Below are 54,938 nucleotides of genomic sequence, written 5' to 3' on the forward strand. Positions count from 1 at the left end.
CCTGCTCTTCCCCGGCTTCTCCCGCTCCGGCGCCACCATGTCCACCGCGCTCATGCTCGACCTGGACCGCGTGGCCGCCACCCGCCTGTCCTTCTTTCTCGGCATCCCCGCCCTGACCGGTGCGGGCATCTACGAACTCAAGGACGCCCTCGGCACGGGCGCGGGCGCCGCCCCGCTGGTTGTCGGCACGGCCGTCTCCTTCGTCGTCGCCTACGCCTCCATCGCCTGGCTGCTGAAGTTCGTGGCGAAGCACTCCTTCAACGCGTTCGTGATCTACCGGATCGTCGTCGGCGTCCTGCTCTTCGGCCTGCTGGCGACGGGCGTGCTGGACAGCTGACCGGCCACGACGGGGCGTGAGCCGGCATTCAGCTCTCACGCCCCGTGAAATTCTCCTTTCAGGTGCCTTGACAGCACCCTCCCGCCGCCCGGAGTATCTCTCCCGTGAACCTGTCAGACAGCCGGACAGCCGGACAGCCACCGCGGCGCGTCAGCGCCATGGAAGCGGTGCTGGCGCACCTGCGCGCCGCCATCGAGCGGGGCGACTACGCCATCGGCGACAAGCTCCCCTCCGAGGCCGAGCTCTGCCGCACGCTGGAGATCAGCCGTCCCGTGCTGCGCGAGGCCCTGCGGGCGCTGCAGACCATGGGGCTGACCGTCTCCAAGACCGGCAAGGGCACCTTCGTGGTCGCCAGCGCGGTGGAGGACCCCACCTTCGGCGACTACGCGGCCAGCGACCTGCTGGAGGTGCGCCGGCACGTCGAGATCCCCGTCGCCGGGTACGCGGCCCTGCGCCGCACCCCGGAGAACCTCGACCACCTGGCCCACCTGCTCGACCGCATGGAGCGGGAGACGGACACCACCGCGTGGGTCGCGATGGACACGCTGTTCCATCTGGCCGTCGCCGAGGCCGCCCAGAACCCGGTGTTCCGCCGGGTCATCGAGGAGATCCGGGACGCACTGGCGCGTCAGTCGGCCTTCCTCAACGAGCTGGGCGGGCGCCGCGAGCAGTCCAACCGCGAGCACCGGGCGATTGTCGAGGCGCTGCTCGACGGTTCCGAACACGACGCGGTGGAGGCCATGTCCCACCACCTCGACCGCGTCGAGACCACCCTCACCGACATCGTGCGTCCCCCTGGCAAGGGCACGGACATCCCCACGGAAGGCGACCCCCAGGCGTGAGCGAGCAGATCCTGCACGACGATGTGCAGAAACGTTCCGGCCATGTCGACGCGGGAGACGAGGGATACAGCAAGTCCCTCAAGCACCGGCACGTCAACATGATCGCCATCGGCGGTGCCATCGGCACCGGCCTCTTCCTCGGCGCGGGCGGCCGCCTCGCCGACGCCGGCCCCTCCCTGTTCATCGCCTACGCGGTCTGCGGCGTCTTCGCCTTCCTGGTGGTCCGCGCCCTCGGTGAACTCGTCCTGTACCGCCCGTCCTCCGGCGCCTTCGTGTCCTACGCCCGGGAGTTCCTGGGCGAGAAGGGCGCCTATGTGGCCGGCTGGATGTACTTCCTGAACTGGGCCACCACCGGCATCGCCGACATCACGGCCGTGGCCGTCTACACGCACTACTGGGGGATGTTCTCCGACATCCCGCAATGGGTGATCGCGCTCGTCGCGCTCGCGGTCGTCCTGACCGTCAACCTCATCTCGGTGAAGATGTTCGGCGAGCTGGAGTTCTGGTTCGCCATCGTCAAGGTGGGCGCGCTCGTGGCGTTCATGCTGATCGGCATCTTCCTGCTGGCCACCCAGCACGAGGTCGGTGACACCACCCCGGGCCCGGCCCTGATCACCGACCACGGCGGTGTCTTCCCCAACGGCCTGCTGCCCATGCTGCTGATCCTTCAGGGCGTCGTCTTCGCCTACGCCTCGGTGGAACTGGTGGGCGTCGCGGCCGGCGAGACCGAGAACCCCGAGCAGATCATGCCGAAGGCGATCAACTCGATCATGTGGCGCGTGGGCCTCTTCTACGTCGGCTCGGTCGTCCTGCTGTCGATGCTGCTGCCCTGGAACAAGTACACCGGCGGCGAGAGCCCCTTCGTGACCGTGCTCTCCAACATCGGCGTCCCGGCGGCCGGCGGCGTGATGAACCTCGTCGTCCTCACCGCCGCCATGTCCTCCCTCAACTCCGGCCTCTACTCCACCGGCCGCATCCTGCGCTCCATGGCCAAGTCCGGCTCCGCGCCCAAGTTCACCGGCGTCATGAGCCGCAGCCAGGTCCCCTACGGCGGCATCCTGCTCACCAGCGGCATCTGCGTCCTCGGCGTCGGCCTCAACGCCGTCGTCCCCGCCGACGCCTTCGAGATCGTGCTGAACTTCGCCGCGATCGGGATCCTGTCCACCTGGGGCATGATCATGGTCTGTCACCTGCTCTTCTGGCAGAAGACCGAGAAGGGCGAACTGACCCGCCCCGGCTACCGACTGCCGGGCTCCCCCTGGACCGAGATCGTGACGCTGGCGTTCCTCGCCTCCGTCCTGGTCCTGATGTACGCCGACGGCGGCGTCGGACGCACCACCGTGCTGTGTCTGCCGCTCATCGTCGGGGCGCTGGTCGCCGGGTGGTACGCCATCCGCGGCCGGGTCGCCCGGACGGCGGCCGAGACCCCCTCCGCAGGCGCCGACACGTGAGCACACACGTGAGCGCCGAGATCCACCCCACCGGCGGCCACGCGTGATCCGCGCGGCGCACCCCTAGAAGGCAGTCATGTCGATCAGTTCCGTCGCGGACGCACCCCTGATCCGCGAGCCCCTCCACGCCCCCGTCGCCCACCTGATACGCGGCGGGGTCGTGGAGGGCATCCACTACGGTTCCGTCGTCGTCCTCGGCGCCGACGGCCGCGTCGGGTTCCAGCTCGGCGACATCGAGGCCGCGTTCTATCCGCGCTCGGCGCTCAAGCCGGTCCAGGCGGTCGCCATGGTGCGGGCGGGGCTGCCGCTCGACGGCGAGCTGCTGTCGCTGGCCGCCGCGAGCCATTCCGGCGAGGAGCGGCATCTCGCCGGGACCCGGCGGATCCTGGAGCTGGCCGGGGTGTCCGAGGACGCCCTGCGCAACGTTCCGGACATGCCGTTCGGCCCGGCCGTACGGGACGAGTGGGTGCGGGCGGGGCGCGGGCCCTCGCGGCTCGCCCAGAATTGTTCCGGCAAGCACGCGGCGATGCTGTACACCTGCGTGCTGAACGGGTGGCCGCTCGAGGGATATCTGGACCCCTCGCATCCGCTCCAGCAGGCCATCGCCGAGATCGTCGAGGACCTCACCGGGCAGCGGATCGCGCGCGTGACGGTGGACGGGTGCGGGGCGCCCTTGTTCTCCGTTTCCTTGAACGGGCTCGCCCGTGCGCTCTCGCGGATCGCCGCCGCCGTGCCCGGTACGCCCGAGGCGCGGGTCGCCGACGCGATGCGTGCGCATCCGGAGATGGCGTCCGGGGCGGGGCGGGACGTCGCCGCGCTGATGCGGGCCGTGCCCGGGCTGCTCGCCAAGGACGGGTTCGAGGGTGTTCAGGTCGCCGCGCTGCCCGACGGGCGGGCGGTTGCCGTGAAGATCGCGGACGGGGCGAACCGGGCGCGGATTCCTGTGGCGGCGGCGGCGCTTGCGTGGGCCGGGATTTCTCCGGAGCTGCTCACCGAGTTTCAGGGCGAGGCGCTGCTCGGGGGTGGGGAGCCAGTGGGGTGTGTGCGGCCGGTTCGGTCGCTGGAGCCCGTGGTGGTTTCTGCTTGCGCCTAAGGATGTGCCGCGCTCGATGAATTGCGACTGCGGGCCGGTCTGTGGCTGGTCGCGCAGTTCCCCGCGCCCCTAAAAGACCTCAGCTCCCCTGCAGAAGGAAGAACCGAAGCTCATGACCTCCGTCGTCGCCCGCAGCGAACACGATCTCCTCGGGTACCGGGACATCCCCGCCGACGCCTACTGGGGTGTGCACACCCTGCGGGCCACCGAGAACTTTCCCATCACCGGGACGCCCATCTCCGCCTACCCGCACCTCATCGACGCCCTCGCCGCCGTCAAGGAGGCCGCCGCGCTCGCCAACGAGGAGCTGGGGCTGCTGGAGCCGCGCAAGGCCGCCGCCATCGTCGAGGCCTGCCGGGAGATCCGGGACGGGAAGCTGCACGACCAGTTCGTGGTGGACGTGATCCAGGGCGGGGCCGGCACCTCGACCAACATGAACGCCAACGAGGTCGTGGCCAACCGGGCGTTGGAGCTGCTGGGGCACGCGAAGGGCGAGTACCGGCATCTGCACCCCAACGAGGACGTCAATCTGGGGCAGTCCACCAATGACGTCTACCCGACCGCGGTCAAGATCGCGACGGTCTTCGCGGTCCGTGGACTGCTCAAGTCGATGGCTGTACTGCAGGACTCGTTCGCCCGCAAGGCGGTCGAGTTCCGTGACGTGCTCAAGATGGGCCGTACACAGTTGCAGGACGCGGTGCCGATGACGCTCGGTCAGGAGTTCTCCGCGTACGCCGTCATGATTGACGAGGACCGCAACCGTCTTGACGAGGCCGTCCAGTTGATCCATGAGATCAACCTGGGGGCGACTGCCATCGGGACCGGGCTCAACGCCCCCGCCGGGTATGCGGAGGCCGCGCGGCGGCATCTGTCCGCCATCACCGGGCTGCCGCTCGTCACCGCCGCCAACCTGGTGGAAGCCACCCAGGACTGCGGGGCGTTCGTCCAGATGTCCGGTGTGCTCAAGCGGATCGCCGTCAAGCTGAGCAAGAGCTGCAACGATCTGCGGCTGCTGTCGTCGGGGCCGCGCGCGGGGCTCGGGGAGATCAACCTGCCGCCCGTGCAGGCCGGTTCGTCGATCATGCCCGGCAAGGTCAACCCGGTGATCCCCGAGGTCGTCAACCAGGTCGCCTTCGAGGTGATCGGCAACGACGTGGCCATCACCATGGCCGCCGAGGCCGGACAGCTCCAGCTGAACGCCTTCGAGCCGATCATCCTGCACTCCCTGTCGGAGAGCATCACGCACCTGGGCGCCGCCTGCCGCACCCTCGCCGAGCGCTGCGTGGACGGCATCACCGCCAACACCGAGAAGCTGCGCGCGAGCGTGGAGAACTCCATCGGTCTGGTCACCGCCCTCAACCCGCACATCGGGTACGAGGCCGCCACCGACATCGCCAAGGAGGCCCTCGTGACCGGCCGCGGCGTGGCCGAACTGGTGCTGGAGAAGGGGCTGTTGCCCGCCGAGACGCTCGCCGACCTGCTGCGGCCCGAGGTCGTCGCGGGCAGCGGGCAGGCCCTGGCCTGATCCCCTCCCGCACCTGGTGGAAGCGCGTCCCGACCGGCCCGGAGGCACAATGGTGATCATGAGTTCGACCCTGACCTTCGCGCCGGTCCTGGAGCGCATCGCCGAGGAGATCGAGCGCACCCCGGGACGGGGCCGCCCCGCCGACTACATCCCGGCGCTCGCGGCCTGCGACCCGCGCCGCTTCGGCATGGCCGTCGCGGAGCTCGACGGCACGGTGTACGGCGTGGGGGACTGGCGGCAGCCGTTCTCCACGCAGTCCGTCACCAAGGTCTTCACCCTCGCCCTCGACCTGGCCCGCGAGGGCGACGAACTCTGGGAGCACGTGGGCCGCGAGCCCTCCGGCAACCCCTTCAACTCCCTGGTCCAGCTGGAGTACGAGAACGGCATCCCGCGCAACCCCTTCATCAACGCGGGCGCCCTCGTCGTCACCGACCGGCTGCTGACCCGTACCGGAGACGCCGCGGGCGAGCTGCTGGCGTTCCTCCGCGCGGAGAGCGGCAATCCCAAGCTGGAATTCGACGAGGAGGTCGCCGCCTCCGAGTCGGCCCACGGCGACCGCAACGCCGCGCTCGCCCACTTCATGGCGTCGTACGGCAACATCCACAACCCGGTGCCCGGCCTGCTCGACCAGTACTTCCGGCAGTGCTCCCTCACGGCCTCCTGCGCCGACCTGGCCCTGGCGACGGGCTTCCTGGCCCGGCACGGCATCCGCGCCGACGGCACCCGGCTGCTCACCCGCAGCCAGGCCAAGCAGGTCAACGCGGTGATGCTGACCTGCGGGACGTACGACGCGGCGGGCGAGTTCGCCTACCGGGTCGGGCTGCCGGGCAAGAGCGGGGTCGGCGGCGGCATCATCGCGGTGGTGCCGGGGCGGTGCACGCTGTGCGTGTGGAGCCCGGGGCTCGACGAACGCGGCAACTCGGTCGCGGGCGTGGCGGCGCTGGACCGGTTCACGACGCTGACCGGCCTGTCGGTCTTCTAGGGCGTCCTCTCGACACAGGCGTGCCACACCCCCGTCAGTTTCCGGCCATCTGACAGCGCAACGCTCCCAGCGTGGTCGACCTACGCCGCTGCCGGATACTCGGCCTGGCCGGAACCACCGTCCTCGCGGCAGGCGGTGAAACGGCCGGCGCCCTCCCCGTGCGGGAGCTCCTCAACCCCGCCTCCGTACACGCCGCCGTCGGTCTCGTCAGCGTCTACTTCGGCGTCGTCCTGCTGCTCGCGGCCTGGGCGCTGCTGGGCCGGCTGATCAGGACCCCCGAGGCGCCGACTCCGCGCGCACTGCTCCTCGTCCTGGCGCTCTGGGCGACGCCCCTCCTCCTCGCCCCGCCCCTGTTCAGCCGCGACGTCTACAGCTACCTCGCCCAGGGCGCCATGGTCGACGCCCACATGGACGTGTACGCGCACGGCCCCGCCCAGCTCGGCGGTCCGCTCGCCGACGAGGTCGCCCCGATCTGGCGGCACACCGGGGCGCCGTACGGCCCGGTCTTCCTCGCCGTCGCCTCCGCGCTGGCCGGCCTCACCCGCGGCGAGCTCCCGGCCGGCCTCTTCGGCATGCGCCTCGTCGCGCTGTCCGGTGTGGCCCTGATGGCGGCGGCGCTGCCCCGGCTCGCCCGGCACAGCGGCGCCGACCCGGCCGCGGCGCTCTGGCTCGGCGCCCTCAACCCGCTCGTCCTGCTCCACCTGGTCGCGGGCGCCCACAACGACGCGATCATGCTTGGGCTGCTCGGCGCGGGCCTGGTCGCGGCGCTCGGCCGGTGGCCGGTCGTGGGCGCCGTGCTCGTCACGCTCGCCGCGCTGGTCAAGGCGCCCGCGGTGCTCGGGCTGGCCGCGGTCGTCGTGCTCCAGACCCGGACCGGCCGGCGGCCGGCGAAGGCCGTGGTGACCACCGCTCTCGCCGCGGCGGCCACCACGGTCGTCGCGACGGCCGCCGCCGGTACGGGGTACGGCTGGATACGCGCCCTCAGCACGCCGGTGTCGCCCCAGAACTGGGCCCTCACCAGCCTCCTCGGCCGCGCCACCGGCGCCCTCCTGGAACACCTCGGCAGCGACCTGGCACCCCTGGCCGTTCCCGCCTGGCACGCACTCGGCATCGCCCTCACCGCGGGCCTCGTGGCGGTCATCTGGTGGCGGCTGCGGCCACGCCCGGTGTACGCGCTCGGCCTGAGCCTTGCCACGGTGGCCGCGTTCGGCCCGGCGATCCGCCCCTGGTACGCCCTGTGGGGCCTGTTCCTCATCGCCGCCGCGGCACCCACCGCCTCGGTACGGCACCGGGTGGCGGCCGTGACCGGTGTCCTCGCGCTGGCCACCCTGCCCAGCGGCGGACCGGCCGACGCGGGCCAGTTGGTGCTGGCCGTCTCCGGGGGCGTCCTGGCCGTGGTCGTCCTGTGGCAGGCCCACCAGACGGACCGGGCACCGGCGTGGGGCCGTACGGCATGAACCCGCCCCGCACCGACCGCGGGCGACTGCTGCTGCTCCTCGCGCTCGCCACCGCCGTCACCGTCTTCACCGCGACCGTGCCGCTGCTGCGCGACTGGTTCGACCTGCGCGTCTACTACGGGGCCGTGGACAGCTGGGTCCGTCACGGCGGACGGATCTACGACTACCGGGTGCCCGGCACCACGTACGGCTTCACCTACCCGCCCTTCGCCGCCGTCGCCATGCTGCCGATGGCGGTGCTGCCGCTGCCCGCCGTGATCGCGGGTTCCGTGCTGCTCAACGCGACGGCCACGGCTGTCGTCGCGCGCGTGCTGAGCGGACGGCCGCTGAGGCGCTTCGGCTGGTACGGCTGTGGCCTCGCCGTGTGCGCGCTGGCCCTGTTCGAGCCGCTGCGGGACACGTTCAGCTTCGGCCAGGTGAACCTCCTGCTGCTGGCCCTGGTGCTGGCGGACGCCTGGCTGCTCGCCCGCGGGCGGGGCCGGTGGGCGGGCTGGGGCATCGGTCTGGCGGCGGCGGTCAAACTCACGCCCGCGCTCTTCATCGGTCTTCTGCTGCTGGCCGGGCGCCGCCGGGCCGCCGCGGTCGCGACGGCCGTGGCCGGCGGGGCCACCGCCCTGGCGGTGTGGGCGGCCCCGGACGCCTCCCGCTTCTACTGGACCCAGGCGATGTGGGACACGACGCGGGTGGGACGCCTGGACTACGTCTCGAACCAGTCGCTGCAAGGGATTCTGGCGCGGCTGGGGGAGACGGACCGGGCGGTCTGGGCGGTGGCGGTCCTGCTGACGCTCGGCGTCTGGGCGGTCCGCGCGCGGGCGGCGGCCGTCGCGGGGGAGTGGACGGCGGCGTTCGCGCTGACCGGGCTGACCGCCTGTCTGATCAGCCCGATCACCTGGGTGCACCATCTGGTGTGGCTGCTGCCGGCCTTCGCCGTGCTGGTGCGCGCCGGGCACGCGCGCGTGGCGGGCGCCCTGTACGCGGTGCTGTGCACCAGCGTGGTGTGGCTGTGGTTCGACGACGCGTCCGGCGTCGACGGGTTCCTCGGCAGCAACACGTACACCTGGATCACGCTCGGTCTGCTGCTGTGGCTGCCGACCGGTCAGCCGCGCGCCGCCCGCCCCTTCCTGGCGCGCAGGGCGAAGGCGACGGCGCCCGCACCGAGTGCCGACGCGCCGACGATCACTCCAGCCCGTGTCCAGTCGGGCCCGCGTTCCGGCACGGTCGCGGCGGCGACGGGCTCGGCGGCCGGGCCCGGCCGCGGTCTGCCGCGCAGGGCGTCCAGCGACCCCACGGCCGCGACGCGACCGGCCGCGCCGAACCCCCAGTCGAGCAGTTCCCGGGCCTCCTCGTACACGGCGAAGCCGCCGCCCGCCTGAGGGTTCATCACGGTGACGACGAGCGTGCGCCCGCCTCGCTTCGCGGCGGCGACGAGGGTGTTGCCGGCGTGGCTGGTGTAGCCGTTCTTGATGCCGACCAGCCCGTCGTACGGCTCGACGCCGTCGGCGCCGGTGAGCAGCCGGTTGGTGTTCTGGATGGCGTACGACCAGCCGCCGCCCCCGGGGAACCGCGCCTGAGCGGTACGGCAGTACCGGGCGAAGTCGGGGTTGCGCAGCCCCGCCCGCCCGAAGACGGCGAGGTCGTAGGCGGACGAGACCTGACCCGGCGTGTCGTACCCGTCCGGGGACCGCACATGGGTGTCGAGGGCGCCGAGCGCCCGGGCCTTGGCCTGCATCCGGACGGCCGTGGAGCGCCAGCCGCCGCTGAGCCCGGCGAGGACGTGCACGGCGTCGTTGCCGGAGTTGAGGAACACCCCGCGCCACAGATCGGCGACTGTGTACGTCTGTCCTTCCCGCACCCCGACCAGACTGCTGCCGTCGGCGACGTCGGCCAGTTCGTCGTCCCCCACCCGGTGCCGGATGCCGGCGGGCAGGAGTGGCAGCACGGTCAGCGCGAACAGCGTCTTGAGTGTGCTGGCCGGCGGCAGCCTGCGGTGCGCGTCGTGCGCCGCGAGCACCTCCCCGCTGTCCGCGTCGGCCACGAGCCACGACAGCGCGGACACGTCCGGCAGACGCGGTGCCCGGTTGACGGGCCGCACCTGGGTGCCGGAGCGGTACAGCAACCGCGGCTGCGGGGCGGAGGCCTGCGGCCCGCCGGGCGCGTCGGGGTCGGAGCCGGTGGACGCGACGGCCGCGGCGGGGGCGAGCACGAGCAGACCCGCCGTGCACAGCGCGCAGGCCGACGCGACAGCCCGGGAAGGAAATCCGATGGTCATACCGCAAAACTAGAAACGGACCTGCTCGACGCGGTGCTGCCCGGGCCGTACGGGCCGCGCTAGCACCCGGACGGGGGATGGGCCGGCCGTGGGTCGGGACGGGCCGACGAGGCGTCAGGCCGTGCTGGGCAGTGTCGGCTGGATGCGGTGGACGAACGTCGCGTTGTCCGGGGTCTCGCGCATGCGTGCCAGGAGCGTCTCCAGGCCGTCCTTGTCGCGCAGGGCCCGGCGTACACCCCGTGCGGCCGTCAACTCGGCCGGGGAGAGGAGGAGTTCCTCGCGGCGGGTTCCGGAGGGGTTGAGGGAGACGGCCGGGAAGACCCGGCGGGCGGCGAGTTCGCGGTCGAGGCGCAGCTCCATGTTGCCGGTGCTCTTGAGCTCCTCGAAGAAGAAGTCGTCGGCACGGGAGCCGGTCTCCACCAGGGCGGTGGCGAGGATGGTGAGCGAGCCGCCCTCCTCGGCGAGCCGGGCGGCGCCGAAGAAGCGCTTGGGGCCGATCAGCGCGGTCGCGTCCACGCCGCCGCTGAGCGTGCGGCCACCCGCCGCGGCCGCGTTGTTGTGGGCCCGGCACAGCCGGGTGAGCGAGTCGAGCAGGATCACGACGTCCTCGCCGGCCTCGACGAGCCGCTTGGCCCGCTCGATCACCAACTCGGCGAGCGCGATGTGCTGCTTGGGCGCCCGGTCGAAGGTGGAGGCGTACACCTCGCCGCGCACGGAGCGCCGCATGTCGGTGACCTCCTCCGGCCGCTCGTCGAGCAGCACCACCATCAGCCGGCACTCGGGGTGGTTGCCGGCGACGGCCGCCGCGATCTGCTGCAGCAGGACCGTCTTGCCGGTCTTCGGCGGGGCCACGATCAGGCCGCGCTGGCCCTTGCCCACGGGGGCCAGCAGATCGGTGACGCGGCCGGTCAGACCGGACGCGGGGTGTTCGAGGCGGATGCGCTCCCGCGGGTGGAGCGGTGTCAGGTCGCCGAAGCGGCGACGGTTCTTGTCGGGGGCGCGGCCGTTGACCCGGGCGACCTCGGTGAGGGCGCGCTGGGTGCCGCGGACACCGTCGACGAGGTCGCCCTTGCGCAGGCCGTGACGGCGGATCAGCGCGGGGGAGACCTGGAGGTCGGTGGGCTGCGGCAGCAGGTCGGCGGAGCGCAGGTGGCCCTTGCCGCCGGCGTCGATGTCGAGGACGCCGGTGACGGCGCGGACCGGGGATTCCTGCTGGATCGGGGGGTGTTCGAGTGTGGTGGTCATGGTGGTGGGTCCTTTCACGGACGTACGGCATGAGGCATGCGGAAGGGAGAGAGGCCGCGACGAGAGGAAGGCGGACACAGCGCCTTCGAGCGGCGGGGAAACCAGCCGTCGGACCCGTTGGTCACGAGGCGGTGAGAAGAAGCCGGTACGGCGAGTGCGCCGACCGGCGAACTGTGGAGGGAACTGGCACCGGCGCCCGCAACCGGGCGTACACAAGTGCTAGCAGGACCGTACCACGCCGGTTCAGCGGGTGGCGAGGAGTCCGTAGAGGAGCGGGATGCGCGGCTCGGGGAGCCGCCACCAGCCGGAGGGGGTGCGGACCATCTGCGGCCAGCGCGGCCACGGCAGCTCGTCGCTCTCGGTGAGGCGCCGGACGGTCAGTCCTGCCTCCACCAACGCGTTGAGGACCTCGCTTATTCCGTGCATCCACTCGTAACTGTCCGTGGCCCCCTCGACGGCCGGCCCGTCGGTGTACGTGTGGGTCGCGTCCCGGCGCACGGCCCCGGCGCCGCCGAGGTAGTCGTGGCGCAGCAGCAGCTCCGGCCCTTCTCCCGGGCCGGGTTTGGGGCCGAGGGAGTTGAGCAGGGGATGGAACTCCACGACGTACAACTGGCCACCGGGACGGAGGAGTTGAGCGATCACGCCCGCCCACCGCTCCAGGTCGGGCAGGTAGCACAGCGCGCCCTTGCCCGTGTAGACGACGTCGAACCGCCGCCCGTCCAGGGCCGCTTCGGCGTCGTAGACATTGGCCTGTACGTAGTCGACGTCGACGCCCGCCTTCGCCGCGATGTCCCGCGCCGCCGCCACCGAGGCCGCCGAGAAGTCGAGGCCGGTCGCGCGGGCGCCGCGTCGGGCGAAGGCGATCGTCTCGGTGCCCAGATGGCACTGGAGGTGGAGCACATCGCGGCCGGACAGGTCGCCGAGGTCGTCCCACTCGAACCCGGCGAACCAGCGGGCCGGGTCCAGGTCCTGGTCGAGCCCGTAGAAGCGGCTGGCGAGGTGGACGGGTGTGCGGGCGTCCCAGTTCGCCTGGTTGGCCCGCATGAACCGCGCGTGCTCGTCGGTGGTCATGAAGCCATCCAAGCGGCAACGGCCGTGGAGCGGGGGGAAGAAGTCCGGATCGGCCACGGTTGGGGTCGGCGAATGGCCGATGACGACCGGAGGGACTGGCAATGCGCGCATTGATCGTGGACCCGGAGGCGCCCGGACGGCTGAGCCCGGGGGAGGCGCCGGAACCGGCACCCGGGCCGGGGCAGGTCCTGGTGGAGGTCCGGCACAGCTCCCTGAACGCTGCCGAACTGTTCTTCGCGGAGCGTGGCGTACCGGGCGAGGTGATCGGTTTCGACTCGTCCGGCGTGGTCGTACGGGCCGCCGCGGACGGCACGGGGCCCGCTGTGGGCAGCCGGGTCGTGGGGTTCGGGGAGGGCGGCGGATTCGCCGCGCTGCGTGCCCTGGCCGTGGCCGACCTGGCCGTGGTCCCGGACGGCGTCGATCTCGGCGAGGCTGCCGCCCTGCCCGTCGCTGCGGGCACCGCCTTGCGCGCGCTGGAACAGGCGGGACCGCTCCTCGGCCGCCGGGTCCTGGTGACCGGCGCGTCCGGCGGGGTGGGCGGCTTCGCGGTGCAACTCGCGGCGCTCGGCGGGGCGTACGTCATCGGCGTGGCCGGTTCCGAGGACGGGCGCCGGTGGGTCGGGGAGCTCGGGGCCGACGAGGCGGTGTCCGGCCCCGAGGAGGTGACGAAGCCGGTCGACATCGTCATCGACAACGTGGGCGGTGCACAACTGGCCGCCTCCTACGGCCTGTTGGCCTCCGGCGGCAACCTGCAGAGCGTCGGCTGGGCGTCCGGCGGGGACGCGGTGCTGCCGGTCGGTTCCACGCTGGGGAGCCCCGCGCCGCGGTCGATCGTGTCGGTCTACAACGGCGGTGGACTCACCGACCGCCGCGCGCAGCTGGACCGTCTGCTCGCCCTGGTCGCCGCCGGGAAGCTGCGGGTTCCGGTCGGCTGGCGAGGCCCGTGGGACAAGATCGCGGACGCCGTGGCGGCGCTGAGCGAGCGCCGGCTGCGCGGGAAGGCGGTGCTGGACATCGGCTGAGCCGGCCGCCCGGGGCACCGGCCGGTCTGGCGAGAGCGGTGAGAGACGCCGCCCGCTCCTGGCCGACTGAGCCGCACACCAGCCGCACGGCCTGTCCGTCCGGCAGGCCCCTGCGCGCGAATGGCTTGGACGCCGGGACCGAGACCTTCGGCGGGCGCCGTGGCCGCGCTCGACACGTGGCACGCCGGGCGATCACGCCGACCGGTGCGGGCGCGGCCGTCTCACGTGAGTCGCGCCCGCGCCTCCTCCTCGATCCGCGCGAACTGGGCGCCCATCGCCTCTGCCAGGGCCTGGGCGCCCGACAGCGGGCGGACCATGACCGTGAACTCGTCGATCAGACCGTCACGGTTGACATGCAGGAAGTCGCAGCCGGTGAGCGTACGGTCGCCCACCCGTGCCTCGAAGACCAGGGCGTGGTTCTCGCCGTCCGTGCCCTCGATCTCCCGCACATAGCGGAAGTCCTCGAAGACCCGCGAGACGCCGTGCAGGATTGCCGCGGTGATCGCCTTTCCGGGGTACGGCTTGAAGACGACCGGGCTGGTGAAGACGACGTCCTCCGCCAGCAGCGCCTCGACGGCGTCGAAGTCCCAGGCCTCGACGGCCTCGCGGAAAGCACGCATCCGATCCCACCTCATAGTCAATTAATTGAGTAAGTGCGTTTGAGGGTAGACCGCGGAGGACGGGATGTCCACGGGGGCGGGCGGGCGCTCCCCTAAGCTGACGCGATGTTCAGCCCCGAAGGCCCGAGCCTGCGCGAACTCGCCGTCCAGGCCCTGTCGTCCGTGGAGCACGGCTACGACCTGCTCGCCCCGAAGTTCGACCACACGCCGTTCCGTACGCCCGACTCCGTGCTGGACTCCGTCGGCCGGGCCCTGGCCCGCAGGGGGCCTTTCGACGCCGGCCTCGACCTGTGCTGCGGGACCGGTGCCGGAGCCGGGGTGCTCGCGCGGGTGTGCCGTCAGAGTGTCACCGGAGTGGACTTCAGCAACGGGATGCTCGCCGTGGCCCGGGAGCGCGTGCGAGCCGTCGCTCCCGGGCCACGCGTGGACTGGGTCCGCGCCGACGCCCGCGCCCTGCCGTTCGGCCCCGCCTTCGACCTCGTCGTCAGCTTCGGGGCGTTCGGGCACTTCCTGCCGCGCGAGCTGCCGGGGCTGTTCGGTCAGGTCCGCTCCGTGCTGCGACCGGGCGGCTGCTTCGCGTTCCCCGTCGTCGCCCCGCCCCGCCCGGGGTCCCTCGGATACTGGATGCTCCTCGGCTTCGACCTGGTCATGCGGGTGCGGAACGCCCTCTGGCGGCCGCCGTTCGTCATGTACTACCGGGCCTTCCGGCCGGCGGACGTCCGCCGGGAACTGGAGGCCGCGGGCTTCCGCGTCGAACTGGAGGCCCTGCCCGAGTTCGGGCGCCGCGGCGACGGCAGCCCGCGGGTACGCCTGGTCGTGGCGAACCTGCCCGGCTGAAGAGCCGCCGCCCACGAGACCGGGGGTCAACGCGGTGCGGCTGTGCTTCCGTCGGCCGGCAGCGTGAACTCGTAGACCAAGGCGTCCTGTTGGGCATCGAGCACCAGGTCGGTGATCTCCAGCGGCCGGGCGTACTGGTCGTGCACCCGCCGGGTCACCCGGACCGCGGGCGAGTCCGCGAGCGGGGTGATGGAGTCGCGGTGGTGCAGGGTCAGCCCCGCCCGGCGCATCCAGTCGTACGCCCGCCACAGCTGTGCCGAGGCGGTGCCGTCGGCCCGGTCCCGGTACCGGGCCAGCTCCTCGACCTCGGCGAGCGCCACCGCGGAGAAGGACGTCACGGCCGTGCGGCGGCCGCCGGTGCCCGCCGCCTCGTAGCGGTGCACCAGCGTCGGCCGGTGCGGGGCGAGCCCGAGCGCCTCGGCGTGCTCCGGCGGGGGAGTCTCCCAGGTGACGGTGGCCCGGTCGGCCGCGACGGCGGGGGCGGCGCCGACCGGGAACGCGAGCGCGGACGGGGCCCGGACCGGCTCCCCGGTCAGGGCGGCGTGGCTGCCGCGCCGGTCGGTGGCGACCATGCCGGCGTGCCGGAGCACCTCCAGAGCCTGCCGTACGGTCTCCCTGCTGACACCGTAGCGCTCGGCCAACCGCCGCTCGCCCGGCAGCCGTTCACCGGGCGGGACGGTGCCGTCGCGCAGTTCCCCGAGGAGTTGCGTGGCGACCTTCCGGTACAGCGGTTGGTCCTGGATCTGGTGCGGGGTGGTGCGGGCCATGCCGCGCCTCCTGTAGTGACGTGCCGTAGCCGTGCGGACTCGTTGCGCCACCAGATCTAGCATTGGTCTAAACCACCTGGGAAGGGCGGGCCGCCGGTTCGGCCGAAACCGGACCGCCCGTCACAGGACGCTGTAGAGGGCCTCGACGAGGGCCATCTTCCGTGGGTCGTCGGCGATCTGAGGCCCCATGCGGTTCATGACGTACCCGAGCGACACCCCCGCCTCCGGGTCCGCGAGACCGCAGGAACCTCCGAAGCCGTCGTGTCCGAAAGCGCGCGGGTTCGGTCCGTACGACCCGCTCTCGCCGCTCAGCCACAGGCCGAGCGCCACCTCGGTGTCCCGGCCGAGGCCGGCGCCCAGCACCAGGTCGCGGCAACCGCCCTGCCCCTCGCGCACCCGTTCGGCCGCCCCGGGAGACAGCACACGACGGCCGTCCCACGTCCCCCGGCCCGCGAAGACCCCGTACAGCTGGGCCACCGCACGCGCGGTGCCGTGCCCGTTGGCGGCCGGGATCTCCGCGGCCCGCCACGCGGGCGTGTTGGCCTCCGCCGCGCCCATCAGGGGGTTGGCGAGCGCGGCGAGTGCCAGGGGCGGCAACTGCACGGCCGCCGCACCCTGTCGGTCGTTCGCCGGCGGTGCCATGTGCTCCAGCTCCGCCGCCCGGCCGTACTCCTTCTCCGGCAGACCGATGCTGAAGTCGATGCCGAGCGGCCCGGTCACCTCCCGGCGCAGGAAGGCCCCCGGCAGCAGTCCCGACACGCGCCGCACCACCTCCCCGACCAGGAAGCCGTACGTCAGCGCGTGATACCCGGACTGTGTCCCGGGCTCCCACCAGGGCTCGGTCGCGGCGAGCCGGCGCGTGGTGAACTCCCAGTCGTAGAGCTCCTGGAGGGAGTGCGGCTCACGCGGCCCGGACAGTCCGGCCCGGTGCGACAGCAGATGGCGTACGAGCACCTTCTCCTTGCCCGCCGCCGCGAACTCCGGCCAGTACGCGGCCACCGGCGCGTCGAGGTCGAGCAGTCCCCGGTCGGCGAGGACGTGGGCGCACAGGGCCGTCGGCCCCTTCGACGTCGACCACACGTTGACCAGCGTGTCCCGCTCCCAGGGGCGGGTGCGTGCCGTGTCGGCCCAGCCGCCCCACAGATCCACCACGGTCCGGCCGTCGACCGTCACGGCCACGGCGGCGCCCAGTTCGCCGCGGTCCCGGAAGTTCTCCTCGAACGCGGTCCGCACGGCCGCGAACCGCTCGTCGCAGTGGCCTTGGACCAGGGGGTCGTGCTCGGACATGGGCCGCCTCCGTGTCGCACACCGGAAAGCCGGGCCGCGACGCTGCGACCCGGGCCCCTTGAACGTACCGACTGGTCGGACTGGAGGGAAGGTGTGCGACGTCCGTCAGAGGCGCGAGCGCAGCCAGCGCAGCTTGGCCGCCTCCTGGTAAGGGCCGCCGCCCTCATGGTCGTTGAAGTCGTACACCTCGATCTCCCGGTCCTCGTGCCCCCAGTTGTTGAAGGCGGCGAAGACGGTGGAGGGCGGGCAGGTCGCGTCCTCGAGGGCCGTCGAGAAGAGGGCCGGGGCGCTGCCGCGCGCGGCGAAGTGGACGCCGTCGAAGTAGGAGAGGGTGCGCAGGGTGTCCTCGGTGCGGCCGCGATGCGTCCTGAGGAACAGGCCGATTTCGCGGTACGGGTGACGGTCCGTCACGGTCGCCGCACGCGGGAAGTCGCACAGGAACGGCACGTCCGGCGCGACCGCCACCAGGTCCGGCACCAGGCCGCCCACCGCGAGGGTGATGCCGCCGCCCTGGCTGATGCCGGTGACGCCGGTGCGCGCGGCGTCGACGAGCGGATGCGAGCGGGCCGCCTCGACGGCACGCACGGCGTCGGTGAACAGACGGCGGTAGTAGTACGTCTCGGGCGACTCGATCCCCCGGGTCATGAAACCGGGGTAGGCGGGCCCCGCGCCGACCGGATCGGCCGTGGCGCCCCCGCCGCCGTAGCCGCTGCCCTGGCCGCGGCTGTCCATCACGAAGTGCGCCCGGCCCGTGGAGGCCCACAGCAGATGCTCGTGCGGCAGCCCGCGCCCGACGCCGTACCCCATGAACTCCACGACGACCGGGAGCGGTTCCTCCGCTCCGTCGGGCAGGATCAGCCAGCCCTTCACCGGGTGACCGCCGAACCCGGCGAACGTCACGTCGTACACCCGCACCGTGGACAGCCCCGTGTCGACGGGCTCGAAGCGGGCGTCCAGGTCGTACTGGCGGGCCTCCTGGAGGGTCTTGGACCAGAACGCGTCGAAGTCCTCGGGCTCCGGCGAAGTGCTGCGATACGTGCGGAGCTCATCGAGGGGAAGGTCGAACAGGGCCATGTAGGACCGCCTTTGGGATGAGGAGTGCGGGTGATCACACGGTACGTGGGTGGTCCGACGAATCGCCAGGCTTCCGCCCGGTCGCGGGCCTACGATGGCGCCATGTCAGCTGCCTCCGAAGTGCCTGTTCGGAATGTCGAACTGCTGGTCAGGGACGCCGACCTGCTCGTCGTGGACGGGGAGCGGGAGATCCCGGGCGGCTGGGTGGCCATAGCAGGTGGTCGGGTCACCGCCGTGGGAACGGCGGGGAACGAACCCGCGGCCGATACGACCGTGTCGGCCGCCGGACGGCTGGTCACGCCCGGGCTGGTCAACACCCACCACCACATCTACCAGAACCTCACCCGCTCCTACGCCCCCGCCGTGAACGGCTCCCTCTTCGACTGGCTGACCACGCTCTACCCGCTGTGGGCCGCCCTCGACGAGGAGGCCGCCTATGTGTCGGCGTACGTCGGCATGACCGAACTCCTCATGGGCGGCTGCACCACGTCCTCCGACCACCTCTACGTCCACCCGCGTCCGCGCCTGGTCGACGCCGAGATCCGCGCCGCCCGTGACATCGGCTTCCGCTTCCACGCCACCCGCGGCTCGATGACGCGGTCCGTCGAGGACGGGGGACTGCCGCCCAAAAGCGTCACGCAGTCGACGGACGAGGTGCTCGCCGACAGCGAGCGGCTGATCAAAGCGCATCACGACCCCGCACCGGGCGCCCTGATCAGGGTGGCGCTCGCACCCTGCTCGCCGTTCTCGGTGACCAAGGAGGTCATGACGGCGACCGCCGAACTCGCCGAGCGCCATGACGTCCGCCTCCACACCCATCTCGCCGAGGACCACGACGAGGACACGTACTGCCTGGAGACGTACGGCTGCCGGCCCGTGGAGTACTTCGAGGACTGCGGCTGGATGAGCGACCGCACCTGGGTCGCGCACTGCATCTACCCGAACGACGCCGAGCTGCGCCGCCTGGCGGACGCGGGCGTCGGTGTGGCCCACTGCCCCAGCTCCAACATGCTGATCGGCGGCGGCACGGCCCGGGTGCGCGAGATGCGCGAACTCGGCCTGCCCGTCGGCATCGGCTGCGACGGCTCCGCCTCCACCGACCACGCCTCCCTCTGGATGGAGACGCGGGGCGCCCTGCTGCTCGGCCGCTACCGGGGCGGCCCCGGCGCCATGACCGCCCGGGACGCCCTCGACATGGCCACCGTCGGCTCGGCCCGCTGCCTCGGCCGCGCCGACGAGATCGGCCACCTGCGCCCCGGCGCCTGCGCCGACCTCGTCGTCTGGGACCTCCACGAGATCGCCCTCGCGGGCGCGTTGACCGACCCCGTGGAGGCGTGGCTGCGCTGCGGACCGGCTCGCGCGTGGACGACGGTGGTCGCGGGCCGGGTGCTGGTGGATCGGGGCGAGCCGGTGCTGCCGGGACTGCGGGACGCGTTGCGGGACCACGGGAGGGTGGCGCGGCGGATGCAGGGGATCGACGGGTAGGGAAGGTCCGCACGGCTCACGCCGGCCGGCGGCGTGTCCACTCCGGTTCCGTGCGGGCCCACTCGGCCTCCCACTCGGCGAGGCGGTGACGCGTGGCCACATGGCGTACGGCGAGCCGGCCGAGGAGGATCACGCCGACCGTCCCGGCGGTCGCGCAGACGCCCATGGTGACGGTGTGCTGCCAGACGGCGACGGCGTCCGTCGGCTCGGGGACGTTGCGCCCCCGGCTGTCGAACCACACCGTGACCATGTCACCGTCGCGCGATCCGGCCGGCACCCGGGCGGTGGCCGTCCGGCGTCCCTCACCCGGCTCGGTCCAGGTGACCGTCGTGCGGAAGGTGTGCGCCCGGCTGCCCTGCACGGTGGGCAGTTCGTTCGGGATCCCGCCGACGACCTCGGCGCGCACGCTGTGGCGGTCGGCGCGCTGGGACACCGCCGCCGCCTGCGCCTCGGAGTGCGCCCACCGGGCCGTCAGAGCTCCGGCGAGAGGCGCGACGAGGAACAGCAGCAGGACGACGACCAGCGTTGTCCACGCCTCGACGACGTCCGACCGGCGCCGCAGCGGATTGTGCCGCCAGCGCCAGCCGGGGACCCGGGTTCGCATGTCGACCTCCTCGCACTGGTGCGAGTGCCCACATCGGCCTCCGATACCCCGTACGCAGGCCATTGTCCCCCCGAGGCCGTAGGTGCGCGCGGCCTCGGGAAGGGTCAGCCGAAGCGCTCGATCCGGATCCGGTCCACCGGCTGTCCGGCCGCCACCAGCAGCCGCGACGCATGCTCGGCGAAGGCGTTGGACCCGCACACATAGGCCTCCCACCCACCCTCCGGGGCTTCGGCCAGGAGCGGCGCCACATGTGCGGCGGCCATACGTCCCACCGGCACCCCCGCAGGCGCGCTCCGCGTGAACACGGGCGTCGTCTCGGCGCCCAACTCGCCCGCGTAGATGAGCTCCTCGGGACTGCGCGCGGACACCAGGAGGCGCAAGGGGACGTCCGACCGCCGCGCCCGGTGGTGCCGCACCATCGACATCAGGGGGACGACGCCGGAGCCGGCGCCGATCAGCAGCGCGGGACGGTCGCCGGGCCAGGCGAAGAAGCCGCTCAGCGGGCCGCGCACCTCGACCTGGTCGCCGGGCCTGGCCACGGTGTGGAACCAGCCCGAGACCTCACCCCCCTCGACATGGTCCAGGGTCAGTTCGATGTGCCCCTCGTCGTCGGGCGCGGAGGCGATCGAGTAGTGGCGCTGGGCCACATAGCCGTCCTCGGCCCTCAGCCGCAGCATCAGGTGCTGGCCGGGCAGATGCCCCGCCCAGGCGGGCACCGCGAACCGGTAGGTGGCGGCGTGCGGGGTCTCCCGGCGGATCTCGGTGAGGGTCGCCGTCTGCCACAGCGCGGCGGCACGGTTGCTCACGGCGATGCGCCCGGGCACGGCGAACCGCGTCGGCGGAGTGAAGGTCGCGAGGGTGTCAGTCACCGGAGTACCGCTGCTCCTCCCACGGGTTGCCCCGCGCGTGATAGCCGTTCTGCTCCCAGAATCCGGGCTCGTCGTGGTCGAGGATCCGCAGCCCCGCGATCCACTTGGCGCTCTTCCAGAAGTACAGGTGCGGCACCAGCAGCCGCGCCGGGCCGCCGTGCTCGGCGGACAGCGGCTCGCCGTCGAACTCCCAGGCGAGCCATGCCCGTCCACCGGTGAGGTCCGCCAGCGGCAGGTTCGTGGTGTACCCGGTGTGCGAGTACGCGACGACATGGGTGGCGGCCTGCTGCGGGCGTACGGCGTCCAGGAACGCGTCCAGGGACACACCCCCGAAGCGGACGCCGAACTTCGACCAGCTCGTCACACAGTGGATGTCACCCTCGTACACCGAACCGGGCAGCGCGTGCGCCTCCTCCCAGTCCCAGGTGCGGGGTTCCTCGACCAGCCCGTCGACACGGAAGGTCCAGTCGGCCGGCGACAGCTCCGGCGTGACCTCCGCGGACAGCACGGGCCAGTCGTCGCCCGCGTCGTACTGGCCGGGGGGCAGCCCCGTGTTGTGGACGCGGGGGCGTCCGGTGAAGCCTCGGGTGACGTTCATGGTTCAACCGTACGCTGTCGTCGTGTGTGCTCCGCCCCTGGTCAGGGGCCCCGATCGTGGCGGCCGTATGAACACCGCGGCATTCATTAAGCGCGTATGAACTCTCCGCCGCCGCGGGAATAGCCGTCCGCCGGTCCTCCTTGCCGTCTGATGCCCGGCGCGAGCTAAGGAGAGTGGGAGCCATGCCCAAGGCGTACGTGTACACGCGGTTCGGCGGACCGGAGACGGAGGCCCTCGTCGAGGTCGACCGCCCGGTGCCCGGCCCCGGTCAGATCCTGGTCGCGGTGCGCGTCGCGAGCGTGAACCCCATCGACTGGAAGCTCCGCACCGGCTACCGCCGTCCCACGGAGTCCGGCGCACCGGTCTTCCCGGCCGTCTTCGGCAGCGAGGTCTCGGGGGTCGTCGAGGAGATCGGCGCGGACGTGGACGGGTTCGCCGTGGGCGACGAGGTGTTCGGCAACACCGCGGCCGGTGGGTACGCCGAGTACGCGCTGCTGCCCGCCGCGCTCACCGCGCACAAGCCCGCCGGGCTGTCCTTCGCCGACGCGGCGACCCTGCCCGTCGCCGCCGCGACCGCGTACGACGGGATCCGCCAGCTCGGCCTGCCGAGTGGCGCGACGCTGCTGGTCACCGGAGCCGGCGGCGGGGTCGGTTCGGCGGCGGTACAGATCGCCAGGGCGGAGGGAGTGCGGGTGCTCGGCGTCGCGAGCGAGGGCAAGAAGGACTTCGTCGAGGCGCTCGGGGCGGTCCACGTCCCCTCCGGACCGGGCTGGACCGAGCGCGCCGCGGCGGCGGCCCCGGAGGGCATCGACGGGGTCTACGACCTCGTCGGCGGCGAGGTGCCGGCCGAGGCGGCGCGGCTCCTCACCGACCGGACGAAGCTCATCACCGCGGGGGCGCCGCCCGAGGTGGTCGCCGAACTCGGTGGCGCCCGCGTGGCCCGGGCCCGCACGGCGGCCGTCCTGGACACCGTCGCCCGGCTCGTGGTGAACGGCGGCCTCGACCCGCACGTCATCCGGCGCTTCCCCCTCGACGAGGCCGGCGACGCGCTGCGCACCGTCGAGGAAGGCCACGCCCGCGGCAAGGTCGTCATCGAGGTCGCCCGATGAGCGAGCTCCGCACCGCGCGGGTGGGCGCGGCCCACGTCCTGGACAACCCCGCCCTCGCCTCCCTCACGGGCCCGCACGCCCACTTCGCCGAACGGCGGGGCCGGGTCCTGCGCTACCCCGTCGACGTCTCCCCGTGGCTGGCGCTCCCCGAGGACCCGACCCCGGACGACTGGGCGGACCTCGCGGCGCTCGCGGGCCCCGGCGCCGAGGTGCCGCTGCCGGGCTTCCGCGGCGAGGTGCCGGAGGGCTGGGAGGTCACGTTCCGGATGGAGGGCGTGCAGTTCGTGGACGACGGACTCGCCGCCGCCCCCGAACCGGAGGCGGTGCGCCTCGGCCCCGCCGACGTCCCCGAGATCCTCGACCTGATCGAACGCACCCGGCCCGGCCCCTTCCTGCCCCGCACCATCGAGATGGGCACCTACCTGGGCATACGACGGGACGGCGCCCTCATCGCGATGGCGGGGGAGCGGCTGCACCCGCCGGGATGGACCGAGATCAGCGCGGTCTGCACCGACCCCGCCTTCCGCGGCGAGGGTCTGGCGACCCGGCTGATCCTCGCCGTCGCGCACGGCATCAGGGAGCGCGGCGAGACCCCGTTCCTGCACACCAGCGCCCAGAACACCAACGCCATCCGGTTGTACGAGGCCCTCGGCTTCCGGCTGCGCCGCACGACCGCGTTCGCGGCGGCCCGCGCCCCGGAGCGGCTGGTGGCGGTGTCCTAGGGGCGGTCCGTGCCGGGGGAGTTGTAGCGCACGAGATAACCGGCGAACCGTACGAGATCCTCCTCCGGCCAGTCCGCCAGCCGCTCCTGGAAGGCGGCCCGGCGGCTCTGTGTGACCTGGGCGAGGATCTCCCGGCCGGTGGCCGTCAGATGCAGCACCTGCACGCGGTGGTCGTCCGGGTCCACCCGCCGTTCGACGAGCGCGGCCCGCTCCAGGGCGGCCACCTGCCGACTGACCGTGGACTTGTCCAGGGCGTAGTGCGCGGCCAGATCGGTCGCCCGGCAGCCGTCGCGCTCCTCCAGATGTCCGAGCAGGGTGTACGAGACCAGCGACAGCTCGGGGTGCATGCGCCCCGCCGAGGCCCGCGCGCGACGGGCGAAGGCCGTCATCTCGCGCTGGATGCTCTCGACGGCCTCGGTGGCGTCCACGAAAACCCTCCTCCGGACCCTCTTCCAGTTCTGGTTGTATAGTACAACTTGAAGTGAGAGTTGTATAAGCCAACCATTTGTTGGTCCACCCGTTTCTTGGTCAACCCGTTTCTTGGCCAACCGTTGAACTCGGAGGTCGCGCACGATGAGGTCGCCCGCGCTGCGCCATGTGCTCACCCACCTGGTCACCCCGCTGCTGATGTGCATCGGCATGGGGCTCGCGTACATGGGGGCCTTCGTGACCCCGGAGCCCCACCATCTGCCGGTCGCCGTCGTCGGCGCCGGTCCGGAGGCGAAGGTCTTCGCCCAGACCGTCAAGGACAAGGCGGGGGAGGCCCTCGACGTCCGTACGGTGGCCACCCGCGCCGAGGGCGTCGACCTGCTGCGGTCACGCGAGATATCCGGCGCCTACGTGCCGAGCGCGAAGACGCCCGAGCTCGTGATCGCCAGTGCCGCCTCCGACATGGACGCGCTGGCCGTGGAGAAGGTCTTCACGCCCGTCGCCGCGGGACAGGGCGTGCCGCTGAAGGTGACCGACGTGGCCGCACCCGTCGCCGACGACCCCACCGGGCAGGGCCTGTTCTTCCTGCTGATCGCGCTGAGCATCGGCTCGTACGCCTCGGTCGCCGCGCTCGGCGCCGCGGGCGCCGGTCTGCCCCTGAGGGTGCGGGCGCTGCTCGCGGTCGGCGTCTCCGCGGTCGTCAGCGGCATCGGCGCGCTGCTCGCCGGACCCGTCTTCCACCTCGCCCACCACGGCCTCGCCGGCCTGTGGGGCATGGCGTGGCTCTACTCCGCGGGCATCCTGCTGATCGGCGTCGGTCTGTACACCTTCCTCAAGCGCTGGACCACCCTCACGATGATGGTCCTGTTCGTGATGCTCAACTTCACCAGCTCCGGCGGCCTGTACCGCCCCGAGCTCCAGAACGGCTTCTTCGGCACCCTGCACGCCTTCTGGAACGGCGCCGGGTTCGTCGAGGGCGCCCGCAGCCTGCTGTACTTCGACGGCGACGGCCTGGCCCGCAACGTCTGGACGCTGGTGATCTGGCTGCTGCTCGGGCTCGCCGTCACGGCGGTCGCCGCGGCCCACGAGCGGAGCGAGGCGCCCGAGCAGGCCGCCCCGGCGGTGCGCGAGGCCGACGAGGAGGAGGAAGAGATCGAGGAGACGGTCGGGGTGTGATCCTTCGGGTAAGGTTGCCGTCCGGCCGGGGACGTTCCCGGCCACTGGACCGAGGAGGTGAGACCCATTACCGCTGTGTCAGGTCGGGTGCTCGCTCCCCGAGTCGGCGCGGATCACCGGCGGTAGGTGACCGCGAGAGCGCCCTTCGGCTACCGAAAGGCCCTCGGCTTCCATGCCTCCCTTGTCTCCTTCTTCTCCCTCTTCCTCTTCTTCCTCTTCCTCCTCCGCTCCCGCCTCCCGTGACTCGGTCGTGGCCGCCTTGCGTTCCGCGGGCTGCGTCTTCGCCGAGGACGAGGCGGAGCTGATCCTCGCCGCCGCGCGCACGCCTCACGAGCTGGCGGCCATGGTGGACCGCCGGGCGACCGGCGTCCCCCTCGAACTCGTCGTCGGCTGGGCCGAGTTCCGCGGGCTGCGCATCACCGTCGAACCCGGCGTGTTCGTGCCCCGGCGCCGCACCGAGTTCCTGGTCGAGCAGGCTCTCGCCCACGCCCCGGCCGCGGCCGTGGTCGTGGACCTGTGCTGCGGCTCGGGCGCCGTCGGGGTGGCCCTGGCCGACGCGCTCGGCGGAGCCGAACTGCATGCCGCCGACATCGACCCGGCCGCGGTGCGCTGCGCCCGCCGCAACGTCGCCGCCTACGACGGCCGCGTCCACGCGGGCGACCTTTTCGAGGCCTTGCCCGAGCGGCTCCGCGGGCGCGTGGACATCCTCGCGGCGAACGTGCCGTACGTCCCCACCGAAGAGGTCGGACTGCTGCCGGCGGAGGCCCGCGACCATGAACCGCTGGTGGCGCTGGACGGCGGCTCCGACGGCCTCGACGTGCTGCGCCGGGTGGCCGCCGAGGCGCCCGACTGGCTCGCCCCCGGCGGCTGTCTGCTCGTCGAGACGAGCGAGCGCCAGGCTTCGGTGGCCGTCGACGCCTTCAGCCGCAGCGGCCTGACGACGCGTCTGCTCGTCTCCGAGGAGCTGTACGCCCACGTCGTGATCGGGGTCAGGGGGTAAGGGGCATCAGGTGGTGGCGCCGCTCTCCGACGGCGACGGCATGCCGCCCCGGCCGTGTCCCGGGAAACCGTCACGCCAGTTCTCCGGACCCGGCACCTTGTCCCGCCATGTGCCCGGGTCCGGCTTCTCCCAGGTGCCGGCGAAAGCGTGGTCGGCGGTCCTGGTGCCGTCGCCGGAGCGGGTGCCGGAGAGGTAGACCGTGTCGCCCTTGCTGAGGGCGCCCGCACCGGAACCCCTGTCACCCTCCCGCAGCACCGTGGCGTCGGAGGCCACGGTCCACGTCCACCGGGCGCCGTCCTCGCTCTTGACGGTCACCTGGTCGCCGTCCACCTTCTCCACGGTGCCGCGCTGCCACACCCGTACGACCCACTTGCCGGTGTCGCGGTCCTTCACCGTCGACTCCCCGTGCACCCCCTCGCCGCCCCCGAGCCACCAGCCGTGCGGGTGCCCGGGCCCGCGCTCGCCGGGTGACGGTGACGCCGAAGCCGAGGCGGAGGGTGTCGCTCCGCCGTCCGAGCCCGACGAGGTGGCGGCGTAGGCGACGGCCGCGCCGCCGAGCGTGAGGGCGGCCGCGGCCACCGCGGCCGTCACCGCTCGCGAGCGGACGGACCGGCGCCGCCACCGGTCCCGCAGCGCACCGGGTTCCCCGGACCCGCCGGGTCCGACGAGCACCTCGGGCCGCGTCGTTTCCTGATCCGGATCGTGCGTCATGGCTCGCTCCTACCGGCGTTCTGGCTCTGTGCCCTGCCTTGCTGTGATTGTCGTGGGCGGCCGATAAGGAGCGGGTAATGCCTGCCTGTGAATCCTCGCGCGCGACAGCGAAGATCAGCTCGGTGTCTGTGCGCGGGCGATGAGCAGCGCCACGTCGTCGGAGTTGTCCGGCTGGTGCAGCGTGCGGACGAGGAGGTCGCAGACCTCCTCCAGGGCCCGGTCGGGGCCGTCGAGCAGCTCCAGGAGGGCGTCGAGGCGCTCGTCGAGCGGGTGCTGGCGGGTCTCCACGAGGCCGTCCGTGTAAAGGACCAGCCGGTCGCCGGGATCGAGGTCGACGGTCGTGGTGGAGAACGCCACCCCGCCCACGCCCAGCGGCGCCCCGGTGGGCAGTTCGAGGAGCTCCGGCTTGCGTCCGGCGCGCAGCCGCACCGGCGGCAGATGCCCGGCGTTGGCGATCCGGCACTGCCGCAGATGCGGGTCGTGGACGGCGTAGACGCAGGTCGCGATGGAGTGGTCCAGATCCTGGGTGATCTTGTCCAAGTGCTCCAGGAGCCGGGCCGGTTCGAGGTCGAGGGAGGCCAGGGTGTTGGTCGCGGTGCGCAGCCGGCCCATGGTGGCCGCGGCGTTGATGCCGCTGCCCATCACGTCGCCGACGACGAGCGCGGTCTTGCAGCCGTCGAGCGGGATCACGTCGAACCAGTCGCCGCCCACCTCGGCCGTGGCCCCGGCCGGCTGGTAACGGGAGGCGACCTCCAGGCCGCCCGTCACCGGCGGATGGCTGGGCAGGAGACTGCGCTGGAGGGTCAGCGCGGTGTCGCGGGCGTTCTGGTACCAGCGGGCGTTGTCGATCTGCACGGCCGCCCGCGCCGCCAGCTCCCGGGCCAGCAGCAGGTCGTCCTCGCTGAACGGCAGCGGATTGCCGGTGCGCTTGAGGTCCAGGGCGCCGAGCACCTCACCGCGCGCGATCAACGGCACCGCCAGATACGAGTGCACGCCCGCGCGGGCCAGCAGCCCGGCCGCCTCCGGGGAACGGGCGATGCGCGGCAGGTCGGCCTCCGCGACCTCGGCCACCATCACCGGCAGCCCCGTGCGCACGCACTCGGTGACGAGGCGGTCGGGTCCGTACCGCGCGACCTGCCCGGGCGGGTCGGCCGCACCGAGCGCCGCCGAGGTCTCGTCGTCCGCCTTGACGGCGAGGGCGCGGATCACGGCCGGCTCGGTGGGGCCGAGGCTGCTGCGCCTGCCGTCCACCACCGCCTCCAGCAGATCCACGGCCGCTATGTCGGCGAGCTCCGGCACGGCGACGTCGGCCAGCTCGCGGGCCGTGCGGTCCAGCTCCAGGGTGGTGCCGATCCGGGCGGAGGCGTCCGCGATGACGGCGAGCCGCCGCCGCGCGGACTCCGCCTCGACGGCGGCCCGGTGCTGCTCGGTGACGTCGACGACCGAGGCGGCCACCCCCAGGACGGTGCCGAGGGCGTCCTCCAGCCGGTACAGGGAGATGGACCAGGCGTGCTCCTCGTCCGGGTCGGCGGGGGTGCGGCCGACGGTCTCGCGGTCGATGAGCGGGCGGCCGGTCTTCAGGACATCGCGCGCCGCGGCTTCCAGGGCCTCGGTGTCGAGGTGGGGCAGCACCTCGTGGACCGTCCGGCCGAGGTGGTCCTCGGCCGAGACGCCGTTGAGCCGTTCGAGTGCCGGATTGACCGACACGTACCGCAGGTCGGTGTCCAGGACGGCGAGGCCGATGGGGGAATGCGCCACCACCCGCGTGGACAGCGCCACGTCCCGCTCCAGGCTGCGCACGGTGGACTGGTCGGCCGCGAGGCCGAGGGCGAACACGTCCCCGTGGTCGTCGAGGAGCCGCATGTTGCGGAACTCCACCAGACGCGTGGTGCCGTCCTTGCGCCGGATCGGGAAGGCACCCGCCCAGCTCTGCCCGGTGGCCATGACGTCGGCGAAGAGCTTCACGACGAGGTCGAGGTACTGCTCGTGGACCATGATCCGGGCGGCGTACTGGCCGAGCGCCTCCCGGGCCGAGTAACCGAACAGCTCCTCCGCCTGCGGGCTCCACAGCACGATGCGGCCCTGGGTGTCGAGCACCACGGAGGCCACACCCAGCACATCGAGCAGCCCGCTGGGCCGTACCGCCCCGCGCACCGGTTCGTCGCCCTCGGCGACGGGAGACCGGGCTGCACTCATCGCACGCACCGCCTTCGACCGTCCACACGGCACGTCGTCCCCCGTGCCGACTCCCCTGTTCTACCGCGTTCAACCGCCTCTGGGGCGCCATCGGCGTCCTCCTCCACCATCCCTCAACACGGGGGAGTGCGTCCTGTGAGGGCAGAAGTTCGGTTCGCCGTTCCCCGATTGGTCTGTACATGACTACCTGGGGACGCCACACTGTCCGCCGAGCGCATCCACCCCCCTCCGAGGAGCCGCCCGCCATGCCCCTGCGCACCCGGCAACGTTGCCGAGCCGCCCTGACCGGACTCGTCGCCCTCGCCACCGCCGCCGTCGTGTCGACCGCCACGCCCGCGACGGCCGCCGACACCTGGACCGAGGTCGGCTCCGACCGCGCCGACCCGCTCACCGAGAGCCAGGGCCTGACCTCGGTCGAGGTCCCGGCGAACAGCGCCAACCGCTACACGGGCATCGGCACCATCCCGCTGAGCGTGTCCAGCCGCGGCTGGAACCACGTCGGCGACCCCGACGCCTCCTACGACGGCTACTACATCGAGCCCTACCAGGCGGACTCGGGCACCGCGAAGATGTACCGGGTGCAGTCCCCGAGCGGCACGTGGTCGGAGTACGTCCACACGCTCGGCGGCGGGGAGGCGCTCAACAACTCCTGGGTCGCCATCGCCCCGTCGGGCCAGTGGATGCTGTCCGGCGAGTACGGCACCATGACCCGCTTCCTGGTCTTCCCGACCCCCGGCGTCAACGCGAGCACCTCGCCCTCGGCGAACCTCCCGCAGGCCTCCACCGTCACCCTCGACCACGCCGTACGCGACGTACAGGGCTGTGACTTCGTCACCTCGACGCGGCTGCTCTGTTCCTCCGACGACCCGGCGGGCACCCTCTTCGGCATCACCAAGCCGCTGCTCCAGATCGACCTGTCCGCCGAACCGGGCACGAGCAGCGTCACCGGCCATGTCACCGCCCTCCGCCAGCTCCCGCTGCGCAGCTCCTGCTCGGGCACCTTCGAGGCCGAGGGCATCGACTACGACCGGCGCACCGGCACCCTGCGGGTGATCGTCGTCTCGCCCGGGTTCTGCGTCCTGACCGACAGCAAGACGTACCGCTTCACCAAGAGCTGAGGCCGCGACTGGTCCCGGCCCGGCAGTGGTGCTTTTCTGAAGGTGTGGCGCGGTGCACGGGGGAACCCGTGCACCGCGCCACCACCATGAGAGGAGCGATCACGATGGATCGTGAGCGGATGCACGAGGAAGCCGTTTCTGTGGAGATCAGCGGCTGCAGCAAGGAGGACGCCCGGATCGTGTTCGACGCGCTCAGCCAGTGCTTCGAGTCCGACCGGCCCGCCGCCGACGTGCCCCAGCAGCTCCATGAGAGCCGTCCCATGGTGTGGCTCGGCACCTTCGAGGTCACCGACGTCCAGGAGTGCGCGGCCCCGCCCCGGCTCTCGTCCTCCGTCGAGGCCGACGCGCAGGGCGGCTACTGGGCCATCGAACGGCTGCGCTCCACCCTCGACTCCCTGTTCACGGTCCGCGACCTCTCCTCGGCCTCCGGGGACCAGGAGCGGGAACTGCATGTTCTGCTGGAGAGCAGGTGACCTGCGGCACATCACCCCCGGCCTGGTTCTGCAACTAGTTGCATAAACCGTGCGCGGTCCTCTACAACAGGAGGGACGACACCGCGCACGGAGGCCTGCCATGAGCCGTTACCCCCATCTGCTGAGCCCGCTGGACCTGGGTTTCACCACGCTGCCCAACCGCGTCCTGATGGGCTCCATGCATGTCGGCCTGGAGGAGGCCGAGCGCGGGTTCGAGCGCATGGCGGCCTTCTACGCCGAGCGGGCGCGCGGGGGAGTGGGGCTCATCGTCACCGGCGGCATCGCGCCCAACGACGCCGGGCGGCCCTACGAGGGCGGCGCGAAGCTCACCGACGAGGCGGAGGCCGACCAGCACCGGGTCATCACCGAGGCCGTGCACCGCGAGGGCGGCCGGATCGCGATGCAGATCCTGCACTTCGGCCGGTACGCCTACCACCAGGACCTGGTCGCCCCGAGCCCCCTCCAGGCGCCGATCAGCCCCTTCCCGCCCCGCGAGCTCACCGACGCCGAGGTCGAGCAGACCATCGACGACTACGCCCGCGCCGCCCGCCTCGCCCGGCAGGCCGGCTACGACGGCGTGGAGATCATGGGCTCCGAGGGCTATCTGATCAACGAGTTCATCGCCGCCCAGACCAACCAGCGGACTGACCGCTGGGGCGGCTCGTACGAGAACCGGATGCGCTTCCCGGTGGAGATCGTGCGACGCGTGCGCGAGGCCGTCGGCGAGGACTTCATCATCGTCTACCGGCTCTCCATGCTGGACCTCGTCCCCGGCGGCTCCACCCACGACGAGGTCGTCACCCTCGCCAAGGCCGTCGAGGCGGCCGGCGCGACGATCATCAACACCGGCATCGGCTGGCACGAGGCCCGCATCCCGACCATCGCCACCTCGGTGCCGCGCGGCGCGTACGCCTGGGTCACCAAGAAGCTCATGGGCGAGGTGTCGATCCCTCTCGTCACCACCAACCGCATCAACACCCCCGAGGTGGCGGAGGAGTTGCTCGCCGAGGGCTACGCGGACATGGTGTCCATGGCCCGCCCGATGCTCGCCGACCCCGACTTCGTCGCCAAGGCCGCCGCGGGCAAGCCCGAGGCCATCAACACCTGCATCGGCTGCAACCAGGCCTGTCTCGACCACACCTTCAGCCTTCAGATCACCTCCTGCCTGGTCAACCCGCGCGCCTGCCACGAGACCGAGCTGGTGCTGTCCCCGACCCGCCTGAAGAAGCGCGTCGCGGTCGTGGGCGCCGGCCCGGCAGGACTCGCCTGCGCGGTCTCGGCGGCCGAGCGCGGCCACGAGGTGACGCTGTACGACGCCGCGAGCGAGATCGGCGGCCAGCTCAACGTCGCCCGCCAGGTCCCCGGCAAGCAGGAGTTCGACGAGACCCTGCGCTACTTCCGCCACCAGCTCGACTGGCACGGCGTGGACGTACGCCTGAACACCCTCGTGTCCGCGGCCGACCTGCACGGCTACGACGAGGTCGTCGTCGCCACCGGCGTCACGCCCCGCACCCCCGACATCCCCGGCGTGGACCACCCGAGCGTCGTCGGCTACCTCGACGTCCTGCGCGACAAGGTCCCGGTCGGCGACCGCGTCGCGATCCTCGGCGCCGGCGGCATCGGCTTCGACGTCGCCGAGTTCCTCACCGACAGCGGCGACAAGGCCCACGAGGAGCCGGCGACGTACTTCCGCCACTGGGGCGTCGACATGGACCACACCGGCCCCGGCGGTCTCGCCGCCCCCGAGCGCCCCGCGCCGCCGCGCACCGTCCACCTGCTCCAGCGCAAGACCAGCAAGGTCGGCGCCGGGCTCGGCAAGACCACCGGCTGGATCCACCGCACCGAGCTCAAGCACCGCGGCGTCACCATGGTCCCGGGCGTGCGCTACGACCGCATCGACGACGCCGGACTGCATGTCACCGTCGGCGAGGAGAGCACGCTCCTGGAGGTCGACACCATCGTGCTGTGCACCGGGCAGGAGCCGCGCCGCGACCTGTACGAGGAGCTGGTCGCCGCGGGTGTGAAGGCCCACCTCATCGGCGGCGCCGACGTGGCCGCCGAACTGGACGCCAAGCGCGCGATCAAGCAGGGCACCGAGGTCGCGGCAGGCCTGTAGCGACCGTTTCGGCACCGATGACGCCCCTCGGGGCCTCCCTAGGATGACCCCATGTCACTCCCGCACGCGATCCTGACCGCCCTGCTGGAAAAGCCGTCCTCGGGTCTCGAACTGACCCGCCGGTTCGACCGGTCGATCGGCTACTTCTGGTCGGCGACGCACCAGCAGATCTATCGCGAGCTGGGAAAACTGGAGGCCGAGGGGCACATCCGGGCGCTGCCGTCACCACAGCCGGCGCGCGGGCAGAAGAAGAGCTACGAGGTCCTGCCCGCGGGCCGCGCCGAACTGGCCCGCTGGACTGCCGCGTCCCAGGACCCCAAGCCGTACCGCGAGACGCTGTTCCTGCGGCTGCGGGCGGCGGCCGTGGTCGGCACCGAGGGCGTCGCGGGCATCGAGGCCGATCTGCGCCGCCATCTGGAGCTGCACCGGCGGCAGTTGTCGGAGTACGAGGAGATCGAGCAGCGCGACTTCCCGCCGGGCAAGGACAGCCCGCAGGACCGGTTGCAGCACCTGATCCTGCGGGCGGGGATCGATCTGGAGACCTTCTGGACGCGGTGGCTCACCCACGCGCTGGAGGAGTTCGCGGAACTGCCCGATCAGAGCCGGTAGGGCTTGGCGCGGCGGCGCAGGAACCAGGCCGCCGCGATGCCGCCGATCCCGACGAGCGCGGCACCGGCGCCCAGGGTGAGCGGACCGTAGTCCTTGATGCCGCCGCCGAGGCCGCCCATCACGCCCCGGGAGGGCGAGGCGGTCGCGGAGATGGTCGGCGTGGAGGCCGTCGAGACGATGACCGACTGGGTGCCCGCGGTGGCGTTGTTGGAGCACATGACGACGACCGTGTACGTCCCGGGGCTCACGCTCGACCAGGCCGCCGACTGCAGGGAGTTCACCCCCGACAGCGTCACCTGACGGCCCTGGGCGAAGTTCGCCTGGCTGCTGTTGAGGAGCGAGGCGGTGCCCCAGCTGCCGTTGACCTGGGTGCAGGCACTGGTCGTCACCGAGACCGTGGAGCCGGTGGTGCTCACCGAGATTCCCGAGGCCGCGACCGCCGGGGAGACGGCCAGCGCGGCGCCTGCCGCCGCGGCGAGGCCGGAGCGGAGGAGAAGCTGACTTGTACGCATGGACTGCCCTCCGGCGGCACGGTTGGCGGTACGTCCCATGCGCCGCCGAGGATCGGAAAAGGCCCGTGCGCCTCAGGGGCAGCCAACGTGCCCGGGGCCCGCCGCGCATGCGGACCGCCCCCGGGCAGGTGACGGATTACCCCGTCCGGCCCATGCCGAGGTCCTCTCAGGGCGTGGCGCCGGTGGTGATCGGCCGCTCCGCCGACCAGCCGCCCCAGGTGCCGTCGGGCAGCCTGGCTCGCACCCGCAACCGGTGGACGGCACCGGCCTCCCGCCCCGCGTAGAAGCTGTACGTGGCCCGCTCGCTCGGCGCCGTCCCGCCGTACACCAGTGAGGTGGCCGGGCGTCCGTCCAGCCGGATCTGGTACTCGGTGACCACACCGTCCGCGCGCGGCGGCACCCAGGAGAGGTCGAAGTAGTACGCCCCGTCGTCGCCCCGCCGGCTCGTGGCGCGGAAGTCCGTGGGGGCCGTGCCCTGCCCGTCGTCGGTGCCGGGGGCGGTGGTGAGGCGGACGACGGCGCTCGCGGGGGAGACGTTGTCGGCCGCGTCGCGGGCCCGCACGGTGAAGGAGTAGCGGACGCCGGGGCGGAGACCCGTGACCACGGTCGCCGTCTGGTTCCCGCCCACACTGTGGATCTTCGTGCCCCCCTGATGGATGTCGTACGACACCACACCCACGTCGTCCGAGGCCGCGGTCCACGACAGCTGCACCGCCCGGCCGCCGACCACCCGCCCCGTCAGCCGGCCCGGGCGGGTCGGCGCCGAGACGTCCGCCCGCTCGGCCGCCGGGGTCGTCGCCCGGACCTCGCGGCTGGGCGGGCCGAGCCGGCCGGCGGTGTCCCGGGCCCGCACGGTGAACACATAGGTGGTGGACGGCCTGAGCCTGGAGACGTCCACCATGTGCTCGGATCCCGGCACGTCCCGCACCTTGATGGTGCCGCGATACACCTCGTAGCCGTCGATCCCGTCCGCAGCCGCCACCGCGCTCCACATCACATGCACGCTGGTCGCGCTGCCGGCGGCGGCCGTGACGCCCGCCGGGGCGCCGGGGAGCCTGCCCTCGTCGGCCTGGGTGCCGCCCCAGCCGCAGCCCGTCAGCAGCAGGAGCGTCCCGCAGAGAACGGCAACGCGTCGCACGAGTGCGCCTCCCGAGCAATGGTCCGGACCAATGCGGCGTCACTCACTATGCAGCGCTGACGTGGTCGCATCAAGAGGGGCGGCATTGGTGAGCACGGCGGACGGTTACGTATGCTGAACCACCTCACGGCGAACTCCCTTCGAGGGCTCGGGAGTTCATGCCGTTGGCGCGGGCCGCTGTCGTCGCTGTCCCCGCGCCGGACGCGGGCGGCCGGGCAGCCGGAGCCGACGCAGGCTCAGGCGCCCGGCCCCTGTCGGACGTTCGGGCGGGACGCGCGCGCCCGCGGGGTCGTGCACCGTCCGGCCCCCTCAGGGTGGCCCGGTCTGCGATACGGCCTCAGATTGGGCTGAGTGTGCGTCAATGTCCCCCAGGAGAGGGTCCTTCATCGTGCGTGTCCAGTCGCTGACGCTGGCCGCGGCAGGCGCCGCCCTGCTCGCCCCGACCATGTCGCCCGCCGTCGAGCCCCTCGCCTTCCGGGAGCCGGTGGTGCGCCACGAGGGCGATGTCCGCGCCGCAGACCTGCTGGCCAAGGTGCGTGACTGCGCCCCCGTCTCCCGCGGCCGGTACGCCACCGACGACGGCCTGCCCGCCACCGTCCCGGTGTGCGGCACCGACGAGGCCGTGTTCTGGAAGGCCGACATGGACATCGACTGCGACGGCCGGCCCGGCCAGTACTGCAACACGCGCACCGACCCGCTGTTCTCCGCGGCCACGGCCTTCCAGCAGGCCGACGGCCGCTACCTGAGCGCCGAACGCCTGCCGTACATCGTGGTGCCCACGCCGAGCAGCGTCTGGAACTACCGCGAAAGCGGCATCCGGGGCGGCTCGGTCGCTGCGGTGATCTACAAGGACAGCGTGCAGTACGCGGTCGTCGGCGACGTCGGCCCTCGCGGGATCATCGGGGAGGCCTCCTACGCCAGCGCCAAGGCCCTGGGCATCCGCCCCGACCCGCGCGGCGGCGGCACGCCGTCCGGGGTGACCTACATCGTCTTCAAGGACTCCCAGGTCAAACCCATCGAGGATCATGCGGCCGCGATCGCCACGGGGGAGCGGCTGGCGCGGTTGTTCGTGCGGGGGCGATAGGCGGCGCGGGTTCGCGTGCGGGGCCGGGTGCTCGGCTTGTCGTGCGGAGCCGGGTCCCGGCGGTCGGGGTTGTTGTGCGGGGCCGGGTGGTCGGGTTGTCGTGCGGGGCCGGTGCTCGGCTGTTCGTGCGGGAGTGCGTCAGACCGCCGACCAGCCGTTGTCCACGGCCAGCACCACGCCGTTGATGTTGCTCGCCGCGTCCGAGGCGAGGAACACGATCGCGGCGGCCTGTTCCTCCGGCTCGGAAACGCGGCCGACGTTGCCGAAGTAGGGGCCCAGCGCCTGCGGGCCGTGGGCCTCGGCGTCGATGTCGACGGCGATCCCCGTCGCCGTGCCGCCGGGGGCGATGGCGTTGGTCCGGATGCCCTGGTTGCGGTACATCACGGCCAGGTTCCTGGTCAGGCCCACGACGCCGTGCTTCGAGGCCGTGTAGGCGGCGCCCGCGGCGCTGCCGCGCAGTCCGGCCTCGGACGCGGTGTTCACGACGGCGCCCTTGCCCGCCTTCAGCATGTGCGGCAGAACAGCCCGGGTGAGCAGGAAGGGCGCGGTGAGGTTGACCCGGATGACCCGCTCCCACTCCGCGTCGCTCACGTCCGCCGCCGCTGACATCCGGTCCATGATCCCGGCGTTGTTCACCAGCACGTCCACGCCGCCGAAGCGTTCCACGGCGGTCGCGGTCACGCGGTCGACGACGGCCTGCTCGCTCAGGTCGCCGGTGACGGCGACCGCGGTGCCGCCCGCCTCCTCGATCTCGCTGACGACCTTCTCCGCCGTCTCGGCGTTGAGATCCGCGACCACCACCTTCGAGCCCTCCGCGGCGAAGGCCAGGGCGGCGGCCCGCCCGATGCCCGAGCCCGCTCCGGTGACGATGACGCTGCGTCCGTCGAGTCCAGTGGCCATGGCGGTTCCCTGTCTGTGCGCTGCGAGGGCGACGCACGAGCGTGACGTGCCCGGTGTGCCGTGCCGCCCTCACTCTACGACTTAATGTCTTTGAGTGACATAAAGTCGTGGTGGAGAATTCCGGGGGACGATCACCGCCAGCCGGAGGACGACATGACCGCAGCCCGCGGACGCACGGGACGACCGCCGCTGACCGAGGAGCGCCGGGCCGAGACCCGGCTGGAGATCGCCCGGGCCGCGGTGGGCCTGTTCGTCGGCCAGGGCGTCGCGGCCACCACCGGTGAACAGATCGGCCAGGCGGTCGGCGTCTCCGCCCGCACCGTGTGGCGCTACTTCCCGAGCAAGGAGAGCTGTGTACGGCCGCTGTTCTCGGCCGGCATCGACCTGATCGCCGACTGTCTGCGGGACTGGCGCCCGGGTCAGCCGCTGGAGCAGCTCTTCGACGCCCGGCTCGCGGCCGACCCCGCCTTCGTCGCCGGTCCGGAGCGGGCGACGGTCGGGGCGCTGGTACGGCTGACCCGCACCGAACCCGGCCTGCGCGCCATCTGGCTCCAGACGTACGACGAGGCCGAACCGGTGTTCGCCCGCGCCCTCGGCGAGCGGGCCGGGCTGCCCGCGGACGACCTGCGGCCCACGATCCAGGCGGCGATGTTCAACGCGGCCCTGCGCGCGGCGGTGGAGCACTACGCCTGGCGCGTCGAGGGCGAGGAGAGGGACGCCGCGAGGGCGGAGGCCGAGCTGGCGGACACCATGCGCTCGGCCCTCGCCGTCGCGGCGCGCGGACTCTCCTAGAGGGGATGAGGGGATGTTCTGAGAGCGGGCCGGCCCTCTCTCAGACCTTGCGGTACGTGTAGGCCTCCGCTGCCGCCGCCTCCACCGCCGCCAGGTCGGCGCCCGTCGACGCGGTGACGACCGCCGCGATCGCGCCCTCCACGAACGGGGCGTCCACCAGGCGGGTGTGGTCGGGGAGCTCGTCGCCCTCCGCGAGCAGCGCCTTCACCGTCAGCACGGCACTGCCCAGGTCGGTGAGGACGGCGACGCCCACCCCCCGGTCCACCGAGGCGGCGGCCGCGGCGATCAGCTCGGAGCTGGTGCCGAACCCACCGCCCTCGGTGCCGCCCGCAGGAGCGACGGGAACGTCCACGCCACCCCCGGCCAGGCCCTTGGCCAAGGCCGCGACCGACGCGGCCACCTCCGCGCTGTGCGAGACCAGCACGATCCCGACGAGCTCGCCGTCACTCACCGTTCGCCTCCGCGAGTGCCGCGACCAGCAGTGACGACGAGGTGGCGCCCGGATCCTGGTGCCCGATGCTGCGCTCGCCCAGATAGCTCGCCCGGCCCTTGCGGGCCTGCAGGGGTGTCGTCGCGAGGGCGCCCTCCTCCGCGGCGGCCCGGGCGGCAGCGAACCCGTCGCCGAGCGCGTCCACGGCCGGCACCAGCGCGTCGATCATGGTCTTGTCGCCGGGCGCGGCCCCGCCCAGGGCCATGACGGCGTCCACCCCCGCACGGAAGGCGTCGGCGAACTGCCCCTCACTCACCTCCGCATCGTCCCCGAGCGCCTTGCCGGTGCGCCGCAGCAGCGTGCCGTACAGCGGCCCCGAAGCCCCGCCGACCGTGGAGATCAGCTGCCGTCCGGCGAGGACGAGCACCGCACCGGGGGCCGCCGGGGCCTCCTTCTCCAGTACGGCCGTGACGGCGTGGAACCCGCGCTGGAGGTTGCTGCCGTGGTCGGCGTCCCCGATGGGGGAGTCGAGGGCCGTGAGCCGTTCCGCCTCACGGTCCACGGACGCGGCGGTCGCCGTCATCCAACGGCGGAAGAAGTCGGCGTCGAGCACTGGATCTCCTTGCGTGGTAGGTCGGTTGACGGTGCGGCTCAGATGCCCCAGCGCAACCCCGCGGTCTTCACCGGCGCGTCCCACAGCCGCAGCGTCTCCTCGTCGATCTGGCACAGGGTCACCGAGGCGCCCGCCATGTCCAGGGAGGTGACGTAGTTGCCCACGAGTGTGCGGGCGACGGCCACACCGCGCTCGGTCAGCACCCGCTGGACCTCGGCATTGAACCCGTACAGCTCCAGGAGGGGCGTCGCGCCCATGCCGTTGACCAGCAGCAGTACCGGGTTGCGCGGGCTGATGTCGTCGAGGATGGCGTTGACCGCGAAGTCGGCGATCTCGCGCGAGGTCATCATCGCCCGCCGCTCCCGGCCCGGTTCGCCGTGGATGCCGATGCCCAGTTCCAGTTCGCCGTCGGGCAGGTCGAAGGTGGGGCTGCCCTTGGCGTACGTGGTGCAGGCGCTGAGCGCGACGCCGAAGCTGCGGGAGTTCTCGTTGACCTGCCGTGCGATCGACTCCACGCGCTCCAGGGGCTGCCCCTCCTCGGCGGCGGCTCCGGCGATCTTCTCGACGAAGAGAGTGGCGCCGGTGCCGCGCCGGCCGGCGGTGTAGAGACTGTCGGTGACGGCCACGTCGTCGTTGACGAGGACCTTCGCCACCTGGATGCCCTCGTCCTCGGCGAGTTCGGCGGCCATGTCGAAGTTGAGCACGTCACCCGTGTAGTTCTTCACGATGAACAGCACGCCCGCGCCGCTGTCCACGGCCGCCGCCGCCCGGACCATCTGGTCGGGCACGGGGGAGGTGAACACCTCGCCGGGACAGGCCGCCGAGAGCATGCCGGGGCCCACGAACCCGCCGTGCAGCGGCTCGTGCCCGGAACCGCCGCCGGAGATCAGGCCCACCTTTCCGGCCACGGGGGCGTCCCGCCGTACGATCACCCGGTTCTCCACGTCGACGGTGAGTTCGGGATGGGCTGCCGCCAGTCCGCGCAGCGCGTCCGCGACGACGGTCTCGGGGACGTTGATGAGCATCCGCATGGGTACCTCCAGGCCGAGCGTGAACGGGATACCTGATGCATGCAGTATCGAACGTACGGCGGAGAAGGTCACCAGGTGGTGGGCCACCACCCCCGACGGCTGGTCCGTACCAATCTCTTGACATGTCCATCTCTCACTTCTTAACTCACGGATTGAACTAAGCCCACAGGAGATGAACATGCCAAGCCCCCGAATCACCGGCCGCCGGGCCGCGGTCTGCGTGGCCGCAGCCCTCGCCGCCTCGATCCTCACCGGCCTCCAGCCCGCCGAGGCCGCAGCCGCCGCCCTGCCCACCGGCTGGGCCACGGTCGTCAACGCCGGCAGCGGCAAGTGCCTCGACGCCCGCTCGGCGGCCACCGTCAACGGCACCGCCGTACAGCAGTACACCTGCAACAACACCACCGCCCAGCAGTGGAGCTTCACCGCGACCAGCGACGGCTACGTCCGGATCAACAACCGCAACGACCCCCAGCAGGTCGCCGACGTCAGCGACGTGTCCACCGCCGACAACGCGGCCGTGCACCTGTGGACCTACGGCGGCGGCGCCAACCAGCAGTGGCTGCCCGTCGACGAGGGCGGCGGCGCCTACCACTTCGTCAACCGCAACAGCGGCAAGTGCCTCGACGTCCCGGCCGCCTCCACGGCCGACAGCGTCCAGCTCGTGCAGTACACCTGCAACGGCACGGCGGCCCAGCGCTTCCAGGTCACGCCCGTGAGCACCGCGCCCGGCGACGTCGACCTCGGTCCGAACGTGGTCGTCTTCGACCCCTCGATGCCCTCGTCCACGATCCAGAGCCGCCTGAACCAGATCTTCCAGCAGCAGGAGACCAACCAGTTCGGTTCCCAGCGCTACGCCGTGATGTTCAAGCCCGGCACCTACAGCAACGACGTCAACGTCGGCTTCTACACCCAGGTGTTGGGGCTCGGGCAGTCACCTGACTCGGTCACGATCAACGGCGCCGTGCATGTCGAGGCCGACTGGTTCCCGCCGCAGAACGCCACCCAGAACTTCTGGCGCGGCGCCGAGAACCTGTCCGTCAACCCGACGGGCGGCACGGACCGCTGGGCGGTCTCGCAGGCCTCCGGCTACCGGCGCATGCATGTCCGCGGCAACCTCGAACTCAGCGACGGTGGTTGGTCCAGCGGCGGCTTCATGGCCGACAGCAAGATCGACGGCCAGGTCCGCTCCGGCACCCAGCAGCAGTGGCTCACCCGCAACTCCCAGCTGGGCAGCTGGACCGGCTCCAACTGGAACATGGTCTTCGTCGGCAGCCAGGGCGTCCCGGGCAACAGCTTCCCCAACCCGCCCTACACCACGGTGAACCAGACCCCGACCGTCCGCGAGAAGCCCTTCCTGTACGTCGACGCCGCGGGCGCCTACAAGGTGTTCGTGCCCGCCGTGCGGACCAACTCCTCGGCCACCACCTGGGCGAGCGGCAGCGCCCCGGGCACCTCGCTCGGCATCGACCAGTTCTACGTCGTCAAGCCGGGCGCGACCGCCGCACAGATCAACTCGGCGCTTGCCGGAGGGAAGAACCTCCTGGTCACCCCCGGCGTCTACCACCTCGACCAGACCCTGCGGGTGACCCGCCCGGACACCGTCGTGCTCGGCCTCGGGCTCGCCACGTTCGTGCCCGACAACGGCGTCACCGCCATGACCGTCGCCGACGTCGACGGCGTCAAGCTCGCGGGCCTCCTCTTCGACGCCGGCACCACCAACTCCCAGACCCTGGTGGAGATCGGCCCGTCGGGCGCCGCCGCCGACCACGCGGCCGACCCCACCTCGCTGCACGACGTCTACTTCCGCATCGGCGGCGCCGGCGTGGGCAAGGCCACCACCAGCCTCGTGGTCAACAGCGACGACGTGATCGGCGACCACATGTGGATCTGGCGCGCCGACCACGGCTCCGGAGTGGGCTGGACCACCAACACCGCCGACACCGGACTGGTCGTCAACGGCGACGACGTGACCATGTACGGCCTGTTCGTCGAGCACTACCAGAAGCACCAGACGATCTGGAACGGCAACGGCGGCCGGACGTACTTCTACCAGAACGAGATGCCCTACGACCCGCCCAACCAGGCGTCCTGGATGAACGGCTCCACGCAGGGCTACGCGGCCTACAAGGTCGCGAACTCGGTCACCAGCCACCAGGCCTACGGGCTCGGCAGCTACTGCTACTTCAACGTGAACCCGAGCGTCACCGCCGAGCACGCCTTCGAGGTCCCCAACACCCCGAACGTGCGCTTCCAGAACATGGTGACCGTCTCGCTCGGCGGTACCGGGACGATCCGGCACGTCATCAACGACCGCGGCGGCCCGTCCAACTCCTCGACGAACGTGGCCAATCTGGTGAGCTACCCGTGAAACCCGGCGACGGAAGGCGTGTGTTCGCCTGGTGAACTGTGATTCACCGGGGGCTGGCCAAGTGCCGCCCCCGGTGTGACACTCGGCGCACCCACAGATCCGTCAAGGAGTCGTCGATGAGCAGGAGCGAGTCTCCCGAGGCCGGCACGTCGGCCGGGGTGGTCCGCGGTCGCCGCGAGGCCGGTCTCGAGGTCTTCCGTGGCATCCCCTACGCGCAGCCCCCGGTGGGGGAGGCGCGGTTCGCGGCGCCCCGGCCGGCGCCGGCGTGGGAGGGAGTGCGGGAGGCGACCGCCTTCGGACCGCCGCCCCCGCAGGAGCCGTTCGTCCCCGGCCTCCCCGCCGTCGCGCCCTGGTCCCTGCCGACCGGCGACGACTGGCTCACCGTGAACGTCTGGACGCCCGAGGCGGACCCGGCGGCCCGCCGTCCGGTGATGGTGTGGATCTACGGCGGTGCCTACAAGCTGGGCGCCTCCGACGACCCCACCTACGACGGCGGCCGGCTCGCCAAGGACGGGAACCTGGTCGTCGTCACCCTCAACTACCGGGTCGGGATCGAGGGTTTCCTGCACATCGAGGGGGCGCCCGCGAACCGCGGGCTGCTCGACCAGGTCGCCGCGCTGGAGTGGGTGCGCGACAACATCGCCGCCTTCGGCGGGGACCCCGACCAGATCACCGTCTTCGGTGAGTCCGCCGGCGCCGGGTCCGTCGCCGCGCTGCTGGCCATGCCGAAGGCACGCGGTCTGTTCCGCCGGGCCATCGCCCAGAGCGTGCCGGGCACGTACTTCTCGGACGCGCTGGCCCGGGACATCGGCGAGGCCCTCGCCGGGGAGCTCGGACTGCGCCCGACGGTCGCCGACCTGGCGGGCGTGGACCCGCGCAAGCTGCCCGAGGCGGGGGCCGCGCTGGCCGGCCGCATGCGCGCGTTCCTGCCCCGGTGGGGCAAGGTCGCTCTCACCGCCACCCCGTACTCACCGGTCGTGGACGGAGACGTCCTGCCGGTCGTGCCGTGGACCGCTCTGGCAGAGGGCGCGGGCCGGGACGTGGAGCTGATCGTCGGCCACAACCGTGACGAGTACCGGCTGTTCCTGATGCTGGGCGGGCTGCTCGGCAAGGTCGACGACCAGCTGGCGTCCGCCGCGCTGGCCGCGTTCGGACCGGCGGCCGACGCCGGACAGGCCTATCGCACCGCGTTCCCCGACGCCTCGGCGGAGCAGCTCCTCGAACTGGTCCAGTCCGACTGGCTGTTCCGCATGCCCTCCCTGCATCTGGCGGACGCGCAGACGATCGGCGGCGGCCGGGCTCACCTCTACGAACTCACCTGGTCCGCCCCGGTCCACGACGGCACGCTCGGGGCCTGCCACGGCCTGGACGTCCCCCTGGTCTTCGGCTCGCGGGGCGGCGGACTGGGCAGCATGCTGATCGGCCCCGAGCCCACGCCCGAGACCGAACAGCTCTCCGCGTACATGCGGTCCGCGTGGACCGCCTTCGCGAGCACGGGCGACCCCGGCTGGCCCGCGTACGACCCCGAGAACCGGCTCACCCGGCTCCTCGACACCGAACCGACGGTGACGGCGTACCCGGAGGACGCCTCACGGCGGCTGTGGGACCGGCACGTGTACGAGGCGCTGCCCCTGAGCGCGGGCTGACCGGTCCGGCGGGCCGGTCCTAGGCGCGGTCGCCCTTCGGCCTGCCCCGCTGGTCGGGGGTGCCGTGCGGGGGCGGGCTGTGCGGTTCCGGCGACGTCGTCGGTGACACGGGGGAGCCGTGGCGTCCCGCGCGCGCCTCGGGGCGCAGCGCCTGGGGGTCGCCGGACGTCGGCTCGGCGCCGGCGTCAAGCTGCTCCAGGCGCGCGGTCAGCACCTCGGTCACCGGGAGCCGGTCGGCGTGGGTGCGCTCGTAGGAGAGCAGCGTCTCCACCTCCTCCGGGGCCAGTGACCGCACGCGGCTCTCCAGACCGCCGATGGGCAGGTGGTCGTAGTCGGGCAGCGGCAGGGCGCCGCGACCGCCGTCGGCCATGGAACTCACTTCCCTCGGTGCTGTGCTCTGCACGGGCCCGCGGGCCGAGCACCGACCCCGGCGCCGTGCTGTACGGGCCCGCGGGCCGAGCACCGGCCCCGGTGCCGCTCTGTACGGGCCCGCGGGCCGCGGATCGACGACCGCCCGGTCACCCGCCGCCGAACGATCCGCTCTTGCCGTCGGTCCACCGGCGGCGGGACTTCTCGGGCCCGGTCCGGGTGCTGCTGTTGCCGAAGGCGGGCATCTCGTGCGGGGTGAGGCGGTGGTCGCTTCTCGGCACCTCGTCGGGCTCCCTGTTCTCCGCCACCTCGCGGACGGGCCCGCCCTCCGGCAGCCGCGGCTGCTCCTCGGGGCGCGGCGGCGGGAGCTCCCGGCGACGGACGCGCGCGCCCATCCAGAAGGCGCCCAGCAGCAGGGCGACGACGACCAGACCCGCCACGATCAGCCCGACGCCCAGGGCGCCGCGACCCGCGGCCATCTCCATCCATGCGCTAGTCATGATCCCGCGAGTACCCCCGCCGTCCGGTGTGAACCCGACACCGTGACCGGCGGCCCCTGCGAACCCGACGGCCGTGACCGGCGGAAACCTGCGGCACAGGGGTTTGACGCGAAATGCGGCGGCTACCCGCGCGGTGTGACAGCGATGACACCCCAACAGGAGCTCATCCGGTTCCTGGAGGACCGCTTCGCGTGTGCGCAGGCGTGCACCGAGTGCGCCCGGGCATGCGCGGTGCGTGCCAGCCTCGTGGATCCGGACGGGACCGAGCAACAGGAACTCGTACGACGCAAGGGCATCATGTGCGCGGAGGTGTGCGACGCCACGTGCCGGGTGCTGTCCGAGCAGAACCGGCTGGACGAGGGCGGTATCCGCGTCCAGCTGGAGTGGTGCCGGACGGTCTGCCTGGAATCCGCCCACGCCTTCGACGGCGAGCCGGGAGCGGAGGACGCGGCGAAGGCCTGCCGGGAGTGCGCCCAGGCATGCACGGACTTCATGGCCACGCTGAACTGAGGCGGGCGTTTCCCTCGGAGTGCCTCAGAAGAAGCTTCAGAGGAGTTTCCGAGGGGCTTCTGAAGGGCCTCAGAAGGGCTTCTGAAGCGGCTCAGAAGGACTTCAGAAGGAGCTTCAGAGGGGCCGCCCCATCCGGACGTTCCAGCGCCCCGCTCGCCCGCTGAGTTCGACGGCGGTGAGCGGTGGTACGTCCGTGCGCCAGAAGGCCGGCCCCGGCACCCCCAGCGCGTGGACGAGCGCCGCGCGGACGATCTCGGGTTCGGCCACGGCGATCGTCCACCCCGTCTCCGCGGCCAGTGCGTCCAGCCATGCCCCGACCCGTGCGCACAGCGCGGCCACCGACTCCCCGCCGTGCGGCGTCGCTTCGGGGTCGGACAGCCAGCGCGTCAGCGCCTCCGGCTCCGCGGCACCCACCTCGGCCAGCGTCGACCCGCGCCAGCGCCCTGTGTCGAGGGCGGCCAACTCCGGTGCGTCCAGGGCGTCGAGACCGAGCGCGCCGGCCGTCTCACGGCAGCGCACGGTGGGGGAGGAACAGACCCGGTGTGCCGTCGGGAGCGTGCCCGCGGCGGCCTTCGCGCCGCGCAGGCCGGAGGCGTCCAACGGCCAGCCGTCATCGAAGCGGGCCTCCCGCAGGGCCTCGCTGATCGCGGGTGAGATCAACATCACTCGGCTCGTCATCCGCCCATTCCCCCGCTCAACACCCTTTCTGTACCGCCTATTTGACATGCGCACAGCGCTCCAGGGGCGCTTGTGGCCGGACCATGCGCTCTTGGCCCCATCCCTCCCACGCGGTACCTTCTCGTCGATATCGACGACGGTTCGGTGGAAGCCGGTGGGATTCCGGCACGGTCGCGCCACTGTATGCCGGGCACGCGCCTCAAAGGGTGCGGGCCGGGTGAGTCAGACCCGCCCCGTCGTCCTGTGCACCACCGAGACGGGACGCGAGTTCCCCCAGGAGGTCCTGCCATGGCGCAGACCGTCGCTCAGCCGACAACCAGTTCCACCGCCGTACCCGCCAAGCTGCCGATCGGCGCCATCGCCCCCTGGGCGGTCTTCTTCGGCGTCCTGATGCTGGTCCTGCTCTACTTCGTCGGCGCCGAACAGGGCGCCACCTCCCTGCTGTCCGGCGAGGGGGTCCACGAGTGGGTGCATGACGCCCGCCACCTGCTCGGCTTCCCGTGCCACTGACAGCGGCGAGGAAGCGTATCCGCGCATGAACTCCGCAACTGTCAGAAACCTCCTGGTCCGCGGCATGCTCGCGGGCCTCGTCGCGGGACTGGCCGCGCTCGTCGTCGCGTACTTCCTCGGGGAGCCGCGCGTCGACCAGGCCATCGCCTTCGAGGAGGCCCACGCGCACGAGCACGGCGGCGAGGAACTGTTCAGCCGTACGCTCCAGTCCACCGCGGGCCTGTCCACCGGCGTCCTCGTCTACGGGGTCGCCTTCGGGGGCATCGCGGCGCTGGCGTACTGCTTCGCGCTCGGCCGGATCGGCCGCTTCGGGCCGCGCGCGAGCGCGCTGCTCCTGGCGGTCGCCGGGCTGGTCGCGGTGTACGTCGTGCCGTTCCTCAAGTACCCCGCCAACCCGCCGGCCGTCGGTGACCCCGACACGCTCGACCAGCGGACCGCGCTGTTCTTCCTGATGATCGTCCTCAGCGTGCTGCTGACGGTGGGCACGGTCATCCTGGGCAAGCGGCTCGCACCCCGGCTGGGCAACTGGAACGCCACCCTCGCCGCGGGCGCGTTCTTCGTCCTCGTCGTCGGGCTGGCGTACGCGTTCCTGCCGTCGTTCAACGAGGTGCCGGAGCACTTCCCGGCCGCCCTGTTGTGGCAGTACCGGCTCGCCGCGCTCGCCGTGCAGGTGACCCTGTGGACCGCCTTCGGGCTGGTCTTCGGGCTGCTGGCGGAGCGGCAGCTCGCACCGAAGCCGGCCGAGCGGTCGGCGGGCGCGGACACCCGGCCGGCTCCCGTCGCCCACTGAGCAGTTCACCACCGAACGGGCCCTCGCATCGCGGGGGCCCTTTCGTATGCCTCGGTGCGGCCTTGCCATTCCCTATTTCTGGAACACGTTCTACCGTGTGCGCCGTCAGGACCGGTCCCGGGGAGCCTGGAGGCGCCGTGCATCTCGCATACACACCCGAGCAGCAGCGGCTGCGCACCGAACTGCGCGCGTACTTCGCCGCGTTGGTGCCGGACGACGCGAACGCCCGGCACGGCGACCGGCGTGAGCAGAAGCGCTTCTACCGCGAGATCATCCGGAAGCTGGGCGCCGACCGCTGGCTGGGCGTGGGCTGGCCCAAGGAGTACGGCGGCCGCGGACTCACCGCGATGGAACAGTTCATCTTCTTCGACGAGGCCGCCCAGGCCGGCGTCCCGCTGCCGCTGATGGCCCTGAACACGGTCGGCCCGACGATCATGCGGTACGGCACCGACGAGCAGAAGGCCTACTTCCTCCCGAAGATCCTCTCCGGCGAGATCGACTTCGCGATCGGCTACAGCGAGCCCGACGCCGGTACGGACCTGGCGTCCTTGAAGACGCGCGCGGTGCGAGACGGAGACGAGTACGTCGTCAACGGCCAGAAGATCTGGACCACCAACGGCGACACGGCGGACTGGGTGTGGCTCGCGACCCGCACCGACCCGGCCGCGCCGCCGCACAAGGGCATCACCATGCTCCTGGTCCCGACCACCGAGCCCGGCTACTCCTGCACCGTCATCAACACCCTCGCCGGCCATGACACCACCGCCAGCTACTACGAGGACATCCGCGTCCCCGTCTCGCGCCGGGTCGGCGAGGAGAACCAGGGCTGGCGGCTGATCACCAACCAGCTCAACCACGAGCGCGTCACCCTCGCCGCCCACGGCACCATGGCGATCCGCGCCCTGCACGACGTCCAGCGCTGGGCCATGGAGACCAAGCTCGCCGACGGCCGCCGCGTCGTCGACCTGCCCTGGGTGCGCCGCCGTCTCGCCCAGACCCATGTGAAGCTCGACGCGATGAAGCTGCTCAACTGGCAGATGGTCAACGCCGTCCAGAACGGCACGCTCACCCCCCAGGACGCCTCCGCCGTCAAGGTCTACGGCTCCGAGGCCCGCCGCGAGGCCTACGCCTGGCTCATGGAAGTGGTCGCCGCGGCGGGCGCCCTGAAGGAAGGCTCCGCGGGCACGGTCCTCCACGGCGAACTGGAGCGCGGCTACCGCTCCGCGGTCATCTTCACCTTCGGCGGCGGCAACAACGAGATCCAGCGGGAGATCATCTCGTGGATCGGTCTGGGGATGCCGAGGGTGCGGCGTTAGCCTGCGGGTATGGCAGATCCGGGGCTGTTCACGCCGAACTCGGTCACCTGGCAGATGCACGGCGACCCGATGATGTGGGTCGCCGGTGTCCGTGCGTTGTATCTCCAGGCGCTTCATCCGCGTGCCGTGCGCGGGGTCATGCAGAACTCCGACTTCCGGCAGGACGCCTGGGGCCGGCTGCTGCGCACCGCGAACTTCGTCGGGACCACGACGTACGGCACCACGGAGGCCGCCGAACGGGCCGGCGCCCGGGTGCGGAAGATCCACCGCATGCTGTCCGCGACCGACCCCGACACCGGCGAGACGTACGGCGTCGACGAACCCGAGCTGCTGCTGTGGGTGCACTGTGCGGAGATCGACTCCTACCTGCACGTCGCCCGGCGCTCCGGATTCCGCCTCACCGACGAACTCGCCGACCGCTACATCGCCGAACACCGGGTCAGTGCCCGCCTGGTGGGCCTCGACCCCGACGCCGTACCGGCGAACCAGGCCGAGATGGCCGCCTACTTCGAGAAGGTGCGGCCCGACCTCGCCGCCGGACCCGAGGCGCGCGCCGTGGACGACTTCCTGCTCCGTCCGCCGACGCACCCCCTGCTCGTCCCGGCGCGCGCGGTGCTGTGGCGGCGCGTGGCACACCTGGCGTACGCCGCCCTGCCGCCGTACGCCCACGAGTTGTACGGCAGACCGGCCCCGCGACCGGCCACCGTCACCCGCCAGTTGCGTGTCACGGGCACCCTGTTGCGCTGTGTTCCCGCACGTCTGCGCTGGCAACTGCCGCCCAAACACATCCTCCGCGCCATGTCACGGCTCGGCCCCGGCTCCCGCCCGGCACCGTACAAAGTCGGGAGATAGCTCGCCATACTGGACGGACCAGGGGTGGAGCGGCGCGACTTCGACGGGGGCGATCGCAGCAGATGGGGGACAGCAAACTGATCCAGGGCCGCTACCGGTTGCTCGACCTGATCGGGCGCGGCGGCATGGGCGAGGTGTGGCGGGCCCGCGACGAGTCGCTGGGCCGCCATGTCGCCGTGAAGTGCCTCAAGCCGCTCGGCCCTTCCCACGACCAGACCTTCACCCGCGTCCTGCGCGAGCGGTTCCGGCGGGAGGCCCGCGTCGCCGCCGCCCTCCAGCACCGCGGGGTCACCGTCGTCCATGACTTCGGCGAGGACGACGGCATCCTCTACCTCGTCATGGAGCTGCTGGAGGGCCGCAACCTCAGCCAGCTCCTGGAGGACAACAAACAGCATCCGCTGCCCGTCGCGGACGTCGTCGACATCGCCGACCAGGTGGCGGCCGCACTCGCCTACACCCACCAGCAGGGCATCGTGCACCGGGACCTGAAGCCCGCGAACATCATGCGGCTGACCGACGGCACCGTGAAGATCTGCGACTTCGGCATCGCCCGGCTCGGCCATGACATCGGCTTCACCTCCCGGCTCACCGGCACCGGCATCGCGATGGGCACCCCTCACTACATGTCGCCGGAGCAGATCGGCGGCTCCGAGGTCGACCAGCGCAGCGACCTGTACTCGCTGGGGTGCGTACTGTACGAGATCACCACCGGGGTGCCGCCCTTCGACCTCGGCGACGCCTGGGCGATCCTCGTCGGCCACCGCGACACCGCGCCCCGCCCGCCGCGCAGCCACCGCGCCGAGGTCCCCGCCTACTTCGAGAAGATCATCCTGGACCTGCTGGCCAAGCTGCCCGAACAACGTCCGCACGACGCGCGCGAGTTGGGGCGCCGCATCAGCCTGGGCCGCACCACCCCGACGTACGTGCCCACCGTGGTGACCCCGCAGCCGACGCTCCGCCCGGCCCTCGAACCGCCGTCCCGCGAGACGCGCCTGCCCTCCTGGACCCGGGGGATGACCACCGGCCACAAGGCGATCGGGCCCGGCGTCGGCCCCGCGCCGCCCGCGGAGGGCGCGGCCCTGACCGGCGAGTGGATCCCGCGCACGATCGTCGCCAGGCCCCCCGAACCCGTCCCCGACGAGCCGCCCGCGCCGTCCCAGGAGGCGATCACCGCCCTGGCCGGACGGCACAACGCAGGGCTCAGCCTGGGCCGCCTCGGGCGCTGGGCGGAGGCGGGCGAGGTGCACCGCGCGGTCGCCGCCGAACGCGAGCACCTCCTCGGGCCCGACCACCCGGACACCCTCGCCAGCCGCTACGAGGTCGCCTTCACCCTCTCCCGCACCGGCCGCGCCGCCGACGCCCTGCGCGAGTACAAACACGTCGCCCGCGCCCGCAGCCTCGCCCTCGGCCCCGACCACCCCGACACCCTCGCCGCCCGCCAGGAAATGGCCTACGTACTGGGCCAGTTGGGCCGCCACTTCGACGCCCACCAGGTCTACTCGTCCGTACTGTCCGCCCGCGAGCGCACCATGGGCGCCGACCACCCCGACACCCTGCGCTGCCGCCACAACCTCGCCTTCAACCTCAGCCGCCTCGGCCGCCTCGAGGACTCCTACCGCATGGCCCGCGACGTGGCCGCCGCCCGCGAACGCGTCCTCGGCCCGACCCACCCCGACACCCTGGTCACCCGCTACGAAGTCGCCTACGCCCTCGGCCAGTTGGGCCGCTGGCCCGAAGCGCTGCAGACCTACCACGAGGTCGCCGAGGCCCGCGCCCAGGCCCTCGGCCCCGAGCACCCCGACACCCTCGCCGCCCGCTACGAGGTCGGCATCAGCCTCGGCCGCCTCGGCCGCAGCGCCGAGGCCCTCCAGCTCTACCGCGACCTCATCGAGGACCGCACCCGCGTCAACGGCCCCGCCCACCCCGAGACCCTGCGTGCCCGCCACGGCCTCGGCGTCAACCTCGGCCGCCTCGGCCGCTGGGAGGAGGCCCTCGCCGAGTCCCGCGACGTGTGCGCCATTCGCGAACGCGTCCTCGGCCCCGAGCACCCCGACACCCTGGTCAGCCGCCGCGAGGTCGCCGTCGGCCTCGGCTGGCTGGGCCGCTGGGCCGACGCCCTCACCGAGTACCGCCGCGTCGCCACCGCCCGCGAGCGCGTCCTGGGCGCCGGCCACCCCGACACCCTCGCGAGTCGCAACGACGAGGCACACTGCCTGGAGCAGCTCGGGCGCGGCGCGGAGGCGGTCGAGCTGTACCGGAGGGTGGCGGTGCTGCGGCAGCAGCACGTGGCGGGCGGCGGCTGAACCGACGGCGCCGCCTCAGCGCGCGCGGCCCGGGTACTCCGGACGCGGAAAGTTCGAGCCGCTGATCACGGTCCAGCACCGAAGACAGTAGATCTCGTCCTCGTCCTCCTTGAACAGGAGATCCTCCGGCTGACCCGGCGCCGCCCGGGCCACCGCGAAGTCGATCGGATGTTCGAGGAAGCACTGCGGGCCGCCCTGCTGGTGCCAGAACGGGTCGACGGCGGACGACGGGTGGTACCGGACCGCGTTCCCGGCCCGCACCAGATGGTCGATCAGGTCGTACATGTGCTGCCGCGTGTGCTCCATGCGCCGAGTCTGCACCCCGGCGCACGATGCGTCGCTCCTCTGGCCGACCTAGATCATCGCGTGTTACGAAGGGGCATGCCTGCACTCCCTGGACACACGTACGACGTCGTCATCGTCGGCGGCGGACACAACGGCCTCGTCGCCGCCGCCTACCTCGCCCGGGCCGGACGGTCCGTCCTGGTCCTGGAGCGGCTCGACCACACCGGCGGCGCCGCGATCTCCACCCGGCCCTTCGCCGGCGTCGACGCCCGGCTGTCGCGCTACTCCTACCTGGTCAGCCTGCTGCCGAAGAAGATCGTCCGGGATCTGGGCCTGGACTTCCGCGTCCGCACGCGCACGATCTCCTCGTACACCCCCGTGGAGCGGGACGGACAGCCGACCGGCCTCCTGGTCGGCGGCGGCGAGCGGCGCACCCGAGAGGCCTTCGCCCGGCTCACCGGCGGCGAGCAGGAGTACCAGGCCTGGCAGCGCTTCTACGGCATGACCGGCCGCGTCGCCGAACGGATCTTCCCGACCCTCACCGAACCGCTGCCCACCCGTGAGGAGCTGCGCCGCCGGGTGGACGACGAGGAAGCCTGGCGGACCCTCTTCGAGGAGCCGATCGGCGTCGCGGTCGAGGACCGTTTCGCCGACGACCTGGTCCGGGGAGTCGTCCTCACCGACGCCCTCATCGGCACCTTCGCCGACGCCCACGACCCCTCCCTCAAGCAGAACCGCTGCTTCCTCTACCACGTGATCGGCGGCGGCACCGGCGCCTGGGACGTCCCCGTGGGCGGCATGGGCGCGCTGACGGACGCGCTGGCCGCGGCGGCAGGGGACGCGGGCGCGGTCCTCGCCACCGGCCACGAGGCGGTACACATCGCCACGGATGGCCGTACGGCGGAGGTGACGTACCGGACGGACGGCGACGAGAGCGTCGTCGCGGCGCGGCACGTCCTGGTGAACGCCTCCCCGCAGGCGCTGGCCGAACTGACCGGCGACGCGCCCCCGGCCCCCGCGGAGGGCGCCCAGCTCAAGGTGAACATGCTGCTCAAGCGGCTGCCGAGGCTGCGGGACACCTCCGTCGACCCGCGCGAGGCGTTCTCGGGGACCTTCCACATCGCCGAGGGCTACGAGCAGCTGGCCACCGCCCACGCGGAGGCCGCCGCGGGCCGGCTGCCGTCCGCGCCGCCCTCGGAGATCTACTGCCACTCGCTCACGGACCCGTCGATCCTGGCGCCGGAGCTGGTGGAGCAGGGATACCAGACCCTGACGCTGTTCGGGCTGCACACGCCGGCGCGGCTCTTCGACGCCGACAACTCCGGTGTACGCGAGGAGCTGTTGAAGGCGACCGTCGCCCAACTCGACACCCACCTCGCCGAGCCGATCGCGGACTGCCTCGCAACCGACGCGGAGGGCCGTCCCTGCATCGAGGCCAAGACGCCGTTGGACCTGGAGCGTGATCTGCGGCTGCCTGGGGGCAACATCTTCCATCGCGACCTTGCCTGGCCGTACGCCCAGGAGGAGACCGGGCGTTGGGGCGTCGAGACGCGGCAACCCAATGTGCTGCTGTGCGGGGCGGGTGCGGTGCGTGGGGGTGGGGTGAGTGGGGTGCCGGGGCACAATGCGGCGATGGCGGTGCTGGAGGCTCAGGCGGCGCGGTGAGGGTCTGGTGTCGTCAGGTCGAGGGTGGGAGCCAGGCGAGCGTGAGGGGGTAGCGCTTCGCCAACTCCTCGTATCGGGAACGGACTTGTCGGAGCGGGAGCCGCACGGCGTTGGCGTACGCCGGGAGGGCTGACTCCGTGATCTTCTGCTGAGGGTCGATGCCGGGGGCGACACCGTCGCAGTCCCTGGACAGCAGCATCCGGTCGACATGGTCGCTCTCCAGGGACGCGAGGGCCCAGAGCGCCTCGCGCCGTGTCATCGCAACGTCGTGGGACATGGGCTCGTGCAGCGTTTCGCGGGCCCCTGTGTCACCCAGCTCCATCCGTGCCGTAAGCACTCGGAAACGGAGCTGAGGGGAGGCGTCCGCCTTAAGTTCCGACAGTGGCTGCAGCGCACGTGGGTGGCCGATCCCGGCGAGTGCCTCGACCAGGTGCGCCAGCAGGCTGACCTTCGGGGGTGTTGCGTCGGCAGCGACCCTGAGCGCGCTCAGCAGGGGGTCGACGGCCCTGGGGTCGGCCAGACGGCCCAGCGCTCTCACGACCGCAGGGGAGGTTGTGCCACTGTCATCGCGCAGGGCGTCGAGCAGGGGCTGCACCGCCCGGGAGTCACCGAGAAGCCCGAGCGCCTGCGCGATGACGGGATCCACGCCGCGCCGGGCCAGGGTCAGCACGCCGAGCAGGGGATCCAGGGCCCTGGGATCGCGGAGTTTCCCGAGTGCCGTCACCACTGCGGCACGCTCCGCTTTTTCGGTGTGGGGGAGGGCGTCGAGCAGGGGTTGGACTGATCGTGGGTCGCCCAGTTCCCCGAGGGCCGTGGCGACGGCGTGGTTCGTGGTGCCGTCGGGGGCCGTGAGGACGGCGAGCAGGGGTTCCACTGCGCGGGGGTCCCCGAGGGTGCCGAGCGCCTGGACGACAGCCGTGTGCACGTCTCCGCCGGTGTGGGGGAGGGCGTCGAGCAGGGGTTGGACCGCTCGTGGGTCGCCCAGCATCCCGAGGGCCGTGGCGACGGCGTGGTTCGTGGTGCCGTCGCGGGCCGTGAGGACGGCGAGCAGGGGTTCCACCGCGCGGGGGTCCCCGAGGGTGCCGAGCGCCTGGACGACGTCGTCGTCCGCCGCCCTGTCTTCGTCGGTCAGTACCCCCAACAAGGCGTCCATGGCGAGCGAGCCATCCAGTCGTGCCAGCAACAGCGACGCTTCGCGCCGGACGTCCGCGCGCCGGTGTCGGCTCGCCTGGACGACCGGCTCGGCCATCTGGGGAAACAGGGCGAGGTACTTCTCGCCGAGCTGTCGCCGGACGTCCCGGTCGGCCGAGACGTAGGCGTCCATCGTGGCCGGGGCCATCTCGTCGTGCCGTGGCACCTGGGTGTTGTCGAAGCACCACAACAGAAACAGGACGGCCTGAGGAGGGAGCCGCCTCGAGGCCACGGCATCGGCGAGATCCGCGAGTTCGCCGGGCGTCGGCTCCCAGGTCGAGGGCTTTTTGATCCATCCAAGAGCCCACGCTGCCGCAGTGGCCTCGCAAGGTCCCCTGGACAGGGTGGACGTGAGCTTCGC

At 72.3% G+C, this 54,938-nt stretch carries 53 protein-coding genes, 1 pseudogene and 1 riboswitch (2 of these 55 running past the window's edge); of the genes and pseudogenes, 30 read left to right on the forward strand and 24 right to left on the reverse strand.

Annotation, left to right across the window (positions count from 1 at the left end; genetic code table 11):
* The 8 genes from ACFUO4_RS26505 to ACFUO4_RS26540 form a co-directional block, all read left to right on the forward strand.
* Positions 1-337, forward strand: the end of a protein-coding gene (locus ACFUO4_RS26505; protein ID WP_079311226.1) for an undecaprenyl-diphosphate phosphatase. 500 nt of this gene lie to the left of the window's left edge; 337 of the gene's 837 nt are visible here — the last part of the coding sequence; the start codon falls outside the window, past its left edge; the stop codon is at positions 335-337.
* A gap of 158 nt (positions 338-495) precedes the next feature.
* A complete protein-coding gene (locus ACFUO4_RS26510) occupies positions 496-1,179 on the forward strand; it encodes a FadR/GntR family transcriptional regulator (protein WP_079311225.1) in 684 nt (227 codons plus the stop codon).
* Positions 1,176-2,630, forward strand: a complete 1,455-nt coding sequence (locus ACFUO4_RS26515) for an amino acid permease (RefSeq protein WP_383489186.1) — start codon at positions 1,176-1,178, stop codon at positions 2,628-2,630. Before ACFUO4_RS26510 ends, ACFUO4_RS26515 begins: the two co-directional genes overlap by 4 nt.
* A gap of 76 nt (positions 2,631-2,706) precedes the next feature.
* Positions 2,707-3,723, forward strand: coding sequence for an asparaginase (locus tag ACFUO4_RS26520; RefSeq protein WP_383489189.1), 1,017 nt, complete (start codon positions 2,707-2,709; stop codon positions 3,721-3,723).
* Between the two features lie 112 nt (positions 3,724-3,835).
* Positions 3,836-5,248 (forward strand): aspartate ammonia-lyase, encoded by a 1,413-nt coding sequence (gene aspA / locus ACFUO4_RS26525; RefSeq protein WP_383489192.1) that lies wholly within the window; start codon positions 3,836-3,838, stop codon positions 5,246-5,248.
* Between the two features lie 49 nt (positions 5,249-5,297).
* The gene (locus tag ACFUO4_RS26530) at positions 5,298-6,230 is read left to right on the forward strand and encodes a glutaminase (RefSeq protein ID WP_383489195.1); all 933 of its coding nucleotides are present in this window, start codon (positions 5,298-5,300) and stop codon (positions 6,228-6,230) included.
* 71 nt (positions 6,231-6,301) lie between these two features.
* Positions 6,302-7,687: a polyprenol phosphomannose-dependent alpha 1,6 mannosyltransferase MptB gene (gene mptB / locus ACFUO4_RS26535; RefSeq protein WP_383489198.1), complete on the forward strand. Its 1,386-nt coding sequence runs from the start codon at positions 6,302-6,304 to the stop codon at positions 7,685-7,687.
* Positions 7,684-9,060, forward strand: coding sequence for a glycosyltransferase 87 family protein (locus ACFUO4_RS26540; protein WP_383489201.1), 1,377 nt, complete (start codon positions 7,684-7,686; stop codon positions 9,058-9,060). Before mptB ends, ACFUO4_RS26540 begins: the two co-directional genes overlap by 4 nt.
* 59 nt (positions 9,061-9,119) lie before the next feature.
* On the opposite strand, the pseudogene ACFUO4_RS26545 reads toward ACFUO4_RS26540, so the two are convergent.
* The 3 genes and pseudogenes from ACFUO4_RS26545 to ACFUO4_RS26555 form a co-directional block, all read right to left on the reverse strand.
* A pseudogene (locus ACFUO4_RS26545) lies at positions 9,120-9,956 on the reverse strand (D-alanyl-D-alanine carboxypeptidase family protein); the annotation flags it as partial.
* Between the two features lie 114 nt (positions 9,957-10,070).
* Positions 10,071-11,201 (reverse strand): transcription termination factor Rho, encoded by a 1,131-nt coding sequence (rho, locus tag ACFUO4_RS26550; protein ID WP_383489204.1) that lies wholly within the window; start codon positions 11,199-11,201, stop codon positions 10,071-10,073.
* Between the two features lie 243 nt (positions 11,202-11,444).
* Positions 11,445-12,272: a class I SAM-dependent methyltransferase gene (locus ACFUO4_RS26555; RefSeq protein ID WP_383489207.1), complete on the reverse strand. Its 828-nt coding sequence runs from the start codon at positions 12,270-12,272 to the stop codon at positions 11,445-11,447.
* Between the two features lie 101 nt (positions 12,273-12,373).
* Between ACFUO4_RS26555 and ACFUO4_RS26560 the strand changes: the two genes are divergently transcribed.
* A complete protein-coding gene (locus ACFUO4_RS26560; RefSeq protein ID WP_383489210.1) occupies positions 12,374-13,294 on the forward strand; it encodes a zinc-binding dehydrogenase in 921 nt (306 codons plus the stop codon).
* 221 nt (positions 13,295-13,515) lie between these two features.
* On the opposite strand, the gene ACFUO4_RS26565 is transcribed toward ACFUO4_RS26560, so the two are convergent.
* The gene (locus ACFUO4_RS26565; protein WP_383489213.1) at positions 13,516-13,914 is read right to left on the reverse strand and encodes a nuclear transport factor 2 family protein; all 399 of its coding nucleotides are present in this window, start codon (positions 13,912-13,914) and stop codon (positions 13,516-13,518) included.
* 105 nt (positions 13,915-14,019) lie between these two features.
* On the opposite strand from ACFUO4_RS26565, the gene ACFUO4_RS26570 reads away from it, so the two are divergent.
* Positions 14,020-14,751 carry a class I SAM-dependent methyltransferase gene (locus ACFUO4_RS26570; protein ID WP_383489216.1) on the forward strand — a complete coding sequence of 244 codons (732 nt, stop codon included), beginning with the start codon at positions 14,020-14,022 and terminating at the stop codon, positions 14,749-14,751.
* 26 nt (positions 14,752-14,777) lie between these two features.
* Here the strand turns inward: ACFUO4_RS26570 and ACFUO4_RS26575 are convergent, their stop codons facing one another.
* The 3 genes from ACFUO4_RS26575 to ACFUO4_RS26585 form a co-directional block, all read right to left on the reverse strand.
* A complete protein-coding gene (locus ACFUO4_RS26575; RefSeq protein WP_383489219.1) occupies positions 14,778-15,518 on the reverse strand; it encodes a GntR family transcriptional regulator in 741 nt (246 codons plus the stop codon).
* A 120-nt stretch (positions 15,519-15,638) separates the two neighbouring features.
* Positions 15,639-16,805 (reverse strand): serine hydrolase domain-containing protein, encoded by a 1,167-nt coding sequence (locus ACFUO4_RS26580; RefSeq protein ID WP_383489222.1) that lies wholly within the window; start codon positions 16,803-16,805, stop codon positions 15,639-15,641.
* Between the two features lie 105 nt (positions 16,806-16,910).
* Entirely contained in the window at positions 16,911-17,879 is a 969-nt protein-coding gene (locus ACFUO4_RS26585) for an acetylxylan esterase (RefSeq protein ID WP_383489225.1), read from the reverse strand.
* A gap of 102 nt (positions 17,880-17,981) precedes the next feature.
* On the opposite strand from ACFUO4_RS26585, the gene ACFUO4_RS26590 reads away from it, so the two are divergent.
* Positions 17,982-19,364, forward strand: coding sequence for an 8-oxoguanine deaminase (locus tag ACFUO4_RS26590; RefSeq protein WP_383489228.1), 1,383 nt, complete (start codon positions 17,982-17,984; stop codon positions 19,362-19,364).
* 16 nt (positions 19,365-19,380) lie between these two features.
* Here ACFUO4_RS26590 and ACFUO4_RS26595 read toward each other — a convergent pair whose 3' ends face one another.
* From ACFUO4_RS26595 to ACFUO4_RS26605, 3 genes are all read right to left on the reverse strand, one after another.
* A complete protein-coding gene (locus ACFUO4_RS26595; RefSeq protein WP_383489231.1) occupies positions 19,381-19,968 on the reverse strand; it encodes a hypothetical protein in 588 nt (195 codons plus the stop codon).
* 104 nt (positions 19,969-20,072) lie between these two features.
* Positions 20,073-20,837, reverse strand: a complete 765-nt coding sequence (locus ACFUO4_RS26600; RefSeq protein WP_383489234.1) for a ferredoxin reductase — start codon at positions 20,835-20,837, stop codon at positions 20,073-20,075.
* Entirely contained in the window at positions 20,830-21,435 is a 606-nt protein-coding gene (locus ACFUO4_RS26605; RefSeq protein ID WP_383489237.1) for a sulfite oxidase-like oxidoreductase, read from the reverse strand. Before ACFUO4_RS26605 ends, ACFUO4_RS26600 begins: the two co-directional genes overlap by 8 nt.
* A 182-nt stretch (positions 21,436-21,617) precedes the next feature.
* Here ACFUO4_RS26605 and ACFUO4_RS26610 point away from each other — a divergent pair, with 182 nt between their 5' ends.
* Both ACFUO4_RS26610 and ACFUO4_RS26615 read left to right on the forward strand, forming a co-directional pair.
* Entirely contained in the window at positions 21,618-22,544 is a 927-nt protein-coding gene (locus tag ACFUO4_RS26610; protein WP_383489239.1) for an NADP-dependent oxidoreductase, read from the forward strand.
* Positions 22,541-23,266 carry a GNAT family N-acetyltransferase gene (locus ACFUO4_RS26615; RefSeq protein ID WP_383489242.1) on the forward strand — a complete coding sequence of 242 codons (726 nt, stop codon included), beginning with the start codon at positions 22,541-22,543 and terminating at the stop codon, positions 23,264-23,266. Before ACFUO4_RS26610 ends, ACFUO4_RS26615 begins: the two co-directional genes overlap by 4 nt.
* Here ACFUO4_RS26615 and ACFUO4_RS26620 read toward each other — a convergent pair.
* Positions 23,263-23,655: a MarR family winged helix-turn-helix transcriptional regulator gene (locus ACFUO4_RS26620; RefSeq protein ID WP_383489804.1), complete on the reverse strand. Its 393-nt coding sequence runs from the start codon at positions 23,653-23,655 to the stop codon at positions 23,263-23,265. The two genes, ACFUO4_RS26615 and ACFUO4_RS26620, sit on opposite strands and share 4 nt — an antisense overlap.
* Before the next feature lie 184 nt (positions 23,656-23,839).
* Here ACFUO4_RS26620 and ACFUO4_RS26625 point away from each other — a divergent pair, with 184 nt between their 5' ends.
* The gene (locus ACFUO4_RS26625; RefSeq protein WP_383489245.1) at positions 23,840-24,871 is read left to right on the forward strand and encodes a hypothetical protein; all 1,032 of its coding nucleotides are present in this window, start codon (positions 23,840-23,842) and stop codon (positions 24,869-24,871) included.
* 250 nt (positions 24,872-25,121) lie between these two features.
* The gene (locus tag ACFUO4_RS26630; RefSeq protein ID WP_383489248.1) at positions 25,122-25,871 is read left to right on the forward strand and encodes a putative protein N(5)-glutamine methyltransferase; all 750 of its coding nucleotides are present in this window, start codon (positions 25,122-25,124) and stop codon (positions 25,869-25,871) included.
* Positions 25,872-25,877: 6 nt separating this feature from the next.
* Here ACFUO4_RS26630 and ACFUO4_RS26635 read toward each other — a convergent pair whose 3' ends face one another.
* Both ACFUO4_RS26635 and ACFUO4_RS26640 read right to left on the reverse strand, forming a co-directional pair.
* The gene (locus tag ACFUO4_RS26635; protein WP_383489251.1) at positions 25,878-26,582 is read right to left on the reverse strand and encodes a DUF5666 domain-containing protein; all 705 of its coding nucleotides are present in this window, start codon (positions 26,580-26,582) and stop codon (positions 25,878-25,880) included.
* 114 nt (positions 26,583-26,696) lie between these two features.
* On the reverse strand, positions 26,697-28,778 hold the full coding sequence (locus ACFUO4_RS26640; protein WP_383489253.1) for a SpoIIE family protein phosphatase: 2,082 nt from the start codon (positions 28,776-28,778) through the stop codon (positions 26,697-26,699).
* 245 nt (positions 28,779-29,023) lie between these two features.
* Between ACFUO4_RS26640 and ACFUO4_RS26645 the strand changes: the two genes are divergently transcribed.
* From ACFUO4_RS26645 to ACFUO4_RS26660, 4 genes are all read left to right on the forward strand, one after another.
* Complete coding sequence (locus tag ACFUO4_RS26645) at positions 29,024-29,896, forward strand: hypothetical protein (RefSeq protein WP_383489256.1); 873 nt, start codon at positions 29,024-29,026, stop codon at positions 29,894-29,896.
* A 104-nt stretch (positions 29,897-30,000) separates the two neighbouring features.
* A complete protein-coding gene (locus tag ACFUO4_RS26650; RefSeq protein WP_383489259.1) occupies positions 30,001-30,369 on the forward strand; it encodes a hypothetical protein in 369 nt (122 codons plus the stop codon).
* Between the two features lie 100 nt (positions 30,370-30,469).
* Entirely contained in the window at positions 30,470-32,485 is a 2,016-nt protein-coding gene (locus ACFUO4_RS26655) for an FAD-dependent oxidoreductase (protein ID WP_383489262.1), read from the forward strand.
* A gap of 51 nt (positions 32,486-32,536) precedes the next feature.
* Entirely contained in the window at positions 32,537-33,094 is a 558-nt protein-coding gene (locus tag ACFUO4_RS26660) for a PadR family transcriptional regulator (RefSeq protein WP_383489265.1), read from the forward strand.
* Here the strand turns inward: ACFUO4_RS26660 and ACFUO4_RS26665 are convergent.
* Complete coding sequence (locus tag ACFUO4_RS26665) at positions 33,082-33,606, reverse strand: hypothetical protein (protein WP_383489268.1); 525 nt, start codon at positions 33,604-33,606, stop codon at positions 33,082-33,084. The two genes, ACFUO4_RS26660 and ACFUO4_RS26665, sit on opposite strands and share 13 nt — an antisense overlap.
* A 166-nt stretch (positions 33,607-33,772) precedes the next feature.
* Positions 33,773-34,744: a fibronectin type III domain-containing protein gene (locus ACFUO4_RS26670; protein WP_383489271.1), complete on the reverse strand. Its 972-nt coding sequence runs from the start codon at positions 34,742-34,744 to the stop codon at positions 33,773-33,775.
* Between the two features lie 388 nt (positions 34,745-35,132).
* On the opposite strand from ACFUO4_RS26670, the gene ACFUO4_RS26675 reads away from it, so the two are divergent.
* Positions 35,133-35,828, forward strand: a complete 696-nt coding sequence (locus ACFUO4_RS26675; RefSeq protein WP_383489274.1) for a glycoside hydrolase family 75 protein — start codon at positions 35,133-35,135, stop codon at positions 35,826-35,828.
* Positions 35,829-35,966: 138 nt separating this feature from the next.
* Here ACFUO4_RS26675 and ACFUO4_RS26680 read toward each other — a convergent pair whose 3' ends face one another.
* A complete protein-coding gene (locus ACFUO4_RS26680) occupies positions 35,967-36,728 on the reverse strand; it encodes an SDR family NAD(P)-dependent oxidoreductase (protein WP_383489277.1) in 762 nt (253 codons plus the stop codon).
* 153 nt (positions 36,729-36,881) lie between these two features.
* Between ACFUO4_RS26680 and ACFUO4_RS26685 the strand changes: the two genes are divergently transcribed.
* Entirely contained in the window at positions 36,882-37,520 is a 639-nt protein-coding gene (locus ACFUO4_RS26685) for a TetR/AcrR family transcriptional regulator (RefSeq protein WP_383489280.1), read from the forward strand.
* A gap of 40 nt (positions 37,521-37,560) precedes the next feature.
* Here ACFUO4_RS26685 and ACFUO4_RS26690 read toward each other — a convergent pair whose 3' ends face one another.
* From ACFUO4_RS26690 to dhaK, 3 genes are read right to left on the reverse strand one after another with little or no spacing between them, the layout of a single operon-like run.
* Positions 37,561-37,971: a PTS-dependent dihydroxyacetone kinase phosphotransferase subunit DhaM gene (locus ACFUO4_RS26690; RefSeq protein WP_126270153.1), complete on the reverse strand. Its 411-nt coding sequence runs from the start codon at positions 37,969-37,971 to the stop codon at positions 37,561-37,563.
* Positions 37,964-38,563, reverse strand: coding sequence for a dihydroxyacetone kinase subunit DhaL (gene dhaL / locus ACFUO4_RS26695; protein ID WP_383489283.1), 600 nt, complete (start codon positions 38,561-38,563; stop codon positions 37,964-37,966). Before dhaL ends, ACFUO4_RS26690 begins: the two co-directional genes overlap by 8 nt.
* 38 nt (positions 38,564-38,601) lie before the next feature.
* Positions 38,602-39,594, reverse strand: coding sequence for a dihydroxyacetone kinase subunit DhaK (gene dhaK, locus ACFUO4_RS26700; protein WP_383489286.1), 993 nt, complete (start codon positions 39,592-39,594; stop codon positions 38,602-38,604).
* Between the two features lie 178 nt (positions 39,595-39,772).
* On the opposite strand from dhaK, the gene ACFUO4_RS26705 reads away from it, so the two are divergent.
* Both ACFUO4_RS26705 and ACFUO4_RS26710 read left to right on the forward strand, forming a co-directional pair.
* Positions 39,773-41,962 carry an RICIN domain-containing protein gene (locus ACFUO4_RS26705; RefSeq protein WP_383489289.1) on the forward strand — a complete coding sequence of 730 codons (2,190 nt, stop codon included), beginning with the start codon at positions 39,773-39,775 and terminating at the stop codon, positions 41,960-41,962.
* A 116-nt stretch (positions 41,963-42,078) separates the two neighbouring features.
* Entirely contained in the window at positions 42,079-43,608 is a 1,530-nt protein-coding gene (locus tag ACFUO4_RS26710) for a carboxylesterase/lipase family protein (RefSeq protein WP_383489292.1), read from the forward strand.
* A gap of 19 nt (positions 43,609-43,627) precedes the next feature.
* Here the strand turns inward: ACFUO4_RS26710 and ACFUO4_RS26715 are convergent, their stop codons facing one another.
* Complete coding sequence (locus ACFUO4_RS26715; protein ID WP_383489295.1) at positions 43,628-43,978, reverse strand: hypothetical protein; 351 nt, start codon at positions 43,976-43,978, stop codon at positions 43,628-43,630.
* A gap of 148 nt (positions 43,979-44,126) precedes the next feature.
* The gene (locus ACFUO4_RS26720; RefSeq protein WP_383489298.1) at positions 44,127-44,477 is read right to left on the reverse strand and encodes a DUF6479 family protein; all 351 of its coding nucleotides are present in this window, start codon (positions 44,475-44,477) and stop codon (positions 44,127-44,129) included.
* Positions 44,478-44,621: 144 nt separating this feature from the next.
* Between ACFUO4_RS26720 and ACFUO4_RS26725 the strand changes: the two genes are divergently transcribed.
* Positions 44,622-44,987, forward strand: coding sequence for a ferredoxin (locus tag ACFUO4_RS26725; RefSeq protein WP_383489301.1), 366 nt, complete (start codon positions 44,622-44,624; stop codon positions 44,985-44,987).
* A 114-nt stretch (positions 44,988-45,101) separates the two neighbouring features.
* Here the strand turns inward: ACFUO4_RS26725 and ACFUO4_RS26730 are convergent, their stop codons facing one another.
* Positions 45,102-45,665 (reverse strand): histidine phosphatase family protein, encoded by a 564-nt coding sequence (locus ACFUO4_RS26730; protein ID WP_383489304.1) that lies wholly within the window; start codon positions 45,663-45,665, stop codon positions 45,102-45,104.
* Between the two features lie 94 nt (positions 45,666-45,759).
* A riboswitch (cobalamin riboswitch) is annotated at positions 45,760-45,916 on the forward strand.
* A 37-nt stretch (positions 45,917-45,953) separates the two neighbouring features.
* On the opposite strand from ACFUO4_RS26730, the gene ACFUO4_RS26735 reads away from it, so the two are divergent.
* The 5 genes from ACFUO4_RS26735 (at position 45,954) to ACFUO4_RS26755 (ending at position 51,436) form a co-directional block, all read left to right on the forward strand.
* Positions 45,954-46,175, forward strand: coding sequence for a CbtB-domain containing protein (locus ACFUO4_RS26735; protein WP_329332169.1), 222 nt, complete (start codon positions 45,954-45,956; stop codon positions 46,173-46,175).
* Positions 46,176-46,200: 25 nt separating this feature from the next.
* The gene (locus tag ACFUO4_RS26740; RefSeq protein WP_383489308.1) at positions 46,201-46,965 is read left to right on the forward strand and encodes a CbtA family protein; all 765 of its coding nucleotides are present in this window, start codon (positions 46,201-46,203) and stop codon (positions 46,963-46,965) included.
* 137 nt (positions 46,966-47,102) lie between these two features.
* Positions 47,103-48,281 (forward strand): acyl-CoA dehydrogenase family protein, encoded by a 1,179-nt coding sequence (locus ACFUO4_RS26745; RefSeq protein ID WP_383489311.1) that lies wholly within the window; start codon positions 47,103-47,105, stop codon positions 48,279-48,281.
* A 9-nt stretch (positions 48,282-48,290) separates the two neighbouring features.
* Positions 48,291-49,133 carry an oxygenase MpaB family protein gene (locus ACFUO4_RS26750; RefSeq protein WP_383489314.1) on the forward strand — a complete coding sequence of 281 codons (843 nt, stop codon included), beginning with the start codon at positions 48,291-48,293 and terminating at the stop codon, positions 49,131-49,133.
* 62 nt (positions 49,134-49,195) lie between these two features.
* The gene (locus ACFUO4_RS26755; RefSeq protein ID WP_383489317.1) at positions 49,196-51,436 is read left to right on the forward strand and encodes a tetratricopeptide repeat protein; all 2,241 of its coding nucleotides are present in this window, start codon (positions 49,196-49,198) and stop codon (positions 51,434-51,436) included.
* A gap of 15 nt (positions 51,437-51,451) precedes the next feature.
* On the opposite strand, the gene ACFUO4_RS26760 is transcribed toward ACFUO4_RS26755, so the two are convergent.
* Entirely contained in the window at positions 51,452-51,742 is a 291-nt protein-coding gene (locus tag ACFUO4_RS26760) for a hypothetical protein (protein WP_383489320.1), read from the reverse strand.
* Between the two features lie 75 nt (positions 51,743-51,817).
* Between ACFUO4_RS26760 and ACFUO4_RS26765 the strand changes: the two genes are divergently transcribed.
* Entirely contained in the window at positions 51,818-53,386 is a 1,569-nt protein-coding gene (locus ACFUO4_RS26765) for a phytoene desaturase family protein (RefSeq protein WP_383489323.1), read from the forward strand.
* A gap of 13 nt (positions 53,387-53,399) precedes the next feature.
* Here ACFUO4_RS26765 and ACFUO4_RS26770 read toward each other — a convergent pair whose 3' ends face one another.
* Positions 53,400-54,938, reverse strand: partial view of a HEAT repeat domain-containing protein gene (locus tag ACFUO4_RS26770; RefSeq protein WP_383489326.1) — the 3' end only. 2,415 nt of this gene lie beyond the right edge of the window; 1,539 of the gene's 3,954 nt are visible here — the last part of the coding sequence; its start codon lies off the right edge, out of view; it ends in the stop codon at positions 53,400-53,402.

The organism is Streptomyces sp. NPDC057280 (assembly GCF_042668605.1).
Lineage (GTDB): Bacteria > Actinomycetota > Actinomycetes > Streptomycetales > Streptomycetaceae > Streptomyces.

What these genes read in the sequence shown, in the direction of transcription:
- ACFUO4_RS26665 (WP_383489268.1), bottom strand. Translation starts at nt 33,606, where the DNA reads ATGCGTACAAGTCAGCTTCTCCTCCGCTCCGGCCTCGCCGCGGCGGCA.
- ACFUO4_RS26710 (WP_383489292.1), top strand. Translation starts at nt 42,079, where the DNA reads ATGAGCAGGAGCGAGTCTCCCGAGGCCGGCACGTCGGCCGGGGTGGTC.
- ACFUO4_RS26610 (WP_383489239.1), top strand. Translation starts at nt 21,618, where the DNA reads ATGCCCAAGGCGTACGTGTACACGCGGTTCGGCGGACCGGAGACGGAG.
- ACFUO4_RS26705 (WP_383489289.1), top strand. Translation starts at nt 39,773, where the DNA reads ATGCCAAGCCCCCGAATCACCGGCCGCCGGGCCGCGGTCTGCGTGGCC.
- ACFUO4_RS26555 (WP_383489207.1), bottom strand. Translation starts at nt 12,272, where the DNA reads ATGACCACCGACGAGCACGCGCGGTTCATGCGGGCCAACCAGGCGAAC.
- ACFUO4_RS26575 (WP_383489219.1), bottom strand. Translation starts at nt 15,518, where the DNA reads ATGGCCCGCACCACCCCGCACCAGATCCAGGACCAACCGCTGTACCGG.
- ACFUO4_RS26510 (WP_079311225.1), top strand. Translation starts at nt 496, where the DNA reads ATGGAAGCGGTGCTGGCGCACCTGCGCGCCGCCATCGAGCGGGGCGAC.
- aspA (WP_383489192.1), top strand. Translation starts at nt 3,836, where the DNA reads ATGACCTCCGTCGTCGCCCGCAGCGAACACGATCTCCTCGGGTACCGG.
- ACFUO4_RS26640 (WP_383489253.1), bottom strand. Translation starts at nt 28,778, where the DNA reads ATGAGTGCAGCCCGGTCTCCCGTCGCCGAGGGCGACGAACCGGTGCGC.
- ACFUO4_RS26730 (WP_383489304.1), bottom strand. Translation starts at nt 45,665, where the DNA reads ATGACGAGCCGAGTGATGTTGATCTCACCCGCGATCAGCGAGGCCCTG.
- ACFUO4_RS26755 (WP_383489317.1), top strand. Translation starts at nt 49,196, where the DNA reads ATGGGGGACAGCAAACTGATCCAGGGCCGCTACCGGTTGCTCGACCTG.
- ACFUO4_RS26620 (WP_383489804.1), bottom strand. Translation starts at nt 23,655, where the DNA reads ATGACGGCCTTCGCCCGTCGCGCGCGGGCCTCGGCGGGGCGCATGCAC.
- ACFUO4_RS26530 (WP_383489195.1), top strand. Translation starts at nt 5,298, where the DNA reads ATGGTGATCATGAGTTCGACCCTGACCTTCGCGCCGGTCCTGGAGCGC.
- ACFUO4_RS26650 (WP_383489259.1), top strand. Translation starts at nt 30,001, where the DNA reads ATGGATCGTGAGCGGATGCACGAGGAAGCCGTTTCTGTGGAGATCAGC.
- ACFUO4_RS26605 (WP_383489237.1), bottom strand. Translation starts at nt 21,435, where the DNA reads ATGAACGTCACCCGAGGCTTCACCGGACGCCCCCGCGTCCACAACACG.
- ACFUO4_RS26655 (WP_383489262.1), top strand. Translation starts at nt 30,470, where the DNA reads ATGAGCCGTTACCCCCATCTGCTGAGCCCGCTGGACCTGGGTTTCACC.
- ACFUO4_RS26635 (WP_383489251.1), bottom strand. Translation starts at nt 26,582, where the DNA reads ATGACGCACGATCCGGATCAGGAAACGACGCGGCCCGAGGTGCTCGTC.
- ACFUO4_RS26520 (WP_383489189.1), top strand. Translation starts at nt 2,707, where the DNA reads ATGTCGATCAGTTCCGTCGCGGACGCACCCCTGATCCGCGAGCCCCTC.
- ACFUO4_RS26645 (WP_383489256.1), top strand. Translation starts at nt 29,024, where the DNA reads ATGCCCCTGCGCACCCGGCAACGTTGCCGAGCCGCCCTGACCGGACTC.
- ACFUO4_RS26760 (WP_383489320.1), bottom strand. Translation starts at nt 51,742, where the DNA reads ATGGAGCACACGCGGCAGCACATGTACGACCTGATCGACCATCTGGTG.
- ACFUO4_RS26750 (WP_383489314.1), top strand. Translation starts at nt 48,291, where the DNA reads ATGGCAGATCCGGGGCTGTTCACGCCGAACTCGGTCACCTGGCAGATG.
- ACFUO4_RS26560 (WP_383489210.1), top strand. Translation starts at nt 12,374, where the DNA reads ATGCGCGCATTGATCGTGGACCCGGAGGCGCCCGGACGGCTGAGCCCG.
- ACFUO4_RS26680 (WP_383489277.1), bottom strand. Translation starts at nt 36,728, where the DNA reads ATGGCCACTGGACTCGACGGACGCAGCGTCATCGTCACCGGAGCGGGC.
- ACFUO4_RS26660 (WP_383489265.1), top strand. Translation starts at nt 32,537, where the DNA reads ATGTCACTCCCGCACGCGATCCTGACCGCCCTGCTGGAAAAGCCGTCC.
- ACFUO4_RS26735 (WP_329332169.1), top strand. Translation starts at nt 45,954, where the DNA reads ATGGCGCAGACCGTCGCTCAGCCGACAACCAGTTCCACCGCCGTACCC.
- ACFUO4_RS26595 (WP_383489231.1), bottom strand. Translation starts at nt 19,968, where the DNA reads ATGCGAACCCGGGTCCCCGGCTGGCGCTGGCGGCACAATCCGCTGCGG.
- ACFUO4_RS26720 (WP_383489298.1), bottom strand. Translation starts at nt 44,477, where the DNA reads ATGACTAGCGCATGGATGGAGATGGCCGCGGGTCGCGGCGCCCTGGGC.
- ACFUO4_RS26725 (WP_383489301.1), top strand. Translation starts at nt 44,622, where the DNA reads ATGACACCCCAACAGGAGCTCATCCGGTTCCTGGAGGACCGCTTCGCG.
- ACFUO4_RS26570 (WP_383489216.1), top strand. Translation starts at nt 14,020, where the DNA reads ATGTTCAGCCCCGAAGGCCCGAGCCTGCGCGAACTCGCCGTCCAGGCC.
- ACFUO4_RS26740 (WP_383489308.1), top strand. Translation starts at nt 46,201, where the DNA reads ATGAACTCCGCAACTGTCAGAAACCTCCTGGTCCGCGGCATGCTCGCG.
- rho (WP_383489204.1), bottom strand. Translation starts at nt 11,201, where the DNA reads ATGACCACCACACTCGAACACCCCCCGATCCAGCAGGAATCCCCGGTC.
- ACFUO4_RS26685 (WP_383489280.1), top strand. Translation starts at nt 36,882, where the DNA reads ATGACCGCAGCCCGCGGACGCACGGGACGACCGCCGCTGACCGAGGAG.
- ACFUO4_RS26590 (WP_383489228.1), top strand. Translation starts at nt 17,982, where the DNA reads ATGTCAGCTGCCTCCGAAGTGCCTGTTCGGAATGTCGAACTGCTGGTC.
- ACFUO4_RS26715 (WP_383489295.1), bottom strand. Translation starts at nt 43,978, where the DNA reads ATGGCCGACGGCGGTCGCGGCGCCCTGCCGCTGCCCGACTACGACCAC.
- ACFUO4_RS26540 (WP_383489201.1), top strand. Translation starts at nt 7,684, where the DNA reads ATGAACCCGCCCCGCACCGACCGCGGGCGACTGCTGCTGCTCCTCGCG.
- ACFUO4_RS26585 (WP_383489225.1), bottom strand. Translation starts at nt 17,879, where the DNA reads ATGGCCCTGTTCGACCTTCCCCTCGATGAGCTCCGCACGTATCGCAGC.
- ACFUO4_RS26565 (WP_383489213.1), bottom strand. Translation starts at nt 13,914, where the DNA reads ATGCGTGCTTTCCGCGAGGCCGTCGAGGCCTGGGACTTCGACGCCGTC.
- ACFUO4_RS26580 (WP_383489222.1), bottom strand. Translation starts at nt 16,805, where the DNA reads ATGTCCGAGCACGACCCCCTGGTCCAAGGCCACTGCGACGAGCGGTTC.
- ACFUO4_RS26625 (WP_383489245.1), top strand. Translation starts at nt 23,840, where the DNA reads ATGAGGTCGCCCGCGCTGCGCCATGTGCTCACCCACCTGGTCACCCCG.
- ACFUO4_RS26765 (WP_383489323.1), top strand. Translation starts at nt 51,818, where the DNA reads ATGCCTGCACTCCCTGGACACACGTACGACGTCGTCATCGTCGGCGGC.
- dhaK (WP_383489286.1), bottom strand. Translation starts at nt 39,594, where the DNA reads ATGCGGATGCTCATCAACGTCCCCGAGACCGTCGTCGCGGACGCGCTG.
- ACFUO4_RS26615 (WP_383489242.1), top strand. Translation starts at nt 22,541, where the DNA reads ATGAGCGAGCTCCGCACCGCGCGGGTGGGCGCGGCCCACGTCCTGGAC.